This is a genomic window from Tropicimonas aquimaris, assembly GCF_042676185.1.
Classification (GTDB): Bacteria; Pseudomonadota; Alphaproteobacteria; order Rhodobacterales; family Rhodobacteraceae; genus Tropicimonas; species Tropicimonas aquimaris.
This window is the reverse complement of record NZ_JBHTJT010000060.1, coordinates 223,800-278,077: the sequence shown is the minus strand read 5'-3', so window position 1 is coordinate 278,077 and position 54,278 is coordinate 223,800. Positions and strand designations below refer to the sequence as shown.

Genomic DNA, 54,278 nt, shown 5'->3' with positions numbered 1-54,278 from the left:
AATTGCGGCTTCCGCCGGCCCTCTCAGGTCCGTTGCATGCCAGCCGAGGGCATCAAAAACCGAACGCAACGCGGGGGTATAATCTCCGGACAATCCATCCGCACCCGCTGCGTAGGTTGGGCGCTTTCCTGTTACTTTCGCATATAGAAGCGCCAGTTCTCGGGCGACCGCGTGCGCTGCTTCATTCCTAGGGCGACCCGGCCTGTGTTCACGTCTGGATAGCTCCTCGTTCAGCGCCGACACCTGCTTTTCTGCGTTCACAGCAAGTGCTTTCGCGGCAATGAAACCCGAAGTCACCGGTCCAATTTCTGCTATTAGCCGTTCCTCCAGTGATGCAATGTCACCTCGAAGTGCGTTTTGGTTCAGCCAGTTTTCTTTTGTGGCCAGTCTCTCTCGGTCGAAGTAGGTCATGTCCCTGAGAGCTTCGGCCAGTGCGTTTGAACGAGACACGATCTCAGTGTAGGCTGAAATTTTTCGTTCAATCTCAGTCTTATGCTCTATTAGCGATGCGGTCGCGACCTTTCCAAGCGGATCTGCGGAAAACATACCAATTGGGATTGTCCCAACTTGCTTGCCGTCACGCACCAACGGGATTGGATCGCGCCGTTTCAACTGAATTCCTGTCCAACGACCAACCTCTGAAAGAAGTACGTCCTTTGCCCGGTATATTGCATGCTGTTTTTCCGCAAGTTCTCGAGCCTCCCGTTCGATTTCGGCTCTGAGCGTTTCAGCAGAGCGGGTTTTGTTCGTCTTTCGATTCAAGTCTGTCATCTCAGTCTCACGATCAGGGAATCACTCGTAGCCAGATGAAGCGCCCAATTCTCCATCAACTTCCGCCGCTTCTCGAACAGGTCGGAGCGGGCATAGGCCTGCTCGACCGCATCGCCGGTCTTGTGGGCCAGCGCCGCCTCGGGGACTTCACGCGGGAAATTGGTGCGCTCCTGCGCCCAGGTGCGGAACGAGGTGCGGAAGCCATGAATATCGGCCTCGAAGCCGAGTTCCTTTACCAGCTTGGAGAGCGTCATGTCTGACAGAGGCTTGCCTCGTATGCTGGGGAATATGAGCCCGCTGTCGTCGCGCAGTTTCTCAGCTTGCCGTAGGATTTCCAGCGCACGGCTAGACAGGGGAACCCGGTGCGGGCGCTTCATCTTCATCCGCTCGGCCGGAATCTCCCATGTCGCGGCGTCGAGATCGATTTCATCCCAGTGGGCCATTCGCACTTCTCCCGAGCGGCTGGCGGTCAGGACCAGGAACTCGATCGCGAGTTTGGTTGCCGTCCAGGCCCGCGAGGCATGAACGGCCTCTAGGCAGCCGGCAACATCGGCGTAGTGCAACGCTTTGCGGTGTTTCGGCTTCTGTTCGACGCGGGGCAGGGCCAACGCCTGTGCGATGGACGGGTTGGCGGTGCACATGCCCTCGGCGATGCCCCATTTGAAGACGAAGGAAACCCGATAGATGAGCTTCTTTGCCACCCCCGGCGCCTTCTCCCGGGCGGCGAGGATGGCTTGCCGAACATCCGCGCTCGTCACCTCGGGAAGAGGCACGGAGCCGAAACGCGGGAAGATGTAGGTTTCCAGCGTCGAAAGGAACGCCGCACGGTCCTTTGGGTTCTTCCATGTCGGCGATAGCTCTGCGTGCGTCCTCTGTGCTGCCTCCTTGAAAGTAAGGACAGCACGCGCCCTGCGCTTCTCAGCCAAAGGATCGCCGCCTGATCGTGCAACCCTCTTGTTGTTCAGCGCTTCTTCACGGGCTTCAGCGAGCGAGACGACAGGCGGGCTGCCCAGCCCCAGTTCCCGGCGTTTCCCGCGAATGACAATACGCTGAACCCAGAAGCTACTGCCGTTGGGCTTCACCAGGAGAAAGAGTCCGGTGCCCTTGGCGTCGTGATACTTCCCGGGTTCCTTGACGGAGTTAACAAAGGCCGCGGTGAGAGACTTCTGCTTCGGCTTGGGCAGAGAGGTCATAAGTTTCCCCCAATCGTTCCCCCATAAAATCGTGGAACATGCCGGAACATTCAAGCCATTCTCGGAGTCATGTTGTAGTAAAATATATTTATATCAACGGCATTCAGGTGCGCGCCGGAACGGCTGGGAAAAACATATGGCGCGTCGTGGGATCGCCAATCACGACAGGTTCGAGTCCGTGCGCGACCATTTCTTCGTGAGGGCGTTTAGGACTGGTCGGATTTACCGGGAAGCGCGCCTGCGCGCCCGCGCAGATGATCGGCCAGACGCAGGGCCAGGGCGACGATGGTCAGCGTCGGGTTCACGTAACCGCCGGTCGGGAAGACCGAACTGCCGGCGATGAAGAGGTTCTCGATCTCGTGGACGCGGCAATCGGGGTCGACCACGCCGCGGGCCGGGTCCGCGGACATGCGGGTCGTGCCCATATGGTGCTTGCCGCCTTCCATGCTGGCGGGAAAGCCGTCGGCATCGCGCGCACCGTGGAGCGAAAGCTTCCCGATGCCGCCGTCGGCGAACAAGCGCGCAAGCCCGGTTCGGAGCCGTTCGAGGCCGCCGAGGTCTGCCCCGGTCAGTTGCCAGTCAACGGTGACATGGGGCATTCCGAAACGGTCGCGCCGACGCGGGTCTAGCCTGACGCGGCTCTCGGGGTTCGGCAGGGCCTCCAGCGTGAAGCGGGCGGCGAGGGTGCGTCGCTTCGAGACCGCGCCGCGGAGCCGCTCCAGCGTCGAGCGGCCGACCTCGCCGGGATGCGTGAGCAGGGCGGGCAGGTGCCGCCCCAGCCGGCCATCGGGCAGTTCGCGGTGCATCAGCACGTCGAGCACCCGGGTCATCGCGACGCCGCCGGTGGATAGAAAATCCTCGGAGGACTTGTGCGCGGCGCGCTCGACAAAGAACACGGCCGCCCCGTTCAACCCCTCGTCCCGTCGCAGGCCCTCGCCGAGGGCGAAGGCGCCGTGCCTGCGCTGCGCGACGCCAGCCTGCTCGTAGCCCTGCAGCGCGTCGACGGCCTCGGGCCTGACGCCCGGCGCCAACTCCAGCGCGCCGCCGAAGAAGAACGGATGGTCCATGAAATAGCGCCCCACCAGATCCCGCTCGTTGGCGAGTCCGTTCGGCGAGCCAGCGGTCGAGGCGAGCAGCAGGCGGGCATTCTCGATCCCGCCCGTGGCCAGGATGTAGTCCCGGGCCGCGAAGTGCATCCGGCGTCCGTCGGGCCCGGTGGCCTCTACATGGGAGATCTTTGATCCCGCCTGAACGATCTCGGTGGCGTGAGTGTCGAGGTAGACCTTCACCGTATTCGATCGCGCGAGCCTTGGTCCGTAACTCACTGCGAAGTCGACGTTGTGGCCGTGCCGGTACCGGACCGGCGTGGCGCCATCTCCGGTGTTCAGGCCGGTCAGCGCCGGCGGGTCGAAGCGCCAGTCGTCGAGGTCGCAGACCTCCGCCGCCGCGCGATACCAGGGCGCGAGGGTCTCTGCGCCGATGGGCCAGCCGGTGTCCGGCAAGCCGGGGCGTGGCTCGAAATCTACCGGGTCGAGGGGGCGGCACTGACCGGCCCAGCGGGTGGTCGAGCCGCCGAACATGCGAAACCGCGCCTTGCCGGGGGCAAAGCTTTCACGCCCGATGTTGCGACCATGATAGAGCATCTGATCGCGGTGCCGGAACTGCTTGCCGCCGCCGACCAACATCGCGATGCTGAGCCCGCTGTCGGCCAGCGCGCAGGCGATCGCGATGCCGGCCGCGCCAGCGCCGATAATGCAGAGATCGGCCTCGATGGTGGCGCCGGGGTCGATATCGGTGGCGTGCAGGAAGGTCATGGATCAGGACTCCCGAACAGGGGGCGACCGCGCATCGCGGCGGGCGGCGTCAGTCCGAGGCGGCTGAGCACCGTCGGCGCAAGGTCGATGATGTCGCCGCCAGGGCCGGTGCCGGCCGGCAAGCCACAGCCGCAGGCGAGGTAGAAGCCCCCGGCGCGGTGGTTGCCGGCGCGCCCGCTCGGGTGGCGGCCGGGAGTGGGCCAGGTGATCGTGCCGAACTCCGGCGAGACAACGGCGCGATGAGACGCCGCCGGGCTCTCCGCCCAGTCGACCAGCAGGTCGGGCAGCAACCAGAGGTTCTCGCCGGGGGGCAGGACATCTTCGATCCGGGCAGTACGCCGGACCACCGGGGTCCCGGTGTCGGCGTCCACGAAGCTCGCCAGGCCATCGATGATGCGCTCTGAAAGGTCGCGAGCCTCTTCCAGTGAGAGCAGTCCCTGGCTCTCCCTGTCGGCGATGTTGAGGCGCAGGTAGCCGGTCAGATCCGCCACCTGGGTCAGGACCGGGGTGCTCTGCCAGTCGCGCCCACCGGTGCGCCAGAAGCCGGTCAGCCTGTCCTGCAGAGCGGTTGGCAGGCTGTCCTTGACCCGGTGCCGCAGTTCCGCCGGCACCGCCTGCCGCAGTCGTTCGATGCCGCGCATCGGTCCGGTGGCGTCGCCCGCGCCGCCGAGCACCCGGTGCAGCATCTCGTCGAGGATCTCCAGCCGGCTGGTGTTGGGGCCCATGCCGTGCAGCGAGAACAGGATCACCTCGTCGGGTTGCGCCGCATCGAGCACCCGCCCGAGGGCGGCGTCGGTGGCGGCGTAGACCTCGGGGAGCGCCTGTGCCAGTTCGGCCCGTTCCGCGGAGGTCGGCTCGGAAGCGAGGCCGGTCTCGTCCCAGAGCCAGTGGCCGCCCCGGTGCAGGCCCGGAAAGGTCATCGCCAGCAGGTCGACGCGCTCGCGCGCCAGCAGGTCCTCGGCGATCTGGGCCAGCATCTCGGCAATCGCAATCTGCTCGTCGCGCAGCTTGCGCAGCGCGGCCATGGTTTGCAGGGCATGCATCTCTGCAACCCGGGGCGAGGGGCCGTGCCGGGCCTCGATCTCTTCCAGCAGGCCGGGCGGGTTGGCGCGCGGCGGCTCGAGGCTGTCGAGTGTCGCCCAGCCGGTCAGCTCGGTTCCTGAGGCCGGGGCGGGCGCGAAGGGCATGTCGAGTGCGATCACCTTGCCGCCCCCGGCCGTCACATGGCGCCAAAACGGCGTGCCGACCTGCGCAGGGTCCGGCCGGCGCATCGACATCTCGTCGGGCGACCATTGTAGGTAGTGGTGGAAGCCCGTCTGGGATGGCGGCGTGGAGGTGAAGAAGGTGGGCCAGACCGAGCCGGGCAGCCATCCGCCCAAGGAGGACAGCCTGCCAAGCGCACCTTTGGCCTTCAGCCCGCCAAAGACGGGCGCACGGCCCTCGTCGACCAGCCGGTCGAGCAGGTCCAGATCCGCCGCGTCGAGCGCGATCAGGGCAACGCGCGCGCCGGTGCTCATGGCCGGGCCTCCCCGCGGAGCAGTGCGGAGATGGGCGCGCCGTGGGTTCCGGCCGGTGTCGGCAGGCCGAAATGGGCATGGATCGTGGCGGCGAGGTCCTGCACCGAGTGCTCTTCTAATGTTTCGTTCCCGTCGCCAGGCCCGCGCGCCATCGCCCATCCCTGGGGCTGATGGTGGCCGGAGCGGCCATCCGGCGGGTTGGCCTGCCAGCGGTTGAGAAAGGCGCCGTAGCGGTCCGACCGCAGCGCGCGGAGCCCGACGGCAGAGCGCCCGGCCCATTGTGCGAGAAGATCGGGCAGATCCTGCCGCTCCTGCGCATCGGGCCAGAGCTGTGCGGGGCGCAGCACACGCGCAATGACGGGCGCGCCGGTGTCGGCATCGACGAAGCCGGGCAACCCTTCGGCGATCCGGTCGCACAGCGCCTCGTACTCCGCGCCCGGCTCGACGATTCCGTCGCGCTCGCGGCCTTTCAGGTTGATCTGTATCTGTCCTTCGAAATCGCTGCCCACCAGCCGGAAGGCGCGCACCTGCGACCAATCGCGGGCCTCGGCGCTGCGCCAGAAACGGCCCAGCCGGTCCTTCACCGGCCCCGGCAGCCCCTCCTTGACCGCACTGCGCCACTCCAGCGGCACCGCCTCGCGCAGCCGATGAAGAAGGGGCGGGCGGGGCAGGGGGCGGTCGGTCGTGTCGCTGCTGTCGCCCTCGAGGATGCGGCGGAGCATTTCGGGCAGCAGGAAATGGTGCGACGTGTTGGGGACCATTCCGTTCAGGGAAAACAAGATCACATGGCACTCTAGCGGCAGGTTCTCCACAACCTCGCCGATGGCGGCGTCGCAGGCAACATAGACCTGCCGCAACGCGTCACGCAGATCGTCGCTCTCCGCGCCAGAGCGGAGCATCATCGGGGTCTGCAGCTTGTGGCCCGCCCGGTGAACGGCGCCGAAGCCGAGCAGGAAGAGGTCCCAGTCGCCGCGTGCGGCGAGATCGCGCGCCAGCGCCGATTGCTGGGCCGTGCTGGCCACCAGCCGGTCGCGTAGGCGGAGCAGTCCGGCCGGCGTCTGTGGTCCGTAGATCTCGTCCCGCATCAGCGGGGCGCCGTGGGCGCGGGCAGCCTGCTGCGCGAGATCCGCCGGAAAGGCGCCGCGCGGTCCCATCGTGGCGTGGGCGTTCCACGAGACGATCTCGCGGCCGTTGAACGGCGTTGCCGTGGGCGCAAAGGGCATGTCTATAACGAGGACACGCGGGCCGTCCTCGCCAAACCCCCGGTAGAATGGCCGGGTTTGCAGCCAGTCCGGGCTGTCGGGGCGCTCGTGCTGCATGTGATCGGGCCGCCACTGGATCACGCCGAAGATCCCGTGCTCCGGGGGCAGGCGCCCGGTGTAGAAGCTCGGCCAGACGGTGCCGACCATGATGTCGCTTTCCGACCGGATCGACACCATCGCGCCCGCCTCGCGCAGCCGCGCCAGGTTGGGCAGCCAGCCCTCGGCAATGCCGCGTTCGATCATGCTGATCTCGGCGGCGTCGAAGGCGATCACCGCGAGGGGGCGATTGGACGCGCTCATACCAGCCCCTCCGCCTGCATCCAGCGCACCGAGCGCTGCACGGCTTCGGCCACCGTGAACCTTGGGACAAAGCCCAGCCTCTGGCCGGTGTCTGCTCCGTCGTAGTGGCTGGGCCAGGCATAGACCCTCGCCGTGAAAGCATAAGGGAGTTCGTGGCGAAACGTCTTGAATACTGCGTCGCCGACCCGCTTGTAAGCGCGCGCCGGCCCGCCGGGCAGACGTCGTGGCGCGAAGTCTGCGCCGAGCGTGTCCGCGATGCTTCGCAACAGGCTTTCCATGGGGGCGGGTTCGGTTGCGGTCAGCACATAGGTCTGGCCGGCCTCCGCCTGGTCGCCGGCGCAAAGGCGCAGTCCGGCGACCACGTCATCCACGTCGCAGCTGTGCATCGCACCGCCGGTCGGCAGCCAGCGGTAGCGGCCGTCGCGCACGGCGCAGACGACGCCGCGCCAGTCCCTTGCACCGGGGCCGGCGACGCGCTCGGCGATCCGGGCGATCCGCCAGTCGAGGCCCCGAGGGCCCCAATGTTCGGCCAGCCGCGCCTCGCCGGCCGCGCGCGAGGCGCCGTATCGCGTGTTGGGCCGAAGCGGCAGTGTGTTTGCCGGCGTTCCGGGCGGGTAGCCACCGAGCACGCTGACGGTGCTCGCAGCGACCAGAACCGCCCCGGCGCCAAGCGCCGCAGACGCCGCCGCATCCAGCAGCGCGATGTTCAGACGCTCATAGGCGTCGAGCGAAAGCTTCTTCGGTCCGCGGGCCGCCGCCAGGTGGTAGATCGTGCCGCAGTTCCTGGCGGACTCCGCCATCGTCTCCGCGTCGGCCGCATCGCCGCGCAGGATCTCCACCCCGAGCGTTTGGAGGTCCTCCACCTCATGCTCCGGCCGGACCAGGGCACGCACCGGCTGGTCGGCGCCTCGGAGCGCCGACACCAGCCGTCGGCCGATGAACCCGGCGGCCCCGGTGACAAGGGCAGGGCGCGATTCCGTCACGGGGTGCTTTCTCCGCCGCCGGGCGACAGCGCCTCGACCGGCGCGCCGCGCATCTCAGGCCGCATTGGCTGGCCGATCAACTCATGGACACTTGCCAGGAGCTCGAACTCGTGGATCCGCGAGAGTTCGCCACGCCCGGAGATGTCCGCGCCCGCGGCGGCGAACCAGCCTTCTCCGACGTGGTGTCCGGGCCGACCGTCGACGTAACTGCCGAAGTCGTAATTGCGCACTGTTCCGAATTTCTCGGACCGGAAACCGCGAATGTCCCGCGCGCTGCGGATGCGGGAGCGGACGAGCAGGTCCGGCATGGTCCGGCGCAGCACTGCTTCGGGCCAGATGTCACGGCCGCGGTTGATGTCGCGCACCAGCGGCTCGCCGGTGTCAATGTCGACGAAGGTCTCCAGCCCGGCCGCGATCTCCTCCAGCAGCGCGTCGTATTCCTCGCCCGGCTCCACGATCCCTTCGCGCTCGCGGCCCTTCAGGTTCACCTGGATCAGCCCTTCGAGGTCGCCTGCCATCACGAAGGCCCTGGTCCGGGCCCAGTCGCGTTTTTCGCTGCGCCAGTACATCGTCATGGTGTCCTGCAGGCTGAAGGGCAGCCGCGCCTTGACCCGGGCGCGCACGCCAAGGGGGATCGTCTCCCGCAGGCGGGAGATCGGCGAGGGTGCGATCGTCTCCGGCTCGTCCTCGCGCTGCCCGGTCAGGATGCGCCTCAGCATGCGCCCGAACAGCGGTTGCACCGAGTAGTTTTCGGTCATGCCGTGCAGCGAGAACACGATGACGTTCACGTCGTCTCCCGCGGCTTCGATCAGTTCGCCGACGGCCTTGTCGGTGGCGATCGCCACTTGCCGCATCGCGTCGTCCAGTTCCGCCTTCTCAGCGTCGGTCACGGGGCCGGCCGCGCCGTGGTGGTTCCAGAGCTTGTGGCCTGCCCGGTGGACCGAGCCGAAACCGAGCATGAAGAGGTCCCAGTCGTTCTCCCGCATCAGCATCCGGCCCGCCCGGCTGTGCCAGTCGGCGGCGTCGATCAGGTCGTCGCGCAGGTCGAGCAGTTCGCGCGAGCCCTGGTGGCCGGCGAATTCGTCGGGGATCGGCATCGGCCCGATCTCCTTGCGGACCCTGTCGAGCAGCCCCAGCGGATAGGCTCCCGGTGCGCCGATCTTGTCATGGGTCCCCCAGCCAGTGAGCTCCACGCCGTTGAAGGGCTTGGGCGCATAGGTGATCGGCACGTCGATGGCGATCACCCGCGGCCCGTCGAGCGGGAAGTTGCGGTAGAAGGGCTCGATCGGCTGCCAGTCCGGCGTCGCCCGGACAAAGCGCATGAGGTCGGGCCGCCAGGCGAGGTAGAACATCCAGCCGTGTTCCGGCGGGTAGGTGCCCGTGTAGAAGGTGGGCCAGGGGGTGCCCGCGAGGTATTCCGCCGTGGAGTCGATCCTGCCATGGGCGCCGGCGGCGCGCAGCCGGGCGAGGTTGGGCAGCGAGCCGTCCTCGATCCAGCGGGTCATGCGCTCTGCCGGTGAAGCGTCGATTGCCAGAAGCATCAGCTTTCTGCGTTTCTGTCCCATGCGCTGTCTTCCTTCTGCGTGCGGCGTGTCATCCATCTTCCGGCTGCGTCTCCGCCCCGGCCGGGGTGGAGGGCGCGCCTTCGTTCAACCCGCGGCGGAAACCTGCGGTCCAGGCGACCGCGCCGATCAGCAGCAGGGGGCTGATGAGCAGAGTCGCGGGTAATTTTCCGGGGGCGAGCCGCACGACGCGGCCGGTGATGTAGCTTAGCCGCCTCAGCACCACGGCAGGGGCCATCACCGCCATCCGTCCAAGGCGGGCCTGCCGATCGGTCAGCAACAGGCGCAGCTGCCCGCGGGAATGGCCGAAGGCGTGGTGATGACGGATCATGGCCGGGATCGTCCGACGGCCGGCGTGGCGGATCGCCATGCGCGGCTCGAAGCGGATCGCATCGGGGAAAAGCGCGGTGGCGCGCTGGCAGAAATCCACGTCCTCGCCGGTCGACAGGCCCTCGCGGTGCCGGAAGCCGCCGAGCCGGTCGAAATCCTCGGCGCGCAGGGCGAAATTGCACGATGGCGCCATGTGCAGAACGCCGGGCTTGCGCTCCCGCGGCAGGTCGGCGAACTGGAGCAGGTTGTCGGCGCGGGCCACGGGGTGGAGCGGAGCGAGATCCGCGACCGGTCCGGTGGCGATCAGGGCCCCGCCGTCGAGCGTTCGGACGGCGGCGGTGAGCCAGCCGGGATCGACCCGGCAATCGGCATCGACGAAGGCCAGGATCTCGCCGCGGGCGTGGTGCGCCCCGAGATTGCGGGCGGCGCCGGGCAGGTGGCCCGTTCCCTCGCGAACGGGCCACGCGCCATGCGCCAGCGCCGTGTCGCGGATCGCATCGTCTGCCCAGGCGTCGACGACGATCACCTCGAATGCGTGGGGAAAGTCCTGTGCCGTGAAGTCCTGCAGAAGCAGCGCGAGGCCTTCCGCGCCGCCCTTGCAGGGGATTACGACCGAGACGACGGGACCGCTCATGGCGCCCCTCCCTCGGCGGTGCGCGAGGCGCGCAGGATCAGCACCATCAGCGCCAGCGCGGCGAGGCATTCGGTGGCAAAGGTGGTCCATGCCGCGCCGAGCGCGCCAAAGCGCGGGATCACCAATGCGTTCGTTCCGGCATTGATCAGGGCGGTCAGCATCAGGATGCGAAGCCCGCTGCGTTCCCTGTGGAGCGCTCCGGCAAGGTGCAGGCTGGCCAGGCCGAGGAACAGCGGCACGGTGGCGAGCGCCAGCACGGAGAAGATGTCCGCGCCCGACCGGTAGGTCTCGCCCCAGACGGTCACCACGATCGGCTCGGCGAAGGCGATGCAGACCAGCGCCAGCACGGCACCGGCGAGGCTGACGCCCGCCAGAAGGCTCCGCACCAGGCGCGCGAGGCCGGTTTGATCGCCCGTCACCGCCATCGCCGCGGCAATCGGCACGAAGACCATCATCAACGGCCGGATCAGCGTGCGGGTGACCTCGAGCAGGCGGTAGGAGGTCTCGTATTCCGCCACCGCCGCCGGGGTGCTCATGGCGTAGATCATAAGCACGTCGACCTTCGCCTGGATCAGCAGCACGATCTCGATTGCGAGGAAGGGGGCGGAAAGCAGCAGCAGGGGCCGGTGCGGTTCGAAGTTCCAGACGAGGTCTGGCCGGCCAAGGCGCGCGCGGGTCAGACGGATCGCGACCGCGACCATCAGCGAGTTGGCGCAGCAATAGAGCGCCAGGACTGCCGGCAGCGACCAGCCCAGGAAAACTGCAAAGGACGAGAGCGCGATCAGCAGTGGTCCGATGGCTCCGATCGCCAGCCGCACGCCGGCCCACCGCAAGCCGACGAAGACGGCGGAAAAGGAAAAAAAGAGGTTGCCGAGCAGCATGTATCCCGTTGTCAGCGTGCAGATCACCAACAGGTCCGGCGCCACCAATGCCACGACTGCGTTTACCCCCAACCAGAGCACGGCGATGGCGACCAGCCGGATCGGGAGAACCCTGCCCAGCATCTCCAGCGCGCCATCCGGGTTCTGGGCGACCGAACGGTTCAGTGCCCGGTCGGTGCCGAGGTGACTCACCGTTGCGGCGATCGCAGCGATCACTCCGCAGAAGAAGAACTGACCCATGAGCGAAATGTCGAAATGCCGGGCGAGCACCACGGCGCCGACCAGCCCGGGCAGTTTTTGAACCAGTTGAGAGATCACCGAAAGCGCCAGTTCGCGCTCCCAACCCGTGATCCGCGCGATCAGCGAGGCGCTTGGCGTGGGCCGCGACGGGAGTGGCCGGATCTCAGTAGGCTGCGACACGAGCGAGCCTCCAGTAGGCGGCCAGAAGACGGGAGAAAGCCTCGGTCGCGACAGTGAGCATGCGGCTCTTGAAGAGCCCCTGCGCCAGCGGCAGCGGGCTGCCGGCGAGCACCTCGCTGTCGCGCAGCTTGCGCCGGGCCTGCATGCTGCGCCGCATTTGCCGAACCTCGCGCCCATGGGTGAACATCCAGACCCAGCCGCGCGCCCAGAGCGGCAGCCACCCCCGCATCAGAGCCAGCACCAGCGTTGCGAGTTCATAAAGCAACAGCGCGGGGGCGATCACGAGGATCGTGCGCCAGTGGAAGCAGATCGCGATCGTCAGCAGCCGGTTGCGCATCGAGAGATAGGCACGTTGGCGCGGGTAATTCCCGGTACCGCGAAAGGACAGGCCGGCATAGCCGGTGCCGCGGTCGTGGATCACCACGGCACGCGGCGCGCAGACGATCCGGTGACCGAGCAGGCGCATCCGGAGGCCGAATTCCAGATCCTCGAAATAAAAGAAGAAGGTCTCGTTGAAGCCACCGGCGTCGAGCGCGGCGGCGCGATCCACGAGCAGGCAGGCGCTGATGATCCCGCCGACGTCCCGCGGCGGACCGCCGATGTCCGGCGCCGCGTTGGCATTGCGCAGGATCAGCGTTCCGACAAAATGCGGGGCGGCGCCGTCGCATTGCACGGTGCCGGTGCCGGGCGCAAGGATAAGCCGGGGGCAGACGATCGCGGCCCCGGTGGCGGACTGGGTCTGCAGCAGCAGTTCCAGCGCGCGCTCGGTCAGTCGGGTATCGGCGTCGGCCAGCAGCACGAGCCTGCCGCGCGCCGCCACGAGCCCCCGGTTGCGCGCCACCGCGGGACCGGGATTGTCGCTCAGCCGGATAAGGCGGGTCTCGGGGAAGGCTGCCATTACCGCTTCGGCGCTGCCGTCCTGCGAGCCGTTGTCGACGAGAATGATCTCCTCGACCATGCCGCCATGACGACGGATCGACTCCACGCAGCGCAAAACGCGCTTGCCGCCGTTGTAATTCACGACGACTGCACTCAGCATCGGTGGCGCTTCGCGCCGCACAGCTTCCATCCGGTCTTCCCGTGGCCTTCTGCTCCCGCGAAGCCTAGCAGAAATGGACGCTGGGCAAGCCTCGGCATCCCCGGACGGCCGCTTTTTTTCGCAGGTGTCCCAAGGGCGCACCTGCCCCGCGCGGGGCTGCACAAACTCAGGGTGGGTTGGGAGGTATTGCGGGCCGGCGCGCCGCGTCACGATCCGGGCGAGTTCACGGCCAGGTCAGGCGCGCCGGATGCGGGCAGGGCGCAGCCTGCCATGCCGGCAAGGTTCTGCGCGGTCTGGTCGGCTGCGGCCCGCACGGCACGGTCGATCAGCGCGGACGGATCCTCGATGGCCGAGTCGATCCGCTCGCCAAGCTCCGCGAACCGGTCCTGGGCCGTCTCGAGCCGGGAGTCCAGCGTCTCGAGCCGCGCGTTCAATGCTGCGACCCGCTCGGAAGATGCCTCGCCGGCCTGTGTCGTGACCGCCGCGAGATCGGCGCGCAAGGCGCGAAGCTCCTCCGTCATCTCGCCGACCCCGTCGCGCAGCGGCGCCACCGAGGCGAGATTGCCCGTGAGCCGTTCGGTCACGTCCTCGACCGTGCCGGCCAGCCGGAGCCCGAGAAACAGGCAGAGTGCCACGAGGATCAGCGTCGCGTTCAGCATCGCCAGCAGCAGGTCGCTCAGGGTGCGGCGGAGCCGCGACGGGGAGGAGGGCATGGAACAGGCCTTTCAAGATGCGAACGTCGCCTGAAGCCTAGCGCGTGGGCTGGCCCTGGGGGAGGGCAAATCCCTGCATGGCCGGCTTTGCTGGCATGAAGGTAATCCGGCGCAATCCTGCGGACTGGTAAGGTTTTTTCGCTGCCGGGGCTTGAACTCGACCGCCGCAATGTCCGACTCTGTCGCATATCTTTCATTCGACATGCTTTTCGGGCGCAGCTAAGTCAGCAAGCCAGCAGAGAAGCAGAAACGTCAGCGACATGACGAAGAGGAGTTGACCATGCGTATTGCAGTTCTCGGCGGTGACGGTTTCTGTGGCTGGCCAACCTCACTGCACCTGTCGAACCTCGGGCATGACGTTCACATCGTCGACAACCTGTCCCGCCGCTGGATCGACACGGAACTGGGCGTGCAGTCGCTGACCCCGATGGATTCCATCCAGGAACGCTGCCGGATCTGGAAACAGGTTTCCGGCAACGAGATCCATTTTCACCTGCTCGACCTCGCCAAGGAGTACCAGCGCCTGCGCCTCTGGCTGGAGGAATACCGCCCCGACGCGATCATCCACTTTGCCGAACAGCGCGCCGCGCCCTATTCGATGAAGTCCGACCGCCACAAGGTGTACACCGTCGACAACAACGTCAGCGCCACGCACAACCTGCTGACCGCGCTGGTGGAAACCGAGATCGACGCGCATCTCGTGCACCTCGGCACCATGGGCGTCTACGGCTATTCCAGCGTCGGCGCGGCGATCCCGGAGGGCTATCTCGACGTCGAGATCGAGAACCTCGAGGGCGAGAAGAAGGGGCTCGAGATCCTCTATCCGACCCGTCCGGGCTCGGTCTATCACATGACCAAGTCGCTCGATCAGATCCTGTTCCAGTTCTACGCCCAGAACGACGGGCTGCGGATCACCGACCTGCATCAGGGCATTGTCTGGGGCACCAATACCGACCAGACCTCGCGCCACGAGCAACTGATCAACCGCTTCGACTACGACGGCGACTACGGCACAGTTCTCAACCGCTTCCTGATTCAGGCCGCGATCAAGTATCCGCTGACCGTCCATGGCACCGGCGGCCAGACCCGCGCCTTCATCCATATCCAGGACACCGTGCGCTGCGTCGAGCTTGCCCTGAGCGATGCGCCGGAGCGCGGCGACCGGGTCAAGATCTTCAACCAGATGACCGAGACCCACCGGGTCCGCGACCTGGCCGAGATGGTGGCCAAGCTGACCGGCTCCGAGATCGCCTTCCTGCCCAACCCGCGCAAGGAAGCCGCCGAGAACGACCTGATCGTGAAGAACGACAGCTTCCTGACGCTCGGCCTCGATCCGATCCGGCTGGAGAGCGGCCTGCTCGACGAGATCGTGCATATCGCCGAGAAATACGCCCACCGGATCGACCGCAAGCACGTTCCGGCGGTGTCGGCCTGGACCAAGGACATCGCCCGCCGCGTCGTGCGCGACCCCGAGGCCGTCCACCTGAAGTCCGTTTCCTGATCTCCCATGATCGAAGGACTGCAGGCAGACCGGCCGGCGGCGAGCCGCCTTGCCTACGTGACGCTGGTCACCAATGCTGATTATGCCTTGGGGGCGAAGGCGCTCCTCCGGTCTATCAGCCTCACCGGCACCGATGCGGACAGCGTCGTTCTGCACACCGGCGGGGTGTCCGTTGAGGATCTGGCGCCGCTCCTCGCCCTCGGCGCGCGCCTGGTTCAGGTGGACTTGTTGCCGACCTCCACCAGCTTCAACGAGGCCCATGCCCGTGACAGGCTGCACGGGCTGGCGCCCTTCACCAAGGGCGGCAAGCCCATGTTCCACACGCCGCTGGACAATTTCGCCAAGCTCAGGCTCTGGCAACTGGTGGAATACGAGCGGGTCGTCTTCATCGACGCCGACGCGCTGATGCTGAAGAATTGCGACCGGCTGTTCCATTACCCGGAGTTCAGCGCCGCGCCGAACGTGTACGAGAGCCTTGCGGATTTTCACCGGATGAATTCCGGCGTCTTCACCGCCCGACCCTCCGTCGAGACATTCGACTCGATGCTGGCCGAACTCGATACCCCCGGCGTCTTCTGGCGCCGCACGGACCAGACCTTCCTGCAGCATTTCTTCCCCGACTGGCACGGCCTGCCGGTGTTCGACAACATGCTGCAATACGTCTGGTTCAACATGCCGGAACTGTGGAGCTGGCCCGCGATCCACATCCTGCACTACCAGTACGAGAAGCCCTGGCAGGACGACCACCAAAAGGCCGAGAAGCTCGCACCGCTGATCGCGCTCTGGGAGGCCTTCGCCGGCGACGGCCCGGTGCCGGTTATCGCCTCGTTGCCGGGCCCGCAGGGGTGAGGCTCGCCATCACCGGCGGCACAGGACTCGTCGGGCGCTTCCTGGTGGAGGAGGCGCTGTCGGCCGGAGACAGCGTCACGATCCTCTCCCGCCGCGCCCCGCCGCCCGGTGTCTTCAGCGCCCCGGTCGCGCATCAGCACTACGACCTCACCGGCTCCGTGCCGGACCTCTCCGGCTGCGACGCGCTGGTTCATGCCGCATTCAGCCATGTGCCCGGCCGCTACCGCGGCGGCGAGGGCGACGACAGTGAGGGCTTCCTGCGCGCCAACCTGCAGGGCTCGCTCCGGCTCTTTGCCACGGCGCGACGGGCCGGGCTGTCGCGGCTCCTCTTCCTTTCCAGCCGGGCGGCCTATGGCGAAGGCTGGCCACCGGGCGCCCGGCTGGTCGAGACCATGGCTCCACGGCCCGGCACGCTCTACGGCAAGGTCAAGCTGGAGGCCGAGCAGGCGCTTGCCGCGATGGCGACGCCGGAGTTCGGCACCGCAAGCCTGCGGGTCACCGGCGTCTACGGCCCCGCCGGGCCGGGCCGGACGCACAAGTGGACGGAGCTGTTCGAGGGCTTCGCCGGGGGCGAGCAGGTCACGCCTCGCGTGGCGACCGAGGTGCATGGCGCGGACCTCGCCGCGGCGGTCCGGCTCCTGTTGGCCGCCGAACGCGACAGCCTCGGCGATGGCGGGTTGTTCAACGTCTCCGACATCCTGCTCGACCGCCACGACCTGCTGGCCGAGGTCGCCCGGATCACCGGAGCCACCAGCCCGCTTCCCGAGCCTTCGGACGCGGCCAGGGTCAACGTCATGGACACTGCGAAGATCGAGGCGCTGGGTTGGCGCCCCGGCGGTATGGACCGGCTCCGGGCGGCCCTGCCGGAGATGATCGCCGGATAGCGACCATTCCCGTCTGCCTGTCCAAAAGCCAAAGGCCCCTCTCCGCCAGTCCGCCGAGGTCAGGACCGGATGAATGCCTCGAAGGTTTCGGCGTAATCGGGATGCCAGCGTGAAAGGGCAGGGCGGTTCTCGATGATATCGCCGATCGCCCAGGCCATGCGCTTCTGGTCCAGTTCCCGCGTCACATCGTTGTCCGGGCATAGGATGTAGAAATCCCGCGCCTTGAGCCGCTCAAGGAAGAAGGCCGCGAGCTCTTCGGGCGTCCAGGCACCCGCCGGTTTCTCGGTGCGACCATGGGCATTCAACTCGGTGAACACGAAGCCGGGGATCAGCAGATGCGCCGACAATCGCGCGCCGTGGGTGTTCCGCAACTCGTGGGCCAGCGCCTCGGTATAGGCTTTCACCCCGGCCTTCGCGACGTTGTAGGCCGGATCGCCGGGCGGGGTGGTGATGCCCTGCTTGGAGCCGGTGTTGACGATCATTCCGGGCCGGCCGCGTTCGATCATGCGCGGTCCGAAGGCGCGGGTGCCATTGATCACGCCCCAGAGGTTGGTGTCCAGCACGGCCTCCCATGCCTCCACCGGGCCGAACATCGCGCTGCCGGGCTGGATGCCGGCGTTGTTCACCAGGATATCGGTGCCGCCGTAGCGCTCCGCCACTGCCTGCTCCAGCGCCGCCAGGCATTGCGGGTCCGCGACGTCGGCAACCTGTGCCATGGCGTCCTGCGCGCCGGCGGTCTTGAGCGCCGCCTCGATGCCGGTGAGCCTGTCCGCACGGTTGTCGGCCACCACGACGCGCATCCCGAGGGCGGCGAACTCGAGGGCGATTGCCCGCCCGATGCCTGCCGCGCCGCCGGTGATTACCGCAACGGACTCGGAGTTGAGAACGGAATCGACCATGGCTTGTCCTCCTCTTGCCGGTCGGCGGGAGCCTAGTCCCGCGGTCCCACAGGGAAAAGGGCGAAACCGCCCGCGTCAGGCCGCGCAGGGCTCCAGCCACTCGCGCGCCACCTGACGCACCGCCGCGCTCAGAGGCGCCAGCGCGGCCCGCGCCACGCGGCTGGTCTGCCAGTGGAGCGGCGTTTCGAGCGGCAGGTCTGGATCGAGCGCAACGAGCTTGCCGGCCGCGATCAGCGGGCGCGCCAATGGCTCCGGATTCATCCCCCAGCCGATCCCGAGAAGCGCCGCGTCGACAAAGGCCTGGCTTGCCGGCAGGAAATGCGTGGGCGGCACGATGCCGTCCCCCGCCTTCATGGAGATCCACCGCGCCTGCAGCGCATCCTTGCGGTCGAAGGTCAGCGCCGGCGCTTCGGCCAACGCCTCCCGAGTGACGCCCTGCGGGAAATGGGCGGACATGAAATCCGGGCTCGCCGTGGCGAGGTAGCGCAGCGCGCCGAGGGGATGGCTGTCGCACCCCTGGATCGGCGAGGCATGGGCAGTGACTGCCGCCACGACCTCGCCGCGCCGAAGCCAATCCGCGGAATGGTCCTGGTCATCGAGGATCAGATCGAAGAGCAGACCGGAGTCGACCGCCTGCGCCGCGGCGAGCGCATTGGGAAACCACGTTGCAAGGCTGTCGGCATTGACGGCGATGCGGATCGTTTGCCGAGACGCCGGCGTGCCGCCACCGAGATCGCGCTCCAGCGCGTGTTCCAGCAACGCAACCTCCTCGGCGTGGCGGAACAGGCGCATCCCCGCCTCGGTGCCGGTGCAGGGCTGCCCCCTGCGGATCAACACCGCCCCCTGCCGCTCTTCCAGCGCCCGGATCCGTTGCGATATCGCCGACGGCGTCACCCCGAGTACCGCCGCTGCGCGGTCGAAGCTGCCGGTGCGGATTACCTCTGCCAGCGCGGCGAGTTGTGCTGTATCTATCGTAAGCAATTCTAATCTGCCGCAAGAAAGTTGAATTTGGATTATCCCTGCCGAGCCGATAGACGCAAGCCGTTGACACAAACGGGCAGGAAACAAGCATGGACGCGTTAATTCAGGGATTTGGTCTCGGCTTCGGGCTGATCCTTGCCATTGGTGCACAGAACGCCTTCGTGCTGCGGCAGGGGCTGCGGCAAGAGCATGTGCTGCCGGTGGTTCTTGCCTGTGCGCTGTCGGACGCGGTGCTGATCACGATCGGCGTCTTTGCCTTTGGCGCGATCTCGGCGCTGGCGCCGGCACTGGTTCCGGCGATGCGATGGGGCGGCGCTGCCTTCCTGCTGGCCTACGGCGCGCTCAGCTTCCGGAACGCCTGGCGGGGCGGGGAGGTGCTGGAGCCCGGCGGCGCGGGCGTGCGGGCGCTCGGGCCGGTTCTGGCCACCTGCCTCGCGCTCACCTGGCTCAACCCGCATGTCCATCTTGATACGGTGGTGCTGATCGGATCGGTCTCATCTACCTTCGGGGAGGCGCGGCCGGCCTTTGCAGCCGGGGCTGTCGCGGCTTCGTTCACGTTCTTCTTCTCCCTCGGCTACGGGGCACGTCTGTTGGAGCCCGTCTTCGCCCGGCCGCAAAGCTGGCGCCTGCTGGACGTTCTGATCGGCTGCGTGATGTGGAGCATCGCCGTGGGCCTGATCCGGGGTTGAAACACCGGCCGAGGGCTGCGCTTTCCGCCTTGTGCCGCTCCGCCGGATCGGGTCTGGTCGCCGCCATGTCCGTCGCTCCCGCCATGCCCGATCAACGCCCGCTGGTCGCCGTCCTTTGGATGGTCGTCACCGGGCTGTGCTTCGTCGGGGTGCAGGCGACGGTAAAGTATATCGGACCGCGCGTTCCGGCGGCCGAGGCGGCGTTTCTGCGCTACCTGCTCGGCCTAGTCTTTCTCCTGCCGATGCTTCCGGCGCTGCGGCGCGCCAGGATCAGCCGACGCGCCTGGGGGCTCTTTGCGTTTCGCGGGCTGGTGCAGGCCGTGGCGGTGATCTGCTGGTTCTACGCCATGACACGGATCACGCTCGCCGAGGTCACGGCGATGAACTACCTCAACCCGATTTACATCACGCTCGGTGCTGCGGTGTTTCTGGGCGAGCCGCTGGCGGCGCGGAGACTGGCTGCGATCGGAGTGGCGTTCCTCGGCGCGCTGGTCATCCTCCGGCCGGGTCTGAGGCCGCTGGATCCGGGGCATTTCGCAATGATCGTCACCGCGCTCTGCTTCGCCGCCTCCTACCTCATCGCCAAGCGCATGACCGGCGAAGTCGGCCCGACGGTGGTCGTCGCGATGCTTTCGATCATGGTGACGATCGCTCTGGTGCCATTTGCCGCCGCCGTCTGGGTTACGCCGAGCTGGGGCGACCTCGGCTGGCTGATGATCGTCGCGGCCTTCGCCACAGGGGGGCATTACGCGATGACGCTGGCCTTTCAGGCGGCGCCGATGGCGGTGAGCCAGCCGGTCACCTTCCTGCAGCTGATCTGGGCCACGCTGCTCGGGGCCGTCGCCTTTGGCGAGGCGCTGGACGGATGGGTCGTTCTCGGGGGCGGGCTGATCATGGCCTCGGTGAGCTTCATCGCCTACCGGGAGGCGCGTCTGAGAATGCGCGCAACGCCGCCCTCGACCGAAGGCTGACCCGCCTGGCCGGGGTCAGTTGGTCTTGCGGCGGGGCATGAAGGGCAGGGGGAGCACGGGAATGCCGTCCTCGATCAGCCCCTTCGCATCTTTCGCATTCGCCTCGCCGTGGATCGAGCGCCGCGGGGTCTCGCCGAGATGCATCGCACGGGCTTCGCGCGCGAAATCGCCGCCGACGTAATCCGAGTTCGCCTCGATCTTCTGGCGCAGTTCGGCCAGCGCCTGCTCCGCCGGAGAGCCGGGCGACGCCAGCGGGCGCTCTGCCGGCGGGGTGGCCTCGGGCGCGGGATCGGCCTCGCGCGGTTTGGAGGGCTTGGTCTCCGCCGTCTGGACGCTGGGGGCCATGATCGCCTTCTCGACAGAGGTCGAGCCGCATACGGCGCAGGAGACCATGCGGGAGGTCCGCAGGGTCTCGAATGCGTCGGCCGAGGCGAACCAGCTGTCGAACCGGTGCTTCTCGCCACATATGAGGCTGTATCTGATCATGCCTTTCAGATGTAATCCGCCGTGCGGCAACTGCAAAGGGGGGGCGCGCTGTCCGACAGGCCGTCTGCCCCTAATCGTGGCAGGGGGCACGTTCCGGGATGCGCGATGCGCGCGCGATTGGCAATGCGGGCGGGCCGAGGCTACGTATTCATCGGCAAGGCCCCTTGCAACACAGGTCGTCTGCGAGCGGTCGGGGCAGTATGGGAAGGGCGCGGGGTGCAGCGGGACGGACCGGTCTTCATCGGCTCGGAGATCTACCGGGGATCGAGCTACGGCCATTGGCATCCGCTTCGGGTGCCGCGGGTCTCTACGGTGATGGACCTGACGCGGGCATTGGGCTGGCTCGGACCGGCGAATTACCTGGCCTCTCCGCGGGCAAGGCCAAGGGCGCTCTCGGTCTGGCACGCGCCGGACTACGTCGCGGCGCTGGAGCGGGTCGAAGCGACGCAGCTCGGGACGGAGGAAGACAGGGAGCGGTTCGGGCTCGGCACGCATTCGAACCCGATCTATCCGGAGGTCTATCGTCGCCCGGCCACGGCCGCGGGGGGCTCGCTGCTGGCCGGCGAATTGCTGGTAGATGGCGGAGTCGTCTATCATCCCGCTGGTGGCACCCATCACGGTCTGCCCGGCCGGGCGAACGGGTTCTGCTATCTCAACGACCCGGTCCTCGGCATCCTGTCGCTGCGGCGGATGGGCGTTCGGCGCATCGTCTATGTCGACATCGACGCGCACCATCCCGACGGTGTGGAACTCGCCTTCGACGGCGATCCCGAGATCCTGATGATCTCGGTTCACGAGGAACGGCGCTGGCCCTTCACCGGCCACCTGGTCGACCGGGCGGGAGGCGCGGCGGTGAACCTTCCAGTGCCGAAGGGGCTCAACGACAGCGAGATGGCGTTGGTACGCGAGGCGCTGATTCTGCCGCTGGTCGCGCGGTTCGCACCCGAGGCGATCGTCCTGCAATGCGGCGCCGACGCGGTGGAGGAAGACCCGCTCTCGCGGCTTGCCCTGTCGAACAACGCACATTGGGAGATCGTGGCGGCGCTGCGCCCACTGGCGCCGCGCTACCTCGTTCTCGGCGGCGGCGGCTACAACCCATGGTCGGTGGGCAGGCTGTGGACGGGCGTCTGGGCGGTGCTGAACGGGATCGAGATCCCGGATCGCCTTGAACCGGAGGGCGAGGCGGTGCTGCGCGCGCTCCGCTGGGAGGGCAACAGCCGGGGCAAGGCGCCGCCGGACCACTGGTTCACAACCCTGCGCGACGCTCCACGCCCCGGGCCCGTCCGGGATGAACTCAAAGAGCGGCTGGCCGTCCTGTTGCGGCGCGAAGGCTTGGGGTGACCCCTCAGGTTCGCCGGTCGAACTTCGTGCTGAGATGGATGAGCGACTCGGTCGCCCGAACGCCCTGGAAGGCTCCGATCCGGTCGAGCGCCTGATCGAGATCCTCGGTCGTTTCGGCGACCAGTTGCAGCACCATGTCGGCCCGACCTGTGGTGGAATGGCAGCTCTCGATCTCCGAGAGCGCGCGGAGGCGCGACAGCACCGACGCGGTCGCGCGTGGCTCGATCTGCAGCAGCACCGTGGCCCGGATCCGCCGGCGCTCCACAGGTTCGCCGAGCCGGATCGTGTAGCCGGCAATCACCCCGGAGCCTTCCAGCCGTTCGATCCGGGCCTGAACGGTGGAACGGGCGACGCCGAGATTGCGCGCCAGTTCGGCGGTGCTTGTGGAGCTGTCGGCGGAGAGCGCCGCGATCAGCTTGCGATCCAGGGTGTCCATGCAATCTGCCCTCCTCTTTCGTCAAATTGTATCGATCTCGACGTCATTTCAATCAAGATGACGGCACAGAACGACGGATTCCTGAGTGACACTGGAGGTGGCGGGCATTGGTTCCGCCGCCACAGGAAACGCATGGTGCCGTGCTCGATCCGCGGGAGCAGGCGACGGACACCGTGCCGGCAGAGCAGGAAAACGCGCACATGTATCCGGCCCGACAGATCTGGTCCGACCCGGCGGAGTTCATCCGCTCCCACGACGGCGCCCGCCCGGTGCTGTTCTTCGCCCCCTCGGTGCTCCAGGACACGGCGCGCCGGTTCCAGCGGGGATTTCCCGGAATGGTCACCTACGCGGTGAAGGCCAACCCCGACAGGGTGGTGCTGGAAAACCTCTGGACGGCCGGTCTGCGCGGCTTCGACGTCGCCTCGGTTCCGGAGATCGAACTGCTCCGAGAAATCGCACCGGACGCCGCGCTGCATTACAACAACCCGGTCCGGTCGCGGGGCGAGATAGCCCGTGCGGCGGAATTGGGCGTCCGCTCCTTCAGCGTGGACAGCCACAGCGAACTGGAAAAGCTCCTGGCACTGGCTCCTGCGGGCACCGAAGTTTCGGTGCGCATCCGCCTGCCGGTCAAGGGCGCGGCCTATGATTTCGGCTCCAAGTTCGGTGCCGATGCAGAGCTTGCCCGCGACCTGTTGCGCCGCGTCGCTGCCACTGGGCTGACACCCTCGCTGACCTTCCATCCCGGCACGCAATGCACCGACCCGGCGGCCTGGGAGGTATATATCCATGCGGCGGCCGCGGTGGCCAAAGCAGACTCCGTGCGGCTGTCGCGGCTCAACGTCGGCGGTGGCTTTCCGGCCCACCGGGAAGCGGCGTCTCCGCCCGACCTCGAGGCGATCTTCGCCCGAATCGCTCAGTCCACCCGCGAAGCATTCGGCGTCGCGCCCCCGGCGCTGGTCTGCGAACCGGGTCGCGGGATCGTGGCCGGCAGCCAGTCGCTTGCGACCCGGGTGCGCGCGGTGCGTGACGGCGGCGACGTGTTCCTCGATGACGGGGTCTATGGCGGGCTTATGGAATTCCCGCAGATCGGCGCCACCGACCGTTACGAGCTTCGCGACCCGAGTGGCAGGCCGCGCATGGGCGCGCGCGTCGAGCGGGTGGTCTTCGGCCCAACCTGCGACAGCCTCGACCGCCTCCCGGGAACGCTCCACCTGTCGGGCGACGTCGCCGAGGGCGATGTGCTGATCTTCCATGGCATGGGCGCATACGCGACGGCGACCCTGACGGGGTTCAACGGGTTTGGCGTTCTCGAGCGGGCAACGGTCCGGTCCATCTGTGGCTAACCGTTCACACATCGAACACCATTGCGCGTGCAACGTTACCAGGTGCTGGATCGAAACACCCCGCGGGGCCACATTTCTGCTATGCTAAACAACGGAGTGTTCAGGAGTCGCGAGTGATGGTGCGGGTAGGGCAAGCCGATGTCTTCGGCAGGGGGCGAGCATGAAGCGTCTCAACAGGCAGTTCGCCGCCTGGGTGCGCCTGCGCCGCGCCAATCGCCATCGCCAGTCCCGTCCGGCGCTGCGGGAGCGCGGGCCAGTCACCCACGTGATCGTGCTCGACGGCACCATGTCCTCCCTGTCGCCGGGGGACGAGACCAATGCCGGCCTCACGTACAAGCTGCTTGCCTCCGAGGGGCCGCGGGCGTCGCTGTCGCTCTACTACGATGCCGGGATCCAGTGGCAAGACTGGGTCAGCACCCATCATGTCGTTCTTGGCTACGGCCTCGACCGAAAGATCCGGCACGCCTACGGCTTTCTCGCCTCGCGCTATCGGCCGGGCGACCGGATCTTCCTGTTCGGCTATTCCCGCGGCGCCTTTGCCGCTCGCTCGCTGGCCGGTGCCATCGACCGGCTGGGCCTGCTGGAGGCCCGTCATGCCACGGTTCGCAACGTGCGGCAGCTCTGGCGGCATTACGAATGCGCCCCCGAAAGCGTTGCCGCCGCGGATTTCAGCCGCTTGCATTGCTACTGCGACGTGCCGATCGAGATGATCGGGGTCTGGGATACGGTCAAGGCGCTCGGCGTTCGCCTGCCGCTGGTCTGGCGCTTGAACGAGCCGACCCACGCCTTCCACAACCACGCGCTCGGGCGTCACGTCAAACGCGGCTGCCATGCGCTGGCGCATGACGAGAACCGGCTGGCCTTTGCGCCGGAGCTCTGGGAGACGCATGGCGGCAACGGCGCGATCGTGGAGCAGAGGTGGTTTCCGGGCTCGCATGGCGATGTCGGCGGTCAGCTTGGCGGCTTTTCCGAGGCCCGGCCCCGGTCCAACGTGCCGCTGGTCTGGATGCTGGAGCATGCCGAAGCCGCGGGGCTGACGTTGCCCGATGGCTGGCGCGAGCTCTTTCCCCAGAACATCGCGGCGCCATCGGTCGGCACATGGCGCGGCTGGGCCAAGCTGTTCCTGATGCGCGGACGTCGGCGGATCGGGATGGACCCGTCAGAGACCTTTCACCCGGCGATTGACCGTCAGGCGGACCTTGCCGCGCTGGCGACCGGGTAGCGCGGGCCTCAGCTGCGGAGCCGTCGGGCGTTCGTGCTGGCCTGGATGCTGAGCGGGCTGACAGCGAGGCGGGCGACGGTCGCGGGATCCTTGCCGAGGCTCACCGCCAACCCGGCTTCCTGCGCCGCCTGGGCAAAGGCCACGGGCTTTTCGATGAACATGCGGGCGATTTCTGCCTGGGTCATGGTGCCGGTCATCATCTGAACGCTACGCAGCCAGATGACCTCGCCGGCGGAGAGCCACATCTGGCCATAGGCCGTCGCGGCGTCCTGCCAGTTGCGGCCGTTTTGCAGAACGGTCTGAAACCCAAACATCGAAGCACCCCGTGAACCCGCCAGGAAATTGTCAGGATTTGTAACCCGTCAATGCCCAGGGTGCATAGGTGCCTTGCAAAATTAGGCAGGGATGCGGCGTGGGAACAACAGCGGGTGGGACGAACCGGGCCGTCCGCCTCCGCATGCCTGTTCAGGCGACGTCTTCCAGGTGCAGCTCCGGCGTCACCCCAAGCGCGCGGCAGATGTCCTGCGTCAGGTGCGGCTTGTTCAGGGTGTAGAAATGGAGGTGATCGACGCCCCCCTCGAGAAGGTTGGAGCAAAGCTCGGTCGCAACGGCGATGGAGAGGATCTCCTCGCGGCCGTCGCGAACGGCGGTCTCGAAGGCCTCGTCGAGCCAGGCCGGCACGGCGGCGCCGCAGCGCAGGGCGAAGCGGCGGGCGGCGGCCCAGTTCTCGATCGGCAGGATGCCGGGCAGGATCGGCGCGTCGATGCCGGCCTTGGCGCAGGCATCGCGGAAGCGGAAGAAGGTCTCCGCCTCGAAGAAGAACTGCGTGATCGCGGCGTCTGCGCCGGCGTCGATCTTGCGCTTGAGCCATTCCACATCGGCGGTGTCGCTGGCGGCCTCGGGGTGGCGGTCAGGGTAGGCGCCGACCCGGATCGTGAAGTCGCCGGTCTGTTTCAGCGCCGAGATCAGCTCGCAGGTGTCGCGGAAGCCTTCGGGATGTGGCTCGAACCGCGCAGCGCCTTTCGGCGGGTCGCCGCGGAGCGCGACGATGTCGCGGACACCGGCCTCGGCATAGCTCCGGGCTATTTCCAGCGTTTCCTCTCGGGTGGCGTCGACGCAGGTCAGGTGGGCGGCGACGCGCAGGTCGCTGGTGTGGTGAATCGCCGAGACTGCCTCGTGCGTCAGGCGGCGGGTGGTGCCGCCGGCGCCGTAGGTGACCGAAACGAACTCGGGGTTGAGCGGCGCCAGCGCCTGGACCGTGTCGTGCAGGCGGAACGAAGCCTCGACCGAGCGCGGCGGGAAGAATTCGAAGGAGACTTTCGGGGCGGGCATGGCGGTTTCGGGTCCTCTTGTGTCGCCGGATGGAATTGCATATCGCTTCGGATGAAGCAATTTCATAATTCTCACAAAGGTTATGAATACGGCATGCATATCGAACTTCGCCATCTGCGCACGATCAAGGCAATCCACGAAGCCGGCGGGCTGGCCCGCGCGGCCGAGATCCTCAACATGACACAGTCGGCTCTGAGCCATCAGGTCAAGGGGCTGGAGGAGCAGGCGGGGATGGAACTCTTTGTGCGCCGCTCAAAGCCGCTCAAGCTGTCGGCGGCCGGCATACGGATGCTGCGCGCGGCGGAGCGGATCCTGCCGGAGGTGGCTGCGCTGGAGGAGGAGTTTCGCGGCCTGCGGTCCGGAAAATCAGGCCGGCTGCACATCGCCATCGAGTGCCACGCGTGTTTCGAGTGGCTCTTCCCGGTGCTGGAGGAGTTCCGCAAGGCCTGGCCGGATGTGGATGTCGACATTCGTCCCGGGCTCGCCTTCGACGCGCTTCCGGCGCTGTGGAAGGAGGAGGTGGACGTGGTGATTTCCTCCGACCCCGAGGAGATCGACGGCGTCACCTTCAACCCGCTCTTCGACTATTCGCCGGTCTTCGTCGCCTCGTCGCGCCATCCGCTGGCGGAGAGGTCCTTTGTCGAGGCGGAAGATTTCCGGAACGAGCTGCTGATCACCTATCCGGTGGAGCGCACGAAGCTCGACGTCTTCAGCCAGTTGCTGATGCCGGCCAAGGTCGAGCCACGTGCGGTGCGGCAGGTGGAACTAACCGCGGTGATATTGCTTCTGGTGGCCTCCAACCGGGGCGTCGCGGTCCTGCCGGACTGGGTGGTGCGGGAAGTGCGCTACAATTCCGACTACGTGACGCGCCCGATAACCGAACAGGGGATCTCACGCCGGCTCTTTGCGGCGACGCGGAGTGACGAGGTGTCGAAACCGTTCATGGCGCATTTCCTGCGGTTGGCCCGAACCATCCCGGTCAAGCTGCAGCGCGAGGGGTGAGCGGCGCTCCCGGGTCGGGCGACGGCGCGGGGGGCTGGTGCGGGAGCCTCCGGCGGGGATATTTAACGACAGAAGAAGGAGCGGGCGGTGGGCCTTGCCCACTGCCAACGGGTCGGGCGTCGGCATGCTGTATTCTGGCCTTGGATTCGGGGCACCTGCATCGTATAGCGCCCCCTTGAACATCAGGAGCCGGATCGATGCAGGGCAGCGCCAATCTCAACGTCATGATCAAGGCCGCACGCAAGGCCGGCCGGTCGCTGGTCAAAGATTTCCGCGAGGTCGAGAATCTCCAGGTCGGCTCCAAGGGGCCGGGCGACTTCGTGACCAGGGCCGACATGGCGGCCGAAACCATCATCCGGGACGAGCTGATGGGGGCGCGGCCTCAATACGGCTGGGTTGGCGAGGAGACCGGCGAGGTTGCCGGCACCGACCCGACACGCCGCTGGATCGTCGATCCTCTGGATGGCACGACCAACTTCCTGCACGGGCTGCCGCACTGGGCCGTGTCGATCGCGCTGGAGCACAAGGGCGAGATCGTCTCCGGCGTGGTCTTCGATGCCGCCAAGGACGAGATGTTCGTCGCGGAGAAGGGGGCCGGAGCCTGGATGAACGACACGCGGATCCGGGTTTCCGGGCGGCGCTCTCTGAACGATTCGATTTTTGCGACCGGCGTTCCTTTCGGTGCCAAGCGGACGCTTCCGGCGACGATGCAGGATCTGGCGCGGCTGATGCCGCAATGCGCCGGCGTGCGCCGCTGGGGGGCCGCTTCGCTCGATCTCGCCTACGTGGCCGCGGGCCGTTACGAAGGCTACTGGGAGCGGGAAATCAACGCCTATGACATCGCCGCCGGGATCGTGATTGTGCGCGAGGCTGGTGGCTTCGTCGAGCCACTGCGCGAGGGCGGCGACATCTTCGGCGACCGGTCCGTGATCGCGGCCAACGGCGATGTGTTTACCAAGTTTTCCGAGACGCTTAGGGGCCGCGAAAGCGCCTGAATCGGGTCACAATTCGCATCTAGTGTCGTGAACATGATGACAAGCGACACACATATCCAACGCGTTGGGCGGTTCTTCGGGGAAGAAGACGGCGCCGTGACCACAGATTGGGTCATGCTTACGGCGTTGGTGATCGGCCTCGCACTTGCGACGCATACCGTGTGGCGCAGTAGCGCCGGCGAGATTTCCAACGACATCGCGTCGACGGCCTCGAATTACCAAATCAAGACCAGCTTCGACTGATCGTCGCGCCGCTCAGCGGCGTTTGCGACCTACGATCGGTACTCCCGGCGCGGTTAGCGGCCGGGCCGGGTGCGGCGGCAGCCCGTGCGTGCGGTCCCAGAAATCCCGCCCGCCGCGTCTGAGCCAGAGCGGGACGGCAAAGGCAGCGCCGATTGCGAAGCCGCTTGCATGGGCCCAGTAGGCGACGCCACCCATGTCGGGATCCGACCCGGCGGCGCCCACGACCTGCATCCCGAACCAGAGCACAAGCATAAGCCAGGCCGGGACCGTGAAGATCCGGAATATGATGATGATGATGATCAGGATATCGATCCGGGCGCGGGGGAACATCAGAAGATAGCCCCCCATGACACCGGCGATGGCGCCGGACGCGCCGACCGTCGGCACCGTAGAGCCCTGTGAGAGCGCAACGTGAACGATCCCGGCGACGATACCGCTCGCGAGGTAGAACACGAGGAATCCGAAGTGGCCCATCTCGTCTTCGAGGTTATCCCCGAAGATCCATAGAAAAAGCATGTTGCCGGCAATGTGCCAGAAGCTGCCATGCAGAAACATCGAGGTGAGGAAGCTGTGCGGCTGCGGCCAGGCCGGGATGAGCGCATAGTCGAGGTAAAACCGCATCAGCTCCGGGGGCTTGCTGAAGAGGTGCCAGTAGGACAGGAAAACAGCGATGTTCGCCGCGATCAGCGCCATCGTGACATAGGGCGTTCTGCCCGACGGGTTGTGGTCGCGGATCGGGAACATGGGCGGAGGCTAGCGTCACCGGGGCGGCGGTCAAGGGCTGTCTCGCCCTGGCGGCTGACACAGCCGTGACTTGACCCGTTGGGTCGGCTGGGCAGATTGGAGGTATGTCACGCACTCTCGCAACCGCTCTCATCCTCTGTGCTTCCATGGCCGGGGCATCCGAGCAGGTGGGGTGCGCGCCTGTGCAGGTCGACGAGACGCGCCGGCTTGCGCTGATGGAGGCGGTGCGGGAAGCGCCGAACGCCGAGGAGGCGCAGCGTCTCACCAACGGATTGTGGGAGATCTGGGCCGACGCGCCGGACGACCACGCGCAGGAACTGCTCGATGAAGGCATCGATCGGCGGGCGGTGTTCGATCTGGACAAGGCGCTCGCCGCGTTCGACGCGCTGATCGCCTATTGCCCGGAATATGCCGAAGGCTACAACCAGCGGGCCTTCGTGCTGTTCATCCGGCAGGATTACGCGCCGGCGCTAATCGACCTGGACCGTGCGCTCGAGCGCAGCCCCGAGCATCTCGGCGCCTTGACCGGACGGGCGATGGCGCTGATGGCGCTCGGACGCAACGCCGAGGCCATAGACGACCTCGAGGCGGCGCTGGCGCTCAACCCCTGGCTGAAGGAGCGCAGCCTGCTGCCGGTGCTGCGCCAAAGGCTCGGCGAGCAAGAGATCTGAGCAATGCCGGTGGAGACCTGGCGTAGCCGCTTGCCGAGCGTCCCGGTTCCGCCTATCCCGATGATCCGTGCGGGCGTGGCGGAATGGTAGACGCATGGGACTTAAACTCCCTGGGCCGTATGGCCGTGCCGGTTCAAGTCCGGCCGCCCGCACCATCCTGATCTTGCAGGCCTCCGGTCTCTTTCTCGCGCTCAGGCACACGCGTCGCTGAAAGGCCACTCTGGGCGATGCTCTCTTCCGCTGTCCTTGAATTGCCGTTTTGTCCGGGTAGAAATCCTTCACGTGGCCGACGAGGGTCCTGGACCCAAGGCTTGTGAACAGGCTTCATGCGCCGTGAATTGGCAGGGACCCCTTGGTTGAAACAATGACAGCGCCGGATTTCCTCTCCGTGGTCGTGCCTTGCTACAACGAGGCGGAGGTCCTGGACGAGACGATCCCGCAGCTGACCTCGGCGCTGGAGGCCATTCCGGGTATCGGGTTCGAGATCATCTTCATCGACGACGGTTCCCGTGACGGAACGCTGGCGCGGCTGCAACGGGCGGCGGAGGCGGACGAGCGGATTCACGTGCTGAGTTTCGCGCGCAACTTCGGGCACCAGATCGCGGTGACGGCCGGCACCGACGTGGCCGCCGGCGATGCGGTGGTGCTGATCGACGCCGACCTGCAGGATCCCCCCGAGGTCATTGCCGAGATGGTGGAGAAGTGGCGCGAAGGCTACGACGTCGTCTACGGAACCCGCTCCTCGCGTCAGGGCGAGAGCGCCTTCAAGCTGGCGACGGCACGGGCCTTCTACCGGCTGCTCAACCGCTTTTCCGAGGTGCCGATCCCTCTCGACACCGGTGATTTCCGCCTGATGGATCGCCGGGTCGTGGACTGTCTCAAGGCGATGCCCGAACGCCACCGGTTCGTGCGCGGAATGGTTGCCTGGATCGGCTTCGACCAGATCGCGCTGCCTTATGAGCGCGCGGAGCGTTTCGCGGGCACGTCGAAGTATCCGCTGCGCAAGATGCTGCGTTTTGCCACCGACGGGATCCTGGCGTTTTCCTCGCGTCCGCTGCAGTTCGCGACCGGCATGGGGATCATGGCGGCCTCGCTGGCGCTGCTTGGGATCATCTATGCGCTGGTGCTGCGGATATTTACGTCTGTCTGGGTCGAGGGCTGGACGGCACTGATGATCGCCGTGCTGTTCCTCGGCGGGGTGCAACTGCTCTCGCTCGGGATCATCGGCGAGTACATCGCCCGGATTCACGACGAGGCAAAGGAGCGCCCGCTCTACCTGGTGAAGTCGCAGTTCGGCACCCGCGCCCCGCGCGCCTCGCGCCACCCGCGTCCCGAACGAAGCGAGCCGGTGGCGCAGCCGTTTCCCATTGAGTTGCGCGAGAGAGCTCGCAATGGGTAGGGCCATCAAGGTCGGCCTCGGCCTTGCGGTCACTGTTCTGTTCCTGTGGCTGGTCCTGCGACAGGTCAGCCTCGACGAGGTCGGGGCGGTGATCTCCGGCGCAGACCGTGGCATGATCGCGATCGCGACGGGCGTGTTCCTGCTCGGCTATGCCTGCCGGATCCAGCGCTGGCGGCTGATGCTGGCGCACGAGAACCCGGGGCTGGGCTGGGGCCGGACGGCGGTGCCTTTCATGAGTTCGATCGCGGTCAACAACCTCGTGCCCCTGCGCGCCGGCGATGCGCTGCGCGCCTTCGGTTTTACCGACTGGCTTCAGGCGCCCGCTTCCGCCGTGCTGGCGACAGTGTTGGCGGAGCGCCTGCTGGACCTGCTGGTGCTGATGGTCGGGCTTGGACTGGTGCTTGCCTTTCTTCCGGCGGCATCGGAACTTTCGGTGCTGATGGGGCTGGGCAGCACCGGGATCGCGCTGGCGGTGGCGGCGATCCTGCTTGTGCTGCTGTTCCCGCGCACCTTCCAGCCGATGTTCCTGATGCTGCTGCGCTGGTGTGCGCGCCTTTTGCCGGGGCTCGGCGGTCGGCTGACCCACGCGGCGGAGAAGATCTTTGATACGCTCAACCATCTGGCAGGCCGGCCGATGATGCTGCGATTGCTCGCGTGGTCCTGTCTGGCCTGGGGCTTCGAAGCGGCGGTGTTCTACTGCGTGGCGCTCTCGATCGCCGAGCTTCGGGACCCGCTTGCCGGGCTGGTGGCGATGCCGGTGGGCACGCTCTCGACGCTGGTGCCCTCGTCGCCGGGATACGTCGGCACCTTCGACTTTTTCGTCGGCAAGACCGTCGAGCTGCTGGGTAACCCTTTCAGCGTTGGCGCGGCCTTCGCTGTCACCGTGCACCTTGTGCTCTGGCTGGCCGCGACCCTCACCGGCGGGGTCTGTCTGCTGGCCTGGATAACCCAGCGGGGCCGCAGCGCCGCGCCCCTGCAGAAAGGCTCGCCACATGTATGATCGTTCCGAACCGGGCAGTGCCGATGTGCTCGTCGTGGGGGGCGGTTTTGCGGGGCTGACCGCCGGGTACCGGCTAGCGCGGCAGGGCAAACGGGTCACGGTGCTTGAGGCCGACAGCACCGTGGGTGGGCTGGCCGGCGCATTTGAGGTCGGCGGGACGCAGCTGGACCGGTTCTACCACCACTGGTTCACCAACGATCTCGAGGTCATGGGCCTGATCGAGGAACTGGGGCTGATGGACAAGGTCGTGACCAGTCCCACCAACACCGGCGTCTACTATGCCAACCAGTTCTTCAAGCTCTCGACGCCGATGGACTTGTTGCGGTTCTCGCCGCTTTCCTTCGCCGACCGCATCCGCCTCGGTCTGCTGACGCTCCGGGCGCGCAAGGTCGAGGACTGGATGGCGCTGGAGGAGCGGACCGCCGCGGACTGGCTGCGCGAACTGGGGGGAGAGCAGGTCTACAAGGTCGTCTGGGAGCCGCTGCTGCACGGCAAGTTCGGCCCCTATGCCGAAAGCGTCTCGGCCGTGTGGTTCTGGAACAAGCTCAAGCTGCGCGGCGGCTCGCGGGGCAAGGGCGGCGAGGAGCGGCTGGCCTATTTCAAGGGCAGCTTCTACCTGTTGGCGCTGGCGCTCGCCGATGCGATCCGAGAGGCGGGCGGTGAGGTGCGCACCGGTGCGCCGGTGGACAAGCTCGCGCGCGACGAAGACGGTCTCTGGCGCGCCTCCGGGCCGTGGGGTGCGGTCACCGCGCCGCTCGCCATCGCCACCCCCGCGCTGCCGCTCATCGCCGACATGACCGAGGATTGGGCGCCTGCCTACTGGCTCGCTCAGATGCGGCGGATCGACTACATCGGCAACGTCTGCCTCGTTCTGGAGCTCGACCGGTCCCTCTCGGAGACCTACTGGCTCAATGTGAACGACCCGAGCTTCCCCTATGTGGGCGTGATCGAACACACGAATTTCGAGGCGCCGACGGTCTATGGCGGTCGGCACATCGTCTACCTTTCGAAGTACCTGCCGCACACCGATGCGCTCTACCTGATGTCCGATCAGGAGGTCTTCGACTTCTCCCTGCCGCATATCCAGAAGATGTTCCCCGAGTTCCGGCGCGACTGGGTGCTGGGACATTCGGTCTGGCGCGCGCGCTGGTCGCAGCCGGTGGTGGAGCGCAACTACTCGGCGCTGATCCCGCCGCGCGAGGGGCCGGCGGAGGGACTCCACATCTGCTCCATGGCGCAGATCTATCCCGAGGATCGCGGCACCAACTACGCCATCCGGCAGGGAAACCAGATCGCCCGGCACATCGCGGAGCAGGCCGGACGCTAAGGCAACGTTGTCAGGTGCCGCGGCGGTGCGTCACTTGCCGGGGCCGAAGGTCGGCCAGCGTCCTGGCTGTGGCCGCAAGGACCAGAGCGCAGAGCGCGGCCTTGGTCACCCATTCCATGGTTCCCTCGATCAGCATCGCATGGATGACGCTGCCGAGGACGGTGACAGTGGCCAGCGCGGCATGGGCGAAGCGCCAGGTTTTCCAGCGCAGCCGCAGGCGCCTGCGAAAGGCGGCGAGCAGGGCGGCGGCGAACATCGCCCACATGGCGGTGACGCCCCAAACGGAAAACGGCGTGGGGGAGCGGAAGAGCAGCGCGTCGATCACGTCCGGCGGGCTTGTGATCCAGAGCCCCGCCACGTGGATCACGACCGCCGCCACCAGCGCACCGCCGACAAGCCGGTGCAGGCGGCGCGAGCGCAGGGTGTTCAGGCCGGGCAGGAAGCCGCCTGCCAGAAGCGGCTGGATCAGCAGAAAGGCCATCGCGATCACCCCGGCGAAGCTGGCCGCGATATAGATCGGGCTGCGCCAGGCGAGCAGCGGGCTGAAGGCCGCCGCGCCAATCGGTACGGAGATGGTGGCCGCGAGGCCCATCCAGATCAGCGCGGAACGGGGCTGGCGCACGGAGGGATCAGGCAGGTTGAAGGACGAAATGCGCTTCGAGGCTGGTGTCCTTCGAACTCCGCATCACGGGGCGGAGGAAGACGGTCTCGAAGTCGCCGCTGTCATAGGCAAGGTGGCCGTGCGGCTGCCCGAAGGCCGGGACGATCTGCGGCATCTCAAGCCGGAACACGCCGTTGGCGTCGGTCAGGGTGGCGCCGTGGCTGTGCGGGTCGCGTTCGTGGCCCTCGGTCGTATGTGCCCAGATCTGGATGCGCTGACCGGCCAGCGGCGCGCCGTCGCCCGCGCGGCGCACGGTGCCCGTCATCCAGAACCCGCCACCGCCGATCCGTTCCACGATGGGCGCGCCAGGGCGGTAGTTGTTGGCGCCGCCACGCATCGAGGGCGTCGGTGCGATGGTTTGCGCGCTGGCGGGATGGAGCAACCCGTTGGCGCCCGTTGCCAAGAGCGCGCCGCCTGCGCAGAGGAGGGAACGACGGGTGACCATGGGGATCGTCATCTGAAATTCTCCTTCCAAACATGTGGAGCGCCGGCCAGACCGGCCGGCACGCCCGACATGAGGTATAGCATGTCTGGAGGTTTTTCAGAGTTGCAGCGACGCTTGTGCGCCAAACTCCGGTCAAGGTTTCGTGAGCCTCGGGGGGCAGCATGGCCAGGGAAGCTGGCGGCACGGCCGCGCGATGTGCCGCGCCGCCCCGGGATCAGACCTCTCCGGTGTATTCGCCGCGTGCCGGGTAGTCGTTCTTGATGGCGAAATCGAGCGCGCCCAGCAATTCGGAGAAATGCGGCCGCGAGAAGGGCATGGTCTGGACGTATCCGTAGTAGAGCGTCTGCTGCGGTGTCACCATGAAAAGCCCGGGCTCGGAGAAAACGGCCGGTTCCTCGATACCGATGGAGGTCTTGCCGCGCGAGGTCGACAGGTAGAGCCCCCACTCGCGGGCCTTGGCCAGCGGCAGGTCATAGGCGATGCGCAGTCCGTCGGCGCCGATCTTGTCGGCCATCGCCTGCGCGCGCTCCTCGCCGTCGGAGCTGATCGCCAGCGTGGTCACGCCGCGCTCCGCGAAATCCGGGGTGAGCTTTTGCAGCTCGGTCAGGTAGGTGGCGCAGATCGGGCAGTGCAGGCCGCGATAGAAACACAGGAGCGTGCCGCGCTCGGCATTTTCGGCCGCGAGATCGAACTCGCCATGGGAGAGGGTCGGCAGCTTGAGGTCCGGGGTTTTCTGGCGGGGAAGCAACATGTGATGTCCTTTTTTTGGGTCTGTGCCGATGAGTGTCCGGCCACATATCCCCGAAATTCGTGTTTGAAAAAGTCGGAAAAACCGACCAAAAATCCGGAATGGAAAAGATTGACCGCCTGTCGACCCTGATGTCCCGTTTCCGGCTGAGCGCTCGCCCGGCGCCGGCCGGCGATGCCACGCTGATTGCCACGCGCAGGGTGGAGGAGGAGCCGGGGCGGCTCTATCTCGGTGCGCGCCCCGTGACAGTCGAGGTTGCGCCGGAGGATGTCCTTTTGGCCGCGACGATCGACTGGGGGAGCGAGTCGAACCCGCTCTTTCTCGCGCTCCCGGACCTGATGGTCCACGACCTGTCGCGGGACGAGGGGACGCGGCAGCTGCTGTCGCTGATCGACGCCGAGATCCGCATGCCGCGCTGCGGGGCGGACTCGGTGGTCGGGCGGCTGACAGAGGTGTTGCTGGTACGGATCCTGCGCGGACAGATCGAGGCTGGCTCGGTGGAATCGGGGCTGCTCGCTGGCTTGTCCGACCCCCGGCTGAGCCGCAGCATCGTCGCGATGCATGACCGCCCTGAACGGCTCTGGACCAACGATGACCTCGCCCGCGAGGCCGGGCTGTCGCTCAGCCGGTTCGTGGAGCTCTTCCAGGCGCGGGTCGGGGAGACGCCCGCGGCCTACCTGCGGCGCTGGCGGCTGACGCTGGCGAGCCAGGACCTTGCGCAGGGGGCGCGGGTGGAGCGGGTGGCGCACCGGTACGGGTTCCGCTCGGCCGAGGGGTTTTCGCGCGCGTTCAAGCGGCAATTCGGGCGTTTGCCTCGGTCGTTGCGGAATGCGGCGGGGGAGTTGCCGGGGCCGGCAACCTGAGGCGCATATTGCCCGGTCAGGCGGCTTTCGCGAGGCCCATCCGGCGGGAAAGACCAGCTTCCAGACGCACCAACGCATCGTAGATCAGCACCGCGAAGAGGCCGACGATCAGCCCGCCCTGCAGCACGTAGGCGGTGTTGTTGGTCAGAAGTCCCGCGATGATGACCTCGCCCAGCGTCCGCGCCGCGACGGTGGAGCCGATGGTGGCGGTGCCGAGCGCGATCACCACCGATAGTCGGATCCCGGTCAGGATCACCGGCAGCGCCAGCGGCAGTTCGACCTGCAGGAGCCGTTGCCGGCGGTTGAGGCCGATCCCGCGGGCCGCTTCCATCGTGGCGGGCGGCAGATTGGAGAGCGCGGTGACGGCGTTCTCGAAGATCGGCAACAGGCCGTAGAGGAACAGCGCCACCAGCGTCGGGCCGGCGCCGAAGCCGAGCGCCGGAACAGCGAGCGCTAGCACGGCAACGGGGGGGAAGGTCTGGCCTATGTTGGTGATCGTCCGCGAGAGCGGCCGGAAGGCCGCGCCGGCCGGGCGGGTCACCAGTATGGCCAAAGTCACCGCCACGAGCGTCGCCGCTGCCGAGGCCAGCGCCACAAGCCCGAGGTGGCTGAGCGAGAGCGAGAGCAGCGAGGCGCGGTCATAGATCACCGGCCCGCCCTCCGGCGCGAAGGGGGCGAAGATCGGCGCGAACCACGCCGGGCGCAGGACCAGCGCCAGCAGCAGGGCGACCAGCGCCAACCGTAGGAGAATGCCGCGCGTCACGCGTGGCACTCCGCCCGCGACCGGATTGCATCCAGAGTCACGCGGCCGATGCGTTGGCCGTCGCGCTCCACCGGCAGGGCGTCGCGGCCGGTCCAGAGGCAAGTTGAAAGGGCGTCGCGCAGGCTGGTTTGCTCGGGGATCGCCGCGCCCTCCGCCGGACCGTCCTCGACCAGATCGGAAACGGGGAAGAGCGACAGCAGCCGTAACGGCCGCTCCACCCCGCCGACCATCTCGGCCACAAACGCGGTCGCCGGGCGCGTGATGATCTCGGCCGGCGTGCCGTGCTGCACCAGCCGCCCGGCATCCATCACCGCCACCCGGTCGCCCAGCTGGATCGCCTCTTCCATGTCGTGGGTCACGATCAGGATGGTGGAGCCGAGCGCGCGCTGGATGCGGCGAAGGTCTTCCTGCGCGCGGGTGCGGATGATCGGGTCGAGTGCGCCGAAGGGCTCGTCCATCAGCAATAGATCTGGGCGCGAGGCGAGCGCGCGGGCCACGCCGACGCGCTGCTGCTGTCCGCCCGACAGCTCGGCAGGGAACCGGTCGCGGAACTCGGCGGGCGGCATGGAGAACAGGTCGAGCAACTCGTCCACGCGGGCGCGGATCTTGTTTGTAGGCCAGCTCAGCAGGCGCGGGACGGCGCCGATGTTGCGCGCGACCGTGTGATGCGGGAACAGGCCGTGGCCCTGGATCGCGTAGCCGATCCGCCACCGCAGCACGTGTTTTTCAAGCCCTGTCGTCGGCTCGCCGTTGATGCGCACCTCGCCCGAGCTCGGCTCGACAAGCCGGTTGATCATCCGCAGGAGAGTGGTCTTGCCGGAGCCGGACGTGCCGACGATCGCTGTGATCGTCGCTGTCTCGACGGTCATCGAGACGGCATCCACCGCCGGTTTGCCGTCGTAGAGCCTGGTGATCCGGTCGATCTCGATCATCTGTGCCTCTCCGGTGTCGGGCTGGCCAGGTCGACCAGGATGTCCATCGCGATGGCCGAGACGAGGGCCAGGGCAACGGTTGGCAGGGCTCCGAGCAGGATCAGGTCGGTTGCCGTCTGGTTGAGGCCCTGGAAGACGAAGGTGCCGAAGCCGCCGCCGCCGATCAGGGCGGCGATGACGGCAAGGCCGATGTTCTGCACCAGCACGATGCGCAGGCCGGCGAGAATCACCGGAAGGCCGAGCGGCAGCTCGACCTGAAACAGGCGTTGGCGCGGGGTCATGCCCATGCCCCGCGCGGCCTCCAGCGCTGCCGGGGGAGCCGTCGCGAGCCCGGCCACGGTGTTGGCGACCACCGGCAGCAGCGAATAGAGCACCAGTGCGAGGAAGGCCGGGGCAAAGCCGATGCCCGCGATGCCGATGGCCTGCGCGCCCGGCACCGTGTCGCCGACCCAGCCGAGCAGCGGGATCATGATGCCGAACATCGCCAACGACGGGATCGTCTGGAGGAAGCTCAGCACCGGCAGGAGCGCCTCGCGCAGGGCGGGGCGCCGGTGGCAGAGTATGCCGAGCGGAAAGCCAATGGCCGCCGCGACGGCAAGCGACCCGAAGGCGAGCCAGAGGTGACGCCAGGCGGCGTCGCGAAAGGCGTCCTTGCGGCTGCCGTATTCCTGGAAGATCGAGAGATCCGCGAGGGCACCAGAGCCGAGCACGGTGGCCAACCCCAGAAGCGCCGTCGCGAGAAGCCCTGCGCGGGCGAGGGGGCCCGGAGAGAGGTTCGACAGCGCATCCGCCATCAGCAAGGCGAGGATTACCAGCAGACACCAGAATCCGGCACCGGGAGAGACCCGCGCATAGTCACCAGCGCCATCGAGAAGCGCGTCGGACCCCTGCACGAGCAGCCACGCCGCGCCGGCCAGCCCGAGCGCCGCGCCGGCGAGGCGCAGACGCGGCCAGGCTGCCGGAAGGCCGAGCGCCAGCCCCGCCGTAATTGCTGCAAGGCCCGGCAACGTCGCTTCCGGCCCGGCCATGCTCCACGCCCGCACGCCGTCGCCGGCCACGATGCGGTTGGCGGCCAGCGTCATGAACGGGGCCAGCAGCGTGGCCAGCCCCAGAACGGCAAAGAGAAGGCCGGGCGCCGAGACCGCCGGGGCGTTCCTGGTGGACATCGCTTCGGAGATCAGTCCAGCACGCCGATCTCGGTGAGATAGTCGCGGGCCACGGCTTCGGCCGGCTCGCCGCCGACCTGGATCCGGCCGTTGAGCTTCTGCAGGGTCGCCATGTCGAGCCCGGCGAAGATCGGGTTCAGCACGTCAGCGATGGCGGGATACTCTGCCAGCACCTCGTCGCGCACCACCGGTGCCGGCTCATAGACGGGCTGCACCCCCTTGTCGTCGGCCATCACAACGAGGCCCGTCGCGCCGACCCCGCCATCGGTGCCATAGGCCATGGCAGCGTTCACGCCCGAGGTGCCCCGCGCTGCCGCGTGGATCGTCGCCGCGGTGTCGCCGCCCGACAGGACCACGGTCTGGTCCGTCGACAGGGTGAAGCCATAGGCCTCCTGCATCGCAGGCAGAACGGCGGGGGAGGAGACGAACTCGGTCGACGCGGCAAGCTTCACCTCGCCGCCGCCGGCGACCCAGGCTCCGAAGTCCGACATCGTGACGAGCCCGTTTTCACTGGCGAGGGGGCCGGTCACGGCGATGGCCCAGGTGTTGTTGGCCGGGGCGGGTTGCAGCCAGGTGAGGCTGTTGGCTTCCGCGTCGAGCTCCGCGGCGCGGGCATAGGCCGCCTCGGCGTCCTTCCAAACGGGACTCTCGGCCTCGTTGAAGAAGTAGGCGGCGTTGCCGGTGTACTCCGGATAGAGGTCGATCTGACCGGCGAGCAGGGCCTCGCGGACGACCTGCGTGGCGCCGAGCTGCAGGCGGCGTTCGACCGGCAGACCCGCGTCCTCGAGGGCCAGCGCGATGACGTTCCCGAGCAGGCCGCCTTCGGTGTCGATCTTGGAGGAGATGACGATATCGGCCTGCGCGGCCACGCTCAGCGCGCCGGTCAGGCCTACGACGGCTGCGACGAAATCGAGTTTCATGGGGATGATGCTCCTTGAGCCTGGGTGCTCGTTGGCTTTGCGATGCAAATCGGGGGGTACTGTAGTGCCTTTGGCGCTGCCGCCAAGCGCGCTGCCCCCACGTTCCGCCATTCGGCGCTGACCCTTCGCTGAGCCTGTCCCGGCCTTGCCTGCCTGGTCCCGCGACATGCTTTGCGAAATGCTTTGCGCAAACGTTTGTTCAAGCGTATTGTGCCCCTCAAACGCACAGCCACATGATGGAGGAGATCATGAGAAAGGCTGTTCTTCTGAACGGACCGATCGCGCGCACCGTGGCCTTCATGGGTCACACTGACAGCCTGTGCATTGGCGATGCGGGCCTGCCGATTCCTGACGGCGTCGAGCGGATCGACCTGGCCGTGACGCAGGGGTTGCCGCGCTTTCTCGATGTGCTGGATGCGGTGACCGGCGAGCTTTGCGTCGAGCGGGTGAGCATCGCGCAGGAAATGGTGGATACGCAGACGGCCCTACATGGCGAGGTGCTGGCCCGGATCGCGGCGCTCGAGGCGGCGCAAGGCAAGCCGATCGCGGTGGATGCCGTGCCGCACGAGGCGTTCAAGCAACAGACGGCGTCCTGCAAGGCGGTGATCCGCACGGGCGAGGTCACGCCCTATGCGAACATCATCCTCCATGCCGGCGTGACGTTCTGAGAGACGCGAAAGGACAGGAGATGACAGCACTTCTCGAACTTCGCGGCGTCGACAAGGCATTCGGATCGGTGCGCGTGCTGAAGGGGGTGGATTTCACCGTCGAGCCCGGCCATGTGGTGGCCCTCGCGGGCGAGAACGGCGCCGGCAAATCGACGCTTATGAAGATCATCACCGGCATCTATCGCCGGGACGCCGGCTCGATGAAGTACCGCGGGCAGGAAGCCCGGTTCAGCAATGCCAGGCAGTCGATGGACGCCGGGATCGCGATGATCCACCAGGAGCTGAACCTGCTGCCTGCGCTTTCGGTGGGGGAGAACATCTTTCTCGGACGGGAGCCGGTGGACAGCACGGGCCGCATCCTCTGGGGCGAGATCGACCGCGAGTCGCGCCATTGGCTTGGTCAGCTCAAGCAGAACATCGATCCCCGGACCGAGACCGGCAAGCTCTCCATCGCCCAGCAGCAGATGGTCGAGATTGCCCGCGCGCTGTCGATGAATGCCGAAGTCATCATCATGGACGAGCCGACGGATTCCCTGACAGACGTCGAGACCAGGATCCTCTTCGAAGTGGTCGATCATCTGCGGGCGGAGGGCAAGGGTTTGGTCTTCATCTCGCACCGGCTGGGAGAGATATTTCAGCTGTGCGACGATGTGGCCGTCCTGCGCGATGGCGCGATGGTTCATCAGGGGCCTGTCTCCGAGATCGACGAGGACACGCTGATCCGCCATATGGTGGGGCGCGAACTCTCCGACCAATATCCATTTGTCCCGGCGGCGCCGGCCGAGGTCAGGCTCAAGGTTGAGGCGCTGGTCGCCCGTGGCGTGCGGGAGGTCTCCTTCGAGGCCCGCGCCGGCGAGGTCGTCGGCTTTGCCGGCCTTGTCGGGGCGGGGCGGACCGAACTTGGCAAGGCGATCTACGGTGCCAACCCGGTTGTCTCTGGCCACATCGAGATCGACGGCGAGCCAATGCGCATCGGCACCCCGCGCGACGGTGTCCGGGCCGGCATCGGCTACGTGACCGAGGACCGCAAGCTCGAGGGGCTGATCCAGTCCCACGGACTCCGGCGCAACATGTCGCTGACCGGGCTCTTCCGATTCTCCGGCTCAACCGGCCATATCGACAAGCAGGCGGAACGGGCCGAGATTACCGACTACATCAACGCCTTCTCTATCAAGACGCACGGAATCGACGCGGTCGTTTCGCAGCTGTCGGGCGGCAACCAGCAGAAGGTGTCCATCGCCAAGTCGCTGGTGCCCAAGCCCCGGATCCTGATCCTCGACGAACCCACCCGCGGCGTCGACGTGGGCGCGAAACGCGAAATCTACACACTCATCAACGAACTCAAGGCGCAGGGACTCTGCATCCTGCTGATGTCCTCGGACATGCCGGAACTGCTCGGCATCTCCGACCGCATTCTCGTGATGTCGAACGGGCTGCTGACCGGCAGCTTCGACCGCGGCGAGGCGGATCAGGAAGCAATCATGCGCTGTACGGTGGCCGGGCTTACGGAGGGAACGGTTCAATGACACGGTCTTTCGATATCAGGACATTCGTCATGGAGAACATCCCGTTGATCGGCCTGATCGTGCTGATGGCGGCTGTGTCTCTCTACTCGCCCAACTTTCTGACCGTCGACAACCTGCTGAACATCCTGCGGCAGACCTCGATCAACGCGATCATCGCAATGGGGATGACCTTCGTGATCTTGACCGCGGGCATCGACCTGTCGGTGGGCTCGATCCTGGCCTTCGCGGGGGCGGTTTGCGCCTCGATGATCGCGGCGGACACGCCGCTGATCGTGGCGCTGCTGACGACCCTCGTGATCGGGGCCGCGCTCGGGGCCGCGTCGGGCTCGATCATCGCCTTCTTCGGTGTGCAGGCCTTCATCGCGACGCTGGTCGGCATGACGATGGTGCGCGGGCTGGTGCTCGTCTACACCGATGGCCGGCCGATCTCGACGGGTGATTTCGACGTCGCAAACAGCTTCTACGAGGTGGGCGGCGGCTACATCGCCGGTATCCCGATCCCGGTCATAATTGCTGGCGTCGTCTTTCTCGCCTGCTGGTACGTGCTGAACTACACGCGGCTCGGCCGTTACGTCTATGCCATCGGCGGCAACGAGCAGGTGGCGCAGCTGGCCGGCGTGAACGTCTCCCGCGTCAAGGTCATCGTCTACGCGATCTCGGGCGCGCTTTCGGCGCTCGCGGGCATTATCCTGACCGCGCGCCTGGAATCGGCGCAGCCCACCGCCGGCCTTGCCTACGAACTCGACGCCATCGCGGCGGTCGTGCTGGGCGGCACCTCGCTGGCCGGCGGGCGCGGCCGGATCACCGGCACGCTGATCGGCGCGCTCATCATCGGCGTGCTGAACAACGCGCTGAACATCATGGATGTCTCGTCCTACTACCAGATGATCGCGAAAGGCGCTGTCATTCTGCTTGCCGTGGTCCTCGATGGCCGCAGCAAGGCGACGTCCAAGTAACTCTCACATGACACAAACCGGAGGAAACCTGTCATGAAAAAGCTCTTTGGCCTGGCCACCGCCACCGCAATGCTGCTGGGCAGCACCGCGCCCAGCTTCGCAGCCGACACACTGGCGCTGGTCGTCTCGACGCTGAACAACCCGTTCTTCGTGACCCTCAAGGAAGGCGCCGAGGGCAAGGCGTCCGAGCTCGGATATGAGCTGCTCGTGCTCGACAGCCAGAACGACCCGGCCAAGGAACTGGCCGCCGTCGAGGACGTGCTGAACAAGGACGTCAAGCTGCTGATGATCAACCCGACCGATTCCGATGCCGTACGCAGTGCGATCCGCGCTGCCAACCGCAAGGACGTGCCGGTGGTGACGCTGGACCGCGGCGCCTCGGGCGGCGACGTGGTTTCCCACGTCGCCTCCGACAACGTGCAGGGCGGCGAGATGGCAGCGGAACTCGTTGCCTCCGTTCTCGAAGGCAGCGGCAAGGTGGTCGAACTGCAGGGCGTGCCCGGCACCTCGGCCGCGCGGGATCGCGGCGAAGGCTTCAACAAGGGGATCGGCGCTGTTGCCGGTCTCGAGATCGTCGCCTCCCAGGCCGCCGACTTCGACCGGACCAAGGGTCTGAACGTGATGGAAAACATCCTGCAGGCGCAACCCGAGATCGATGTCGTCTTCGCCCATAACGACGAAATGGCGCTCGGCGCGATCAAGGCCATCGAGGCCGCCAAGCGCGACATCCTCGTGATCGGCTTCGACGGGACCGACGACGCCGTGGCCGCCGTCAACGACGGCACCATGCTCGCCACCGTCGCCCAGCAGGCCGGCATGATCGGCGCGCTCGGGGTCGAGACCGCCGACAAGATCCTCAAGGGCGAATCCGTGCCGGAGTACACTCCGGTTCCGCTCAAGCTGATCCAGAAGTAAGGTAGTTCTTCACGCAAAAGGGGAGAGCGGTCTTGTTCGCTCTCCCGCCTGCCAAGGTCGACGCCGAATGGTAAGCATCAAGGACGTGGCGCAGGTCGCAGGGGTCTCCGTCTCCACCGTCTCCCACGTCATCAACAAGACACGGTTCGTCTCGCCCGATACGATGGCGGCGGTTCAGAAGGCCGTCGACGACCTTGGCTACCAGCCGAGCTATCTTGCCCGCGCGCTGCGGAGCAAACGGACCCGGACGCTTGGCATGCTCGTCACCTCGTCGACGAACCCGTTCTTTGCGGAGGTCATCAGCGGGGTGGAGGAGGGGTGCTTTCGCGCCGGTTACAGCCTGATCCTGTGCAATTGCGGGGATCAACCGGGCCGGCAGCGCACCTATCTCGAAACCCTGATGCAAAAGCGGATCGACGGCCTCGCCGTGATGACGACGAGCCGGGATGCCGATTTCCAGGCCGAACTCGAAAGCCTCGGGACCTTACCGCGCGTGGTGTTGGATTCCGCGCCGATGCCGCATACCGGTACGATCGGAGACGATTCCGTTGCCGGCGGGCGGCTGGCGGCCGGGCTGCTGGTGTCGCGCGGGCATATCCGGATCGGCTGCCTGACCGGGCCGGCGAGCCACCCGCGCTCCGCCGACCGTCTGAGCGGTTTCCGGGCGGGGTTGGAGGCTGCGGGCATTTCCCTTCCGCAAGAACGCGTGGCGGTCGGAGAGCTGTCGGCCGGGGGCGGATACCAGGCGATGCAGCACCTGCTGGCGCAGACGCCGGCGCCGAGCGCGGTCTTTGCCTTCAATGACCTGATGGCGATGGGGGCCTATCGCGCCATTGCCGAGCACGGGCTCGCGATCCCGCGGGACATCTCGGTCATCGGCTACGACGACCTCGAGATCGCGTCCTACCTTGTGCCCGGGCTTACGACCATCCGCCAGCCCGGCTTCGGCCTGGGGCTCGAGGCGGCCGAGATCCTGATCGCCAACCTCGAGACCGGCGCGAGCCTGCCGGAGGTCATACGACACACACCGGAACTCGTGATCCGGGATTCCGTCAGATAGAGAAGCGAACTGCCCAATGCCCATCGCCGTCTTCGGAAGCATCAACATCGACCTCACCACTTATGGCGCGCGCCTTCCGCGGCCCGGCGAGACGCTGCACGGCGACCGCTACGCTATCGGGCTTGGCGGCAAAGGCTGCAACCAGGCAGTCGCGGCCTCGCGGCTCGGCGCGCCAACCGTGCTCATCGGGCGTGTGGGGGACGATACGTTCGGACGGCGTGCCCTGGCTGACCTCCAGGCCACCGGGGTGTCGACGCGCGGGGTGCTGATCGATGCCGGAGCCGAGACGGGTATCGCCGTCATCGGGGTCGATGCAGGGGCGCAGAACTGCATAACCGTGGTGGGCGGCGCCAACATGGCGATCGACGCCAGCGACGTGGCGCGGTGCCGGTCGGAGCTGGAGTGCGCATCGGTCCTGCTGCTGCAACTGGAGACCCCGCTCGAAGCCGGCCTTCAGGCCGCCGACATCGTTCGTGCCGCGGGCGGTCGGGTGATCCTCGACCCGGCGCCCGCGCCGCAGGGCGGGCTTCCGCCGGAGGTGCTCGCGCGGGTGGATATCGTGACCCCGAACGAGACCGAGACAGAACTGCTGGTCGGGCTTCGGCCGAGCAATCCCGAAGAGGCCGCCAGGGCCGCCGGCCTTCTGCGGGCGCAGGGCGTCGCGGCGGCTGTGGTCAAGCTCGGCGCGGCCGGCGTCTATTATCAGGATGCAGAGAGCGAAGGCTTCGTGCCGCCCTTCAAGGTCGACAGCATCGACACGGTCGCTGCCGGAGACTGCTTCAACGGCGGGTTGGGCTATGCGCTGAGCCAGAGCGCGCCGCTCGGCGAGGCGATCCGGTTCGCCGCCGCTTGCGGCGCCCTGTCGACGACCAGGGCGGGCGCGTCATCTTCCGCGCCGACGCTTGCGGAGGTGGAAGCTTTGCTCGGGCGCCAGTGATCGGGAGGGCCGAACCTCAGTCGCGCCGGGCGGGACGATCCGTCGTTTCGCCGGAGACAAAACAGGGCTCGAAGGCCTTGGATCGCGGCTCGATTTGCGCGGTCGGATCTTCCAGCCGCTCCAGGAGCCATGTGCAGGCCTGAACCGCCATCTCCCGCGCCAGCTGTGCCGCATGGGTCACGCGCGGACGCAGCACGTCGCCCCACGGGGCTTCGTCGATGCAGCAGACGGAGAGGTCCTCCGGGACGCGGAATCCGAATTCCTGTGCCGCCTGCAGCGTGCCGACCATCATCTCGTTGTTGGCCGCCACGATTGCCGTGACCGGACGTGGTGCGCAGAGCAATCGTGTGGCTGCCTGATAGCCGCTGGCCCGCGTATAATCACCTGGCAGAACGGTGTCCGCCTCGGTCTCGAGCCCGTGGGTTTCCATTGCTGTCCGGAAGCCGATCTCGCGCTCCACGGCGGACCATTGGCCGGTCTCGCCCCCGATGTAAGCGATCCGTTGGTGCCCCAGCCCGTAAAGGTGCCTGACGAGGATCCCGACGGCCAGCCGGTTGTCGAGGCCCACGAAATCGTAGGAGGTGCCGGGCACCTGGTGGTCGAACAGCACTACGGGAATGCCGGCGCCGTCGAGTTGCGGCAGCAGTTCGGCTGTCTTCTGGGTGGGGGAGATCATGACGCCGGCGACCCGCTGCGCGATCAGCTGCCGGATCACCGCCGCCTCGTCGCTGGCAACGCCGGACTTGTCGGAGAGCGTCAGAAGATACCCTTTCTCAAAGGCGCGATGTTCGAACTCCGCAAGAAACATCTGCGCAAAATAGGTCCGGATGTCGGAGACGATCAGGCTGACAAAGGGGCTACGGCCCTTCCGCAGGCTCTTGGCGATCGGATTGGCGACATAGCCGGTGGCCTCGGCCGCATCCATGATTTTTCGAAACGTTTTACTGCTGACTCGTTCCTTCTGGTTCAGGGCCAGGGATACGGTCGAGACGGAGACGCCGGCGACCTTTGCCACATCGCGGATCGTTGCCATGTCGTTCAAGCCTCCAGAATACTGCCCTATGGCCTGAGTATATTGATTTCGGACCCTTGGCAATTGCCCGGGCATCCTGTTGTCGCGGAGGCGGGTCGTCGCTGCGCGGACTTGACATCGCAGTTCACGTGGAGTTCCCTGATTATAGAAACGTTTCGATTTCGACTCGTTGCGAGGTGGAGTTCGGAGGGAGGAGTGTTGCCGTGTTGGAGGGGCGGGCGCAAGGTTCGTCGGCGCAGGCAGTCTCTCCGTCGATCTGAACCGCCACCGGCCTGGGCCGGGTAGCCCGGCCTGACCGGGCGTGGGCCCTCGCACCGCGACGGGCCAGAGAATCTACGGTGCCGCAGCGCGCCAGTTGCGACCCGACTGGAAGAGGAGCCAAGAGGGAATTCCGATGAAAGACATCGTTCTGATTGCCAACGGAGACCTGCGCGAAAGCGCGAACATCGTCTGCTGGCCTGCCCAGAAGGCGATGGAGGATCGCCTGATGGAGGTGGTCGCCGCCAAAGGCCGCACGATCACCCGAGGGCACCCCGTGAAGCCGCAAGGACACGGCTTCATCGGAAGCCAGCGCGAGGGAATGGATGTATTTGCCGGCATCGACCCGGAGGCGCCGCTGATCGTTGCCGAGGCGGTCTGGCAGTATTCGCATCACGTCCTCGCCGGGCTCTACCATCACCGCGGCCCGATCCTGACGTTGGCCAACTGGTCCGGCCAGTGGCCGGGGCTGGTGGGGATGCTCAATCTGAACGGTTCCCTGACCAAGGCCGGCGCGCCCTATTCCACGATCTGGAGCGAGAATTTCGACGATCCCTTCTTCGAGCGCGCGCTCGATGAATGGCTGGAAACCGGCAAGGTCACCCACGAGACGGACCATGTCATCCCGTGTCCGGACCTGAAGCTGCCCGAGGCGGATGCCGCCATCGTGCAATCCATCGTGCAATCCATGTTGCGCGAAAAGGTCATAATGGGGGTGTTCGACGAAGGGTGCATGGGGATGCACAATGCCATTATTCCCGACGAGCTCCTGCTGCCGATGGGCATCTTCAAGGAACGGCTGTCTCAATCGGCTCTCTACTATGCCGCCAGGCAGGTGCCCGAGGGAGAAGCGCGTGCGGTCTATGAATGGTATCTGGCGAAGGGTCTGAAGTTCCACCTCGGCGACACGCACGAAGAGGATCTGACCGAGGCGCAGGTTCTGGATCAGTGCCGCATGTACATCGCGGCTGTCCGGATCGCGGACGAGTTCGGCTGCGAAGCAATCGGCATCCAGTACCAGCAGGGCCTGAAGGATCTCATGCCGGCATCCGACCTGGTGGAGGGCACGCTCAACAACAGCGACCGACCGGATGTGAGCGGGCCGAACGGCGTGATCCGCAAAGGCGAGCCGATCCCGCATTTCAATGAAGTGGACGAATGTGCGGGCCTCGACGGTCTGCTGATTAACCGCCTGCACAAGGCGCTCGGACAGCCGGTGGAGAACACGCTGCATGACCTGCGGTGGGGCGGCCCGGACGAAAGCGGCAGCACTGACGCGTATGTCTGGGTCTTTCTGATCTCCGGCGCCGTGCCGCCCGCCCATAACGAAGGCGGATGGGCCGGGTCCGAGAGCTTCCGCCAGCCGCCGATGTACTTCCCCAACGGCGGCGGCACCCTGCACGGGGTGGCGAAACCGGGCGAGATCATCTGGTCCCGGATCTTCGTCGAAGGCGGTGCGCTGCATATGGATATCGGGCGCGGTCAGGCAATCTCGCTGCCAGAGGAAGAGACCCGGCGCAGGCTGGAGGCGACCACGCCCCAATGGCCCATCATGCATGCGGTTCTCACAGGCGTGACGCGCGACCAGATGATGGCGCGCCACAAGGCGAACCATATCCAACTGGCCTATGCGACCTCTGCCGAGCAAGCCGACCGTGCGATGAAGGCCAAGGCCGCACTCGCGAAGGAACTGGGTATCGAGGTCTGCTTCTGCGGCGTGAAGCCCGTCTGAGCCCGGCACCATGGGTGTGCCGGCAGGTTTCGGCGCACCTGCGAAACCATCGTCGGAAAGGAGGGCCGCATGGCTGTCGCCGTCTTCGATGTCGGAAAGACCAATGTGAAACTGCTTGTCGTCGGGACGGGCGGCGAGATCCTGGAGCGGTGCGCGATCGCCAACAGCGTGGTGGAGGAGGGCGGTTTCCGTCGGCATGACCTCGCCGGGACGGAGGCCTGGCTGTTCTCGACGCTCGGCAATCTTGCCCGGCGGCACGAGATCGAGGCTTTCGTCACATCGGCCCACGGCTCTGCCGGTGTTCTGGTCGGGCCCGGGGATCTCGTAAGGGCGGAGCCGGTCTGCCCGATGCTCGACTACGAGCAGGACATCCCGGAATGGCTGCGTACCCGATACGCGGAAGAGGGGGGCGGCTTCGAGGATCGAGGCAGCGCGATCCTGCACGGCGCCCTGCACCAGGCGAGGCAGTTGCTTTGGCTGGAGCGCGCAATGCCAGAGGTCCTGACCGCGGCGACCGACTATCTCTGCCTGCCGCAATACTGGGCCTGGCGGTTGTCCGGCGTCGCGGCAGCCGAGATCACCTATCTCGCAGCGCAATCGGGGCTCTGGAACCTCACCGGGGATCGGGCCTCGGCCATCGCGGTCAACCACGGCTGGACGCATTTCCTGCCGCCATTCCGGAAGGCCTATGAAAGCCTCGGTCCTGTGCGCCCGGACCTGGCGGAGCGGCATGGCTTGCCCGGGGATATGCGCATCCTGACCGGAATCCACGATTCCAGTGCCAATTTCTATGGTTACCAGGCCATGGGTTTCTCGGATTTCACCGTCCTCTCCACCGGCACCTGGATCGTCGGCATGTCCGACGGCACGCCTTTCGAACGGCTGGATCCGGCGCGCGGAATGACCTGCAATGCCGATCCTTCGGGCCGCGTCGTCGGCGGCGTGCTCACCATGGGCGGGCGGGAGTTCTCTGCGATCACCGGCGCCGAGAGCGTGGAGGTGCCCGGTTCGTTCGAGGCGGTCCGACAGATGCTGGCGACCGGCACCATGGCCCTGCCGACCTTTGGCGCAGATGACGGGCTGTTCCCGGGCACGGCAGGCTGCGGACGGATCGTCGGTCCGGCTCCGGAGGGGGATGTCGCGCGAAAGTCGCTGGCGATCCTGCATTGCGCGCTCCTGTCATCCCGGTGCCTCGAGGCGCTGGGCGGCAGCGGGACGGTCATCCTCGATGGGGCCTATATTCGCGACCCGCTCTTTGCCGGTCTGGTGGCGGCGCTCAATCCTGGCGTTCGCGTCTTCGTCAATGCGCGGGCGGACGGGGTGGCGCTCGGCGCCGCGCAGCTTTGCAGCCACGGGCGGGAACCGCTTTCCGAGGCGCAGCCCGAGCGGGCCGAAGTGCTCGATCTTCCAGATATCGAAACCTACGCGGCGACGTGGAAGGCGCGCGCCGTTGCCAATTGCAAGGAAACCACCTGATGGAACACCAGGAGCTGCGTGCCGGCATCGTGCACACGGCGCAGGAGATGACGCGCGTGGGCATCAACCAGGGCACGGCCGGGAACATCTCGGTCCGTATCGAAGACGGCCTGCTGATCACGCCCTCGTCGCTGCCCTATGACCGGATGGTGCCGGAAGACATCGTGGAGATGAAGTTCGACGGCAGCTGGGAGGGCCGCCGGCCCTCGTCGGAGTGGCGGTTCCACCGGGATATTCTTGCACACCGTCCGGATGTCGACGTGGTGCTGCATTGTCACTCGATCTATGCCGCGACGCTTGCCTGCAAGTTCCTCGAGATTCCGGCGTTCCACTACATGGTCGGGATTGCCGGCGGGGCGAACATCCGTTGCTCGGACTACGCGACCTACGGCACACAGGCGCTTTCGGACACCGCATTGGTTGCGCTCGAGGATCGGATGGCCTGCCTGCTTGGTCAGCACGGGCAGATTGCCCTTGGCAAGACGCTCGAGGGCGCGCTCGCGATGGCTGTGGAGGTCGAGACCACTGCGCAGATGTATTACCAGGTCCTGACGCTCGGGGAGCCCAACATCATCGACGACGAGGAAATGGCCCGCGTCATCGAGCAGATGCGGCGGATGAGCTATGGGCAGGCACCCAACGACTGATCGGGGATCTTTTTGATCTCACGCGACGGCCCCGGAAGTCCGGGGCCGTTTTCTCGTGGGGGGAGTGGAGGCACTGCCCCCACTCCCCCGGAATCGTCGGGAAAGAACAATGGTTGAGTGGCTGCGAGGTCTCGCTCCCGGGAGTCGATAATCGGTGCAAAAAACCTCCCCCGCCGGCTACCGGCGGGGGAGGTTCGGCAGTTGAGCTGGCCGGCCCGGGAGGAGGCGCTTGCTTCAGCTGGCCCGTCGCCGATCAGTCGTAGAGCACAGCGGCGATCTGCGAATCGTCGATGGTCTCGGCATCGTAATAGTAGAAGCCGGTGTCGATCTCGGAGGGAACGGTTTCACCGCGAGCTGCCATGACGGCCGCCTTGACGGTCTCGTAACCGATGCCGACCGGGTTCTGGGTGATGGCGCCGGCCATCAGACCGGAGCGGATCGCGTCTTTCTGGGCCTTGCCGGAATCGTAACCGATGATGACAAGCCCTTCCTTGCCCATCTCGTTGACGCCATTGACCACGCCGATGGCCGAGCCTTCGTTGGTTCCGAAAATGCCGTTGAGATCGGGGTTGGCGGTCAGGATGGCCTTGGTCAGCTCGGTCGACTTGAGCTGGTCGCCGGCGCCGTATTGCACGGTCACCACCTCGATATCGGGATATTTCGAGGCAATCTGCTCGAGGAACCCGTCGCGGCGCTCGATGCCGGTGCGGCTGGTCTGGTCGTGGGCGACCACGGCGACCTTGCCCTTGCCGCCGAGGAATTCTGCCATCTTGTCGGCGGCGAGCGCCGCGGCGGCCATGTTGTTGGTCGCTGCCGTAGCAAGCGGGATGTCGCTCTCGACGCCGCTATCGAAGGCAATGATCGGGATGCCGGCTTCGTTGGCGTCGCGCAGCAGCGGGATTGCGGCCTGGCTGTCGAGCGCGGCAAAGCCGATGGCTGCGGGCTTGTTGGCGAGTGCTGCGGCGAGCATGTCGATCTGCTTGTCGACCATGGTCTCGTTGTCCGGGCCTTCGAAGGTGATCGTCACGCCAAGCTCTTCGGCGGCCTGCTCGGCGCCGGACTGAACGGCTTGCCAGAACTGGTGCTGGAAGCCCTTTGAAACCAGCGCCACGTATTCGCCTTCTGCGAAGGCGGCCGTGGTGCCGGAGAGCAGCGCGGTGGCTGCGATGGTGCCAAGAAGTGTACGACGTGAGAACATGGTTTCCTCCACTTTTCGATGTTCGTCGTTGCGGGGCGTCCCGGCGGCCTCCTACCGCCGGAACGATTCGTTCATTTCTTGCGGGACATGTCGGCGTAGACTGCCAGAATGATGATCGCGCCGGTGGCGACGGTCTGCCATTCCTGGGCGACCGACATGACCCGAAGGCCGTTTGTCAGAACCGACATGATCAGCGCGCCGATCAGCGTGCCGAGGATGGTGCCGCGGCCGCCGGAGAGCGAGGTGCCGCCGATCACAACGGCGGCGATGGCCTCGAGCTCGTAGCCGAGGCCAAGGGCGGGCTGTGCCGAGTTCAGGCGCGATGCGATCAGCACGCCGGCCACGCCGCAGATAGCCCCGGCGAAGGTGTAGATGGCGATCTTCCAGCGGTCGGTGTTGACGCCGGAGAGCCGCACGGCCTCTTCGTTGGAGCCGAGCGCATAGGTGTAGCGGCCCAGAACCGTTCGCGAGAGAATGTAGGCGACGCCGATGGCCACCAGGAACAGGATCAGCACGCCGTTTGGGATCGGGAAGCCCGGGATCACGTCGCCGATCAGCGAGCCGCGCGAGATCTGGTCGAAGCCGGGCGTGTCGTTGAAGTAGATCGGCCTTGTGCCCGAGATCACGAGCGAAAGCCCCTTGAAGATCAGCATCATGCCAAGGGTCGCGATGAAGGGCGGGATATTCATCTTGGCCACGAAGGTGCCGGAGCAGAAGCCACAAAGCGCGCCCGCGCCGATGCCGGCCAGCACGCCGACGGGCAGGGGCAGGCCCCAGTAGGTCAGGAACACGCCCGTGATGACAGCGCAGAAGGTCATCATCGTGCCGATCGAGAGGTCGATTCCCCCGGTGATGATGATCAGCGTCACGCCGATGGCGAGTACGCCGATGACCGAGGTCGCCTGCAGGATGGCGATCATGTTCGACATCTGCATGAAGTTCGGGGATCCGAGCGAGAAGCCGATCAGCAGCATGATCAGGCTTGCGAAGGCCAGAAGTTTCTGGTGGGCGCCGGACTTTATGAGTCCGGCAAGGAAGCCGCCTTCCTTCTTTACGTCGACTGAGGCTGTCATTGCATCGTTCCCGCGGTTTGGTGTGTCGTCTCGCGTTGGGTTGCGAGCGTCATTATGTCTTCCTGGCTGGTCGCACCGCCGCCCGGCAGGATGCCGGTGACGCGACCTTCGCACATGACCAGGATGCGGTGGCTCAGGCGCATGACCTCGGGCAGTTCCGAGGAGATCATGATCACGGCCTTGCCGCGCGCGGTGAGGTCTTCGATCAGCTTGTAGATCTCGGCCTTGGCGCCCACGTCGATCCCGCGCGTGGGTTCGTCGAAGATGAGAATGTCGCAATCGCGGAGCAGCCACTTGGCGACGACGATCTTCTGCTGGTTGCCGCCCGAGAGCAGGCGCACCTCCTGGTGAACCGAGGGGGTACGGATGCCGAGCGTCTTGACCATGCTTTCCGCCGCCCCGTCGATCTTTCTGTCGTCCAGAACGCCGAGTTTGCTAGAGAATTGCTCCATGTCCGCCATCGCCGTGTTGTTGGCAACATCCATGGTGATGGTGAGCCCATAGCGTTTGCGGTCCTCGGAAAGATAACCGATGCCGGCGCGGACCGCGTCATGCGGGGTCGTGATC

General features: G+C 66.7%; 54 protein-coding genes and 1 tRNA gene (2 of these 55 cut by a window edge). 26 read left to right on the top strand and 29 right to left on the bottom strand.

Annotated elements, in window-relative coordinates:
- The 11 genes from ACFQ2S_RS24565 to ACFQ2S_RS24515 form a co-directional block, all read right to left on the bottom strand.
- Positions 1-771, bottom strand: partial view of a hypothetical protein gene (locus ACFQ2S_RS24565; RefSeq protein ID WP_386079322.1) — the 5' portion only. The gene continues 78 nt to the left of window position 1, outside the view; the window shows 771 of its 849 coding nt (coding positions 1-771); its start codon is at positions 769-771; the stop codon falls past the left edge of the window.
- Positions 768-1,964 (bottom strand): tyrosine-type recombinase/integrase, encoded by a 1,197-nt coding sequence (locus tag ACFQ2S_RS24560; protein ID WP_386079319.1) that lies wholly within the window; start codon positions 1,962-1,964, stop codon positions 768-770. Before ACFQ2S_RS24560 ends, ACFQ2S_RS24565 begins: the two co-directional genes overlap by 4 nt.
- A 206-nt stretch (positions 1,965-2,170) precedes the next feature.
- Positions 2,171-3,778 (bottom strand): FAD-dependent oxidoreductase, encoded by a 1,608-nt coding sequence (locus tag ACFQ2S_RS24555; protein ID WP_386079316.1) that lies wholly within the window; start codon positions 3,776-3,778, stop codon positions 2,171-2,173.
- Positions 3,775-5,295 carry a hypothetical protein gene (locus ACFQ2S_RS24550; protein WP_386079314.1) on the bottom strand — a complete coding sequence of 507 codons (1,521 nt, stop codon included), beginning with the start codon at positions 5,293-5,295 and terminating at the stop codon, positions 3,775-3,777. The genes ACFQ2S_RS24555 and ACFQ2S_RS24550 overlap by 4 nt, the downstream gene beginning before the upstream one ends.
- Complete coding sequence (locus ACFQ2S_RS24545) at positions 5,292-6,857, bottom strand: alkaline phosphatase family protein (protein WP_386079311.1); 1,566 nt, start codon at positions 6,855-6,857, stop codon at positions 5,292-5,294. Before ACFQ2S_RS24545 ends, ACFQ2S_RS24550 begins: the two co-directional genes overlap by 4 nt.
- Positions 6,854-7,840: an NAD-dependent epimerase/dehydratase family protein gene (locus tag ACFQ2S_RS24540; RefSeq protein WP_386079309.1), complete on the bottom strand. Its 987-nt coding sequence runs from the start codon at positions 7,838-7,840 to the stop codon at positions 6,854-6,856. The genes ACFQ2S_RS24545 and ACFQ2S_RS24540 overlap by 4 nt, the downstream gene beginning before the upstream one ends.
- Positions 7,837-9,405: an alkaline phosphatase family protein gene (locus ACFQ2S_RS24535; protein WP_386079306.1), complete on the bottom strand. Its 1,569-nt coding sequence runs from the start codon at positions 9,403-9,405 to the stop codon at positions 7,837-7,839. The genes ACFQ2S_RS24540 and ACFQ2S_RS24535 overlap by 4 nt, the downstream gene beginning before the upstream one ends.
- A 28-nt stretch (positions 9,406-9,433) precedes the next feature.
- Positions 9,434-10,366 (bottom strand): glycosyltransferase family 2 protein, encoded by a 933-nt coding sequence (locus ACFQ2S_RS24530; protein WP_386079303.1) that lies wholly within the window; start codon positions 10,364-10,366, stop codon positions 9,434-9,436.
- Positions 10,363-11,667, bottom strand: a complete 1,305-nt coding sequence (locus ACFQ2S_RS24525; RefSeq protein WP_386079301.1) for an oligosaccharide flippase family protein — start codon at positions 11,665-11,667, stop codon at positions 10,363-10,365. Before ACFQ2S_RS24525 ends, ACFQ2S_RS24530 begins: the two co-directional genes overlap by 4 nt.
- Positions 11,651-12,736, bottom strand: coding sequence for a glycosyltransferase family 2 protein (locus ACFQ2S_RS24520; protein ID WP_386079300.1), 1,086 nt, complete (start codon positions 12,734-12,736; stop codon positions 11,651-11,653). The genes ACFQ2S_RS24525 and ACFQ2S_RS24520 overlap by 17 nt, the downstream gene beginning before the upstream one ends.
- Positions 12,737-12,912: 176 nt before the next feature.
- The gene (locus ACFQ2S_RS24515; RefSeq protein ID WP_386079298.1) at positions 12,913-13,419 is read right to left on the bottom strand and encodes a hypothetical protein; all 507 of its coding nucleotides are present in this window, start codon (positions 13,417-13,419) and stop codon (positions 12,913-12,915) included.
- A gap of 280 nt (positions 13,420-13,699) precedes the next feature.
- On the opposite strand from ACFQ2S_RS24515, the gene ACFQ2S_RS24510 reads away from it, so the two are divergent.
- From ACFQ2S_RS24510 to ACFQ2S_RS24500, 3 genes are read left to right on the top strand one after another with little or no spacing between them, the layout of a single operon-like run.
- Positions 13,700-14,920, top strand: a complete 1,221-nt coding sequence (locus tag ACFQ2S_RS24510) for an NAD-dependent epimerase/dehydratase family protein (RefSeq protein WP_386079296.1) — start codon at positions 13,700-13,702, stop codon at positions 14,918-14,920.
- 6 nt (positions 14,921-14,926) lie between these two features.
- Positions 14,927-15,769 (top strand): glycosyltransferase, encoded by an 843-nt coding sequence (locus ACFQ2S_RS24505; protein WP_386079293.1) that lies wholly within the window; start codon positions 14,927-14,929, stop codon positions 15,767-15,769.
- Positions 15,766-16,653: an NAD-dependent epimerase/dehydratase family protein gene (locus tag ACFQ2S_RS24500; protein ID WP_386079290.1), complete on the top strand. Its 888-nt coding sequence runs from the start codon at positions 15,766-15,768 to the stop codon at positions 16,651-16,653. Before ACFQ2S_RS24505 ends, ACFQ2S_RS24500 begins: the two co-directional genes overlap by 4 nt.
- A gap of 59 nt (positions 16,654-16,712) precedes the next feature.
- Here the strand turns inward: ACFQ2S_RS24500 and ACFQ2S_RS24495 are convergent, their stop codons facing one another.
- Both ACFQ2S_RS24495 and ACFQ2S_RS24490 read right to left on the bottom strand, forming a co-directional pair.
- Positions 16,713-17,552, bottom strand: a complete 840-nt coding sequence (locus ACFQ2S_RS24495; RefSeq protein WP_386079288.1) for an SDR family NAD(P)-dependent oxidoreductase — start codon at positions 17,550-17,552, stop codon at positions 16,713-16,715.
- A 75-nt stretch (positions 17,553-17,627) separates the two neighbouring features.
- The gene (locus ACFQ2S_RS24490) at positions 17,628-18,533 is read right to left on the bottom strand and encodes a LysR family transcriptional regulator ArgP (protein WP_386079285.1); all 906 of its coding nucleotides are present in this window, start codon (positions 18,531-18,533) and stop codon (positions 17,628-17,630) included.
- An 89-nt stretch (positions 18,534-18,622) separates the two neighbouring features.
- Here ACFQ2S_RS24490 and ACFQ2S_RS24485 point away from each other — a divergent pair, with 89 nt between their 5' ends.
- Both ACFQ2S_RS24485 and ACFQ2S_RS24480 read left to right on the top strand, forming a co-directional pair.
- Positions 18,623-19,222: a LysE/ArgO family amino acid transporter gene (locus ACFQ2S_RS24485; protein ID WP_386079282.1), complete on the top strand. Its 600-nt coding sequence runs from the start codon at positions 18,623-18,625 to the stop codon at positions 19,220-19,222.
- A gap of 65 nt (positions 19,223-19,287) precedes the next feature.
- Complete coding sequence (locus tag ACFQ2S_RS24480; RefSeq protein WP_245838262.1) at positions 19,288-20,193, top strand: DMT family transporter; 906 nt, start codon at positions 19,288-19,290, stop codon at positions 20,191-20,193.
- A 15-nt stretch (positions 20,194-20,208) separates the two neighbouring features.
- On the opposite strand, the gene ACFQ2S_RS24475 is transcribed toward ACFQ2S_RS24480, so the two are convergent.
- Positions 20,209-20,679 (bottom strand): DUF1178 family protein, encoded by a 471-nt coding sequence (locus ACFQ2S_RS24475; RefSeq protein WP_386079279.1) that lies wholly within the window; start codon positions 20,677-20,679, stop codon positions 20,209-20,211.
- A gap of 216 nt (positions 20,680-20,895) precedes the next feature.
- Here ACFQ2S_RS24475 and ACFQ2S_RS24470 point away from each other — a divergent pair, with 216 nt between their 5' ends.
- Positions 20,896-22,020, top strand: a complete 1,125-nt coding sequence (locus tag ACFQ2S_RS24470) for an acetoin utilization protein AcuC (RefSeq protein ID WP_386079276.1) — start codon at positions 20,896-20,898, stop codon at positions 22,018-22,020.
- Positions 22,021-22,024: 4 nt separating this feature from the next.
- On the opposite strand, the gene ACFQ2S_RS24465 is transcribed toward ACFQ2S_RS24470, so the two are convergent.
- Positions 22,025-22,456, bottom strand: a complete 432-nt coding sequence (locus ACFQ2S_RS24465; RefSeq protein ID WP_386079273.1) for an Lrp/AsnC family transcriptional regulator — start codon at positions 22,454-22,456, stop codon at positions 22,025-22,027.
- 200 nt (positions 22,457-22,656) lie between these two features.
- Here ACFQ2S_RS24465 and ACFQ2S_RS24460 point away from each other — a divergent pair, with 200 nt between their 5' ends.
- Both ACFQ2S_RS24460 and ACFQ2S_RS24455 read left to right on the top strand, forming a co-directional pair.
- A complete protein-coding gene (locus tag ACFQ2S_RS24460; RefSeq protein WP_386079388.1) occupies positions 22,657-23,799 on the top strand; it encodes a type III PLP-dependent enzyme in 1,143 nt (380 codons plus the stop codon).
- A 160-nt stretch (positions 23,800-23,959) separates the two neighbouring features.
- Positions 23,960-25,021 (top strand): DUF2235 domain-containing protein, encoded by a 1,062-nt coding sequence (locus ACFQ2S_RS24455; RefSeq protein ID WP_386079271.1) that lies wholly within the window; start codon positions 23,960-23,962, stop codon positions 25,019-25,021.
- A gap of 8 nt (positions 25,022-25,029) precedes the next feature.
- Here ACFQ2S_RS24455 and ACFQ2S_RS24450 read toward each other — a convergent pair whose 3' ends face one another.
- Both ACFQ2S_RS24450 and metF read right to left on the bottom strand, forming a co-directional pair.
- Complete coding sequence (locus ACFQ2S_RS24450; RefSeq protein ID WP_386079268.1) at positions 25,030-25,335, bottom strand: hypothetical protein; 306 nt, start codon at positions 25,333-25,335, stop codon at positions 25,030-25,032.
- 151 nt (positions 25,336-25,486) lie between these two features.
- On the bottom strand, positions 25,487-26,353 hold the full coding sequence (gene metF / locus ACFQ2S_RS24445; protein WP_386079265.1) for a methylenetetrahydrofolate reductase [NAD(P)H]: 867 nt from the start codon (positions 26,351-26,353) through the stop codon (positions 25,487-25,489).
- A 93-nt stretch (positions 26,354-26,446) separates the two neighbouring features.
- Here metF and ACFQ2S_RS24440 point away from each other — a divergent pair, with 93 nt between their 5' ends.
- The 3 genes from ACFQ2S_RS24440 to ACFQ2S_RS24430 all read left to right on the top strand — a co-directional run bounded on the left by ACFQ2S_RS24440 (position 26,447) and on the right by ACFQ2S_RS24430 (position 28,593).
- The gene (locus tag ACFQ2S_RS24440; protein WP_386079263.1) at positions 26,447-27,355 is read left to right on the top strand and encodes a LysR family transcriptional regulator; all 909 of its coding nucleotides are present in this window, start codon (positions 26,447-26,449) and stop codon (positions 27,353-27,355) included.
- Positions 27,356-27,552: 197 nt separating this feature from the next.
- Positions 27,553-28,350, top strand: coding sequence for an inositol monophosphatase family protein (locus tag ACFQ2S_RS24435; RefSeq protein WP_386079261.1), 798 nt, complete (start codon positions 27,553-27,555; stop codon positions 28,348-28,350).
- Between the two features lie 96 nt (positions 28,351-28,446).
- The gene (locus ACFQ2S_RS24430; protein WP_386079260.1) at positions 28,447-28,593 is read left to right on the top strand and encodes a hypothetical protein; all 147 of its coding nucleotides are present in this window, start codon (positions 28,447-28,449) and stop codon (positions 28,591-28,593) included.
- Positions 28,594-28,605: 12 nt separating this feature from the next.
- Here the strand turns inward: ACFQ2S_RS24430 and ACFQ2S_RS24425 are convergent, their stop codons facing one another.
- Complete coding sequence (locus ACFQ2S_RS24425) at positions 28,606-29,337, bottom strand: rhomboid family intramembrane serine protease (protein ID WP_386079257.1); 732 nt, start codon at positions 29,335-29,337, stop codon at positions 28,606-28,608.
- A gap of 104 nt (positions 29,338-29,441) precedes the next feature.
- Between ACFQ2S_RS24425 and ACFQ2S_RS24420 the strand changes: the two genes are divergently transcribed.
- The 5 genes from ACFQ2S_RS24420 (at position 29,442) to ACFQ2S_RS24400 (ending at position 33,734) form a co-directional block, all read left to right on the top strand.
- The gene (locus ACFQ2S_RS24420; RefSeq protein WP_386079255.1) at positions 29,442-30,008 is read left to right on the top strand and encodes a tetratricopeptide repeat protein; all 567 of its coding nucleotides are present in this window, start codon (positions 29,442-29,444) and stop codon (positions 30,006-30,008) included.
- 69 nt (positions 30,009-30,077) lie between these two features.
- Positions 30,078-30,163: transfer RNA gene (locus ACFQ2S_RS24415), tRNA-Leu, on the top strand.
- A 209-nt stretch (positions 30,164-30,372) separates the two neighbouring features.
- Positions 30,373-31,407 carry a glycosyltransferase family 2 protein gene (locus ACFQ2S_RS24410; RefSeq protein ID WP_386079252.1) on the top strand — a complete coding sequence of 345 codons (1,035 nt, stop codon included), beginning with the start codon at positions 30,373-30,375 and terminating at the stop codon, positions 31,405-31,407.
- Complete coding sequence (locus ACFQ2S_RS24405) at positions 31,400-32,407, top strand: lysylphosphatidylglycerol synthase transmembrane domain-containing protein (protein WP_386079250.1); 1,008 nt, start codon at positions 31,400-31,402, stop codon at positions 32,405-32,407. Before ACFQ2S_RS24410 ends, ACFQ2S_RS24405 begins: the two co-directional genes overlap by 8 nt.
- On the top strand, positions 32,400-33,734 hold the full coding sequence (locus ACFQ2S_RS24400) for an NAD(P)/FAD-dependent oxidoreductase (RefSeq protein WP_386079247.1): 1,335 nt from the start codon (positions 32,400-32,402) through the stop codon (positions 33,732-33,734). The genes ACFQ2S_RS24405 and ACFQ2S_RS24400 overlap by 8 nt, the downstream gene beginning before the upstream one ends.
- A 10-nt stretch (positions 33,735-33,744) precedes the next feature.
- Here the strand turns inward: ACFQ2S_RS24400 and ACFQ2S_RS24395 are convergent, their stop codons facing one another.
- The 3 genes from ACFQ2S_RS24395 to ACFQ2S_RS24385 all read right to left on the bottom strand — a co-directional run bounded on the left by ACFQ2S_RS24395 (position 33,745) and on the right by ACFQ2S_RS24385 (position 35,591).
- Positions 33,745-34,326 (bottom strand): ferric reductase-like transmembrane domain-containing protein, encoded by a 582-nt coding sequence (locus ACFQ2S_RS24395; protein ID WP_386079385.1) that lies wholly within the window; start codon positions 34,324-34,326, stop codon positions 33,745-33,747.
- Between the two features lie 37 nt (positions 34,327-34,363).
- Complete coding sequence (locus ACFQ2S_RS24390) at positions 34,364-34,852, bottom strand: twin-arginine translocation pathway signal (RefSeq protein ID WP_386079245.1); 489 nt, start codon at positions 34,850-34,852, stop codon at positions 34,364-34,366.
- Between the two features lie 202 nt (positions 34,853-35,054).
- A complete protein-coding gene (locus tag ACFQ2S_RS24385) occupies positions 35,055-35,591 on the bottom strand; it encodes a peroxiredoxin-like family protein (protein WP_386079242.1) in 537 nt (178 codons plus the stop codon).
- Between the two features lie 98 nt (positions 35,592-35,689).
- Between ACFQ2S_RS24385 and ACFQ2S_RS24380 the strand changes: the two genes are divergently transcribed.
- The gene (locus tag ACFQ2S_RS24380) at positions 35,690-36,451 is read left to right on the top strand and encodes an AraC family transcriptional regulator (protein ID WP_386079240.1); all 762 of its coding nucleotides are present in this window, start codon (positions 35,690-35,692) and stop codon (positions 36,449-36,451) included.
- A gap of 16 nt (positions 36,452-36,467) precedes the next feature.
- Here ACFQ2S_RS24380 and ACFQ2S_RS24375 read toward each other — a convergent pair whose 3' ends face one another.
- Genes ACFQ2S_RS24375 through osmF form a run of 4 tightly spaced genes read right to left on the bottom strand, consistent with a single transcriptional unit; the run spans position 36,468 to position 40,232 of the window.
- The gene (locus tag ACFQ2S_RS24375) at positions 36,468-37,214 is read right to left on the bottom strand and encodes an ABC transporter permease (protein WP_386079238.1); all 747 of its coding nucleotides are present in this window, start codon (positions 37,212-37,214) and stop codon (positions 36,468-36,470) included.
- Complete coding sequence (locus tag ACFQ2S_RS24370; protein ID WP_386079235.1) at positions 37,211-38,146, bottom strand: ABC transporter ATP-binding protein; 936 nt, start codon at positions 38,144-38,146, stop codon at positions 37,211-37,213. The genes ACFQ2S_RS24375 and ACFQ2S_RS24370 overlap by 4 nt, the downstream gene beginning before the upstream one ends.
- Complete coding sequence (locus ACFQ2S_RS24365) at positions 38,143-39,312, bottom strand: ABC transporter permease (RefSeq protein WP_386079233.1); 1,170 nt, start codon at positions 39,310-39,312, stop codon at positions 38,143-38,145. Before ACFQ2S_RS24365 ends, ACFQ2S_RS24370 begins: the two co-directional genes overlap by 4 nt.
- Before the next feature lie 11 nt (positions 39,313-39,323).
- A complete protein-coding gene (gene osmF / locus ACFQ2S_RS24360; RefSeq protein WP_386079230.1) occupies positions 39,324-40,232 on the bottom strand; it encodes a glycine betaine ABC transporter substrate-binding protein OsmF in 909 nt (302 codons plus the stop codon).
- Between the two features lie 233 nt (positions 40,233-40,465).
- On the opposite strand from osmF, the gene rbsD reads away from it, so the two are divergent.
- From rbsD to rbsK, 6 genes are all read left to right on the top strand, one after another.
- A complete protein-coding gene (gene rbsD / locus ACFQ2S_RS24355) occupies positions 40,466-40,900 on the top strand; it encodes a D-ribose pyranase (protein WP_386079228.1) in 435 nt (144 codons plus the stop codon).
- Between the two features lie 20 nt (positions 40,901-40,920).
- A complete protein-coding gene (locus ACFQ2S_RS24350; protein ID WP_386079225.1) occupies positions 40,921-42,426 on the top strand; it encodes a sugar ABC transporter ATP-binding protein in 1,506 nt (501 codons plus the stop codon).
- Positions 42,423-43,382 carry a ribose ABC transporter permease gene (gene rbsC, locus ACFQ2S_RS24345; protein WP_386079222.1) on the top strand — a complete coding sequence of 320 codons (960 nt, stop codon included), beginning with the start codon at positions 42,423-42,425 and terminating at the stop codon, positions 43,380-43,382. Before ACFQ2S_RS24350 ends, rbsC begins: the two co-directional genes overlap by 4 nt.
- 33 nt (positions 43,383-43,415) lie before the next feature.
- On the top strand, positions 43,416-44,297 hold the full coding sequence (rbsB, locus tag ACFQ2S_RS24340; RefSeq protein WP_386079220.1) for a ribose ABC transporter substrate-binding protein RbsB: 882 nt from the start codon (positions 43,416-43,418) through the stop codon (positions 44,295-44,297).
- Positions 44,298-44,364: 67 nt separating this feature from the next.
- Entirely contained in the window at positions 44,365-45,357 is a 993-nt protein-coding gene (locus ACFQ2S_RS24335) for a LacI family DNA-binding transcriptional regulator (RefSeq protein WP_386079218.1), read from the top strand.
- Positions 45,358-45,373: 16 nt separating this feature from the next.
- The gene (rbsK, locus tag ACFQ2S_RS24330; protein ID WP_386079215.1) at positions 45,374-46,294 is read left to right on the top strand and encodes a ribokinase; all 921 of its coding nucleotides are present in this window, start codon (positions 45,374-45,376) and stop codon (positions 46,292-46,294) included.
- A 16-nt stretch (positions 46,295-46,310) separates the two neighbouring features.
- On the opposite strand, the gene ACFQ2S_RS24325 is transcribed toward rbsK, so the two are convergent.
- Positions 46,311-47,327 (bottom strand): LacI family DNA-binding transcriptional regulator, encoded by a 1,017-nt coding sequence (locus ACFQ2S_RS24325; protein WP_386079212.1) that lies wholly within the window; start codon positions 47,325-47,327, stop codon positions 46,311-46,313.
- Positions 47,328-47,721: 394 nt separating this feature from the next.
- Between ACFQ2S_RS24325 and ACFQ2S_RS24320 the strand changes: the two genes are divergently transcribed.
- The 3 genes from ACFQ2S_RS24320 to ACFQ2S_RS24310 all read left to right on the top strand — a co-directional run bounded on the left by ACFQ2S_RS24320 (position 47,722) and on the right by ACFQ2S_RS24310 (position 51,440).
- Entirely contained in the window at positions 47,722-49,317 is a 1,596-nt protein-coding gene (locus ACFQ2S_RS24320) for a fucose isomerase (RefSeq protein WP_386079209.1), read from the top strand.
- Between the two features lie 69 nt (positions 49,318-49,386).
- A complete protein-coding gene (locus ACFQ2S_RS24315) occupies positions 49,387-50,793 on the top strand; it encodes an FGGY-family carbohydrate kinase (protein WP_386079206.1) in 1,407 nt (468 codons plus the stop codon).
- Entirely contained in the window at positions 50,793-51,440 is a 648-nt protein-coding gene (locus ACFQ2S_RS24310) for a class II aldolase/adducin family protein (RefSeq protein WP_386079203.1), read from the top strand. The genes ACFQ2S_RS24315 and ACFQ2S_RS24310 overlap by 1 nt, the downstream gene beginning before the upstream one ends.
- Before the next feature lie 253 nt (positions 51,441-51,693).
- Here the strand turns inward: ACFQ2S_RS24310 and ACFQ2S_RS24305 are convergent, their stop codons facing one another.
- The 3 genes from ACFQ2S_RS24305 to ACFQ2S_RS24295 all read right to left on the bottom strand — a co-directional run.
- A complete protein-coding gene (locus ACFQ2S_RS24305) occupies positions 51,694-52,638 on the bottom strand; it encodes an ABC transporter substrate-binding protein (RefSeq protein WP_386079201.1) in 945 nt (314 codons plus the stop codon).
- 71 nt (positions 52,639-52,709) lie between these two features.
- Complete coding sequence (locus tag ACFQ2S_RS24300) at positions 52,710-53,711, bottom strand: ABC transporter permease (RefSeq protein WP_386079198.1); 1,002 nt, start codon at positions 53,709-53,711, stop codon at positions 52,710-52,712.
- A protein-coding gene (locus tag ACFQ2S_RS24295; RefSeq protein ID WP_386079196.1) for a sugar ABC transporter ATP-binding protein crosses the window boundary here: on the bottom strand, positions 53,708-54,278 show its final stretch. Its footprint extends 851 nt past the window's final position; the window shows 571 of its 1,422 coding nt (coding positions 852-1,422); the start codon falls outside the window, past its right edge; it ends in the stop codon at positions 53,708-53,710. The genes ACFQ2S_RS24300 and ACFQ2S_RS24295 overlap by 4 nt, the downstream gene beginning before the upstream one ends.

Coding starts and splice junctions, on each gene's coding strand:
- ACFQ2S_RS24560 (WP_386079319.1), bottom strand. CDS start 1,964: ATGACCTCTCTGCCCAAGCCGAAGCAGAAGTCTCTCACCGCGGCCTTT.
- ACFQ2S_RS24555 (WP_386079316.1), bottom strand. CDS start 3,778: ATGACCTTCCTGCACGCCACCGATATCGACCCCGGCGCCACCATCGAG.
- ACFQ2S_RS24550 (WP_386079314.1), bottom strand. CDS start 5,295: ATGAGCACCGGCGCGCGCGTTGCCCTGATCGCGCTCGACGCGGCGGAT.
- ACFQ2S_RS24545 (WP_386079311.1), bottom strand. CDS start 6,857: ATGAGCGCGTCCAATCGCCCCCTCGCGGTGATCGCCTTCGACGCCGCC.
- ACFQ2S_RS24535 (WP_386079306.1), bottom strand. CDS start 9,405: ATGGGACAGAAACGCAGAAAGCTGATGCTTCTGGCAATCGACGCTTCA.
- ACFQ2S_RS24530 (WP_386079303.1), bottom strand. CDS start 10,366: ATGAGCGGTCCCGTCGTCTCGGTCGTAATCCCCTGCAAGGGCGGCGCG.
- ACFQ2S_RS24520 (WP_386079300.1), bottom strand. CDS start 12,736: ATGGAAGCTGTGCGGCGCGAAGCGCCACCGATGCTGAGTGCAGTCGTC.
- ACFQ2S_RS24515 (WP_386079298.1), bottom strand. CDS start 13,419: ATGCCCTCCTCCCCGTCGCGGCTCCGCCGCACCCTGAGCGACCTGCTG.
- ACFQ2S_RS24510 (WP_386079296.1), top strand. CDS start 13,700: ATGCGTATTGCAGTTCTCGGCGGTGACGGTTTCTGTGGCTGGCCAACC.
- ACFQ2S_RS24505 (WP_386079293.1), top strand. CDS start 14,927: ATGATCGAAGGACTGCAGGCAGACCGGCCGGCGGCGAGCCGCCTTGCC.
- ACFQ2S_RS24495 (WP_386079288.1), bottom strand. CDS start 17,552: ATGGTCGATTCCGTTCTCAACTCCGAGTCCGTTGCGGTAATCACCGGC.
- ACFQ2S_RS24485 (WP_386079282.1), top strand. CDS start 18,623: ATGGACGCGTTAATTCAGGGATTTGGTCTCGGCTTCGGGCTGATCCTT.
- ACFQ2S_RS24480 (WP_245838262.1), top strand. CDS start 19,288: ATGTCCGTCGCTCCCGCCATGCCCGATCAACGCCCGCTGGTCGCCGTC.
- ACFQ2S_RS24475 (WP_386079279.1), bottom strand. CDS start 20,679: ATGATCAGATACAGCCTCATATGTGGCGAGAAGCACCGGTTCGACAGC.
- ACFQ2S_RS24465 (WP_386079273.1), bottom strand. CDS start 22,456: ATGGACACCCTGGATCGCAAGCTGATCGCGGCGCTCTCCGCCGACAGC.
- ACFQ2S_RS24460 (WP_386079388.1), top strand. CDS start 22,657: ATGTATCCGGCCCGACAGATCTGGTCCGACCCGGCGGAGTTCATCCGC.
- ACFQ2S_RS24455 (WP_386079271.1), top strand. CDS start 23,960: ATGAAGCGTCTCAACAGGCAGTTCGCCGCCTGGGTGCGCCTGCGCCGC.
- ACFQ2S_RS24450 (WP_386079268.1), bottom strand. CDS start 25,335: ATGTTTGGGTTTCAGACCGTTCTGCAAAACGGCCGCAACTGGCAGGAC.
- metF (WP_386079265.1), bottom strand. CDS start 26,353: ATGCCCGCCCCGAAAGTCTCCTTCGAATTCTTCCCGCCGCGCTCGGTC.
- ACFQ2S_RS24440 (WP_386079263.1), top strand. CDS start 26,447: ATGCATATCGAACTTCGCCATCTGCGCACGATCAAGGCAATCCACGAA.
- ACFQ2S_RS24435 (WP_386079261.1), top strand. CDS start 27,553: ATGCAGGGCAGCGCCAATCTCAACGTCATGATCAAGGCCGCACGCAAG.
- ACFQ2S_RS24425 (WP_386079257.1), bottom strand. CDS start 29,337: ATGTTCCCGATCCGCGACCACAACCCGTCGGGCAGAACGCCCTATGTC.
- ACFQ2S_RS24420 (WP_386079255.1), top strand. CDS start 29,442: ATGTCACGCACTCTCGCAACCGCTCTCATCCTCTGTGCTTCCATGGCC.
- ACFQ2S_RS24410 (WP_386079252.1), top strand. CDS start 30,373: ATGACAGCGCCGGATTTCCTCTCCGTGGTCGTGCCTTGCTACAACGAG.
- ACFQ2S_RS24405 (WP_386079250.1), top strand. CDS start 31,400: ATGGGTAGGGCCATCAAGGTCGGCCTCGGCCTTGCGGTCACTGTTCTG.
- ACFQ2S_RS24400 (WP_386079247.1), top strand. CDS start 32,400: ATGTATGATCGTTCCGAACCGGGCAGTGCCGATGTGCTCGTCGTGGGG.
- ACFQ2S_RS24395 (WP_386079385.1), bottom strand. CDS start 34,326: ATGGGCCTCGCGGCCACCATCTCCGTACCGATTGGCGCGGCGGCCTTC.
- ACFQ2S_RS24390 (WP_386079245.1), bottom strand. CDS start 34,852: ATGACGATCCCCATGGTCACCCGTCGTTCCCTCCTCTGCGCAGGCGGC.
- ACFQ2S_RS24385 (WP_386079242.1), bottom strand. CDS start 35,591: ATGTTGCTTCCCCGCCAGAAAACCCCGGACCTCAAGCTGCCGACCCTC.
- ACFQ2S_RS24380 (WP_386079240.1), top strand. CDS start 35,690: ATGGAAAAGATTGACCGCCTGTCGACCCTGATGTCCCGTTTCCGGCTG.
- ACFQ2S_RS24370 (WP_386079235.1), bottom strand. CDS start 38,146: ATGATCGAGATCGACCGGATCACCAGGCTCTACGACGGCAAACCGGCG.
- ACFQ2S_RS24365 (WP_386079233.1), bottom strand. CDS start 39,312: ATGTCCACCAGGAACGCCCCGGCGGTCTCGGCGCCCGGCCTTCTCTTT.
- osmF (WP_386079230.1), bottom strand. CDS start 40,232: ATGAAACTCGATTTCGTCGCAGCCGTCGTAGGCCTGACCGGCGCGCTG.
- rbsD (WP_386079228.1), top strand. CDS start 40,466: ATGATGGAGGAGATCATGAGAAAGGCTGTTCTTCTGAACGGACCGATC.
- ACFQ2S_RS24350 (WP_386079225.1), top strand. CDS start 40,921: ATGACAGCACTTCTCGAACTTCGCGGCGTCGACAAGGCATTCGGATCG.
- rbsC (WP_386079222.1), top strand. CDS start 42,423: ATGACACGGTCTTTCGATATCAGGACATTCGTCATGGAGAACATCCCG.
- rbsB (WP_386079220.1), top strand. CDS start 43,416: ATGAAAAAGCTCTTTGGCCTGGCCACCGCCACCGCAATGCTGCTGGGC.
- ACFQ2S_RS24335 (WP_386079218.1), top strand. CDS start 44,365: ATGGTAAGCATCAAGGACGTGGCGCAGGTCGCAGGGGTCTCCGTCTCC.
- rbsK (WP_386079215.1), top strand. CDS start 45,374: ATGCCCATCGCCGTCTTCGGAAGCATCAACATCGACCTCACCACTTAT.
- ACFQ2S_RS24325 (WP_386079212.1), bottom strand. CDS start 47,327: ATGGCAACGATCCGCGATGTGGCAAAGGTCGCCGGCGTCTCCGTCTCG.
- ACFQ2S_RS24320 (WP_386079209.1), top strand. CDS start 47,722: ATGAAAGACATCGTTCTGATTGCCAACGGAGACCTGCGCGAAAGCGCG.
- ACFQ2S_RS24315 (WP_386079206.1), top strand. CDS start 49,387: ATGGCTGTCGCCGTCTTCGATGTCGGAAAGACCAATGTGAAACTGCTT.
- ACFQ2S_RS24310 (WP_386079203.1), top strand. CDS start 50,793: ATGGAACACCAGGAGCTGCGTGCCGGCATCGTGCACACGGCGCAGGAG.
- ACFQ2S_RS24305 (WP_386079201.1), bottom strand. CDS start 52,638: ATGTTCTCACGTCGTACACTTCTTGGCACCATCGCAGCCACCGCGCTG.
- ACFQ2S_RS24300 (WP_386079198.1), bottom strand. CDS start 53,711: ATGACAGCCTCAGTCGACGTAAAGAAGGAAGGCGGCTTCCTTGCCGGA.